The 57,671-nt window shown below is 48.1% G+C and carries 46 protein-coding genes and 4 pseudogenes (2 of these 50 cut by a window edge); 26 read left to right on the top strand and 24 right to left on the bottom strand.

Annotated elements, in window-relative coordinates; all coding sequences use genetic code 11:
• On the top strand, positions 1 to 6 hold the 3' portion of the coding sequence (ppa, locus tag XMA127_RS02750) for an inorganic diphosphatase (protein WP_173480489.1). It extends 528 nt beyond the left edge of the window; only the last 6 of its 534 coding nucleotides appear in the window; the start codon falls outside the window, past its left edge; the stop codon is at positions 4 to 6.
• Between the two features lie 102 nt (positions 7 to 108).
• The gene (locus tag XMA127_RS02745; RefSeq protein WP_173495208.1) at positions 109 to 669 is read left to right on the top strand and encodes a hypoxanthine-guanine phosphoribosyltransferase; all 561 of its coding nucleotides are present in this window, start codon (positions 109 to 111) and stop codon (positions 667 to 669) included.
• A gap of 4 nt (positions 670 to 673) precedes the next feature.
• Here the strand turns inward: XMA127_RS02745 and XMA127_RS02740 are convergent, their stop codons facing one another.
• Both XMA127_RS02740 and XMA127_RS02735 read right to left on the bottom strand, forming a co-directional pair.
• The gene (locus XMA127_RS02740) at positions 674 to 1,441 is read right to left on the bottom strand and encodes a ParA family protein (RefSeq protein WP_173495207.1); all 768 of its coding nucleotides are present in this window, start codon (positions 1,439 to 1,441) and stop codon (positions 674 to 676) included.
• Positions 1,442 to 1,444: 3 nt separating this feature from the next.
• Complete coding sequence (locus XMA127_RS02735; protein ID WP_173495206.1) at positions 1,445 to 2,488, bottom strand: DUF2333 family protein; 1,044 nt, start codon at positions 2,486 to 2,488, stop codon at positions 1,445 to 1,447.
• Between the two features lie 336 nt (positions 2,489 to 2,824).
• On the opposite strand from XMA127_RS02735, the gene accB reads away from it, so the two are divergent.
• From accB to XMA127_RS02670, 13 genes are all read left to right on the top strand, one after another.
• A complete protein-coding gene (accB, locus tag XMA127_RS02730; protein ID WP_173480485.1) occupies positions 2,825 to 3,280 on the top strand; it encodes an acetyl-CoA carboxylase biotin carboxyl carrier protein in 456 nt (151 codons plus the stop codon).
• Between the two features lie 28 nt (positions 3,281 to 3,308).
• Positions 3,309 to 4,652 (top strand): acetyl-CoA carboxylase biotin carboxylase subunit, encoded by a 1,344-nt coding sequence (accC, locus tag XMA127_RS02725; RefSeq protein WP_173483331.1) that lies wholly within the window; start codon positions 3,309 to 3,311, stop codon positions 4,650 to 4,652.
• A gap of 71 nt (positions 4,653 to 4,723) precedes the next feature.
• Positions 4,724 to 5,614 (top strand): 50S ribosomal protein L11 methyltransferase, encoded by an 891-nt coding sequence (gene prmA, locus XMA127_RS02720; protein WP_173483332.1) that lies wholly within the window; start codon positions 4,724 to 4,726, stop codon positions 5,612 to 5,614.
• A gap of 16 nt (positions 5,615 to 5,630) precedes the next feature.
• Entirely contained in the window at positions 5,631 to 6,365 is a 735-nt protein-coding gene (locus XMA127_RS02715) for a DUF3426 domain-containing protein (protein WP_173480756.1), read from the top strand.
• A 413-nt stretch (positions 6,366 to 6,778) separates the two neighbouring features.
• Entirely contained in the window at positions 6,779 to 7,753 is a 975-nt protein-coding gene (dusB, locus tag XMA127_RS02710; RefSeq protein ID WP_173480482.1) for a tRNA dihydrouridine synthase DusB, read from the top strand.
• A gap of 37 nt (positions 7,754 to 7,790) precedes the next feature.
• Complete coding sequence (gene fis / locus XMA127_RS02705) at positions 7,791 to 8,060, top strand: DNA-binding transcriptional regulator Fis (RefSeq protein WP_173480755.1); 270 nt, start codon at positions 7,791 to 7,793, stop codon at positions 8,058 to 8,060.
• A gap of 23 nt (positions 8,061 to 8,083) precedes the next feature.
• Positions 8,084 to 9,661 carry a bifunctional phosphoribosylaminoimidazolecarboxamide formyltransferase/IMP cyclohydrolase gene (purH, locus tag XMA127_RS02700; protein WP_173498891.1) on the top strand — a complete coding sequence of 526 codons (1,578 nt, stop codon included), beginning with the start codon at positions 8,084 to 8,086 and terminating at the stop codon, positions 9,659 to 9,661.
• 21 nt (positions 9,662 to 9,682) lie between these two features.
• Complete coding sequence (gene purD / locus XMA127_RS02695; RefSeq protein ID WP_173498890.1) at positions 9,683 to 10,966, top strand: phosphoribosylamine--glycine ligase; 1,284 nt, start codon at positions 9,683 to 9,685, stop codon at positions 10,964 to 10,966.
• A gap of 149 nt (positions 10,967 to 11,115) precedes the next feature.
• The gene (locus tag XMA127_RS02690) at positions 11,116 to 12,159 is read left to right on the top strand and encodes a YeeE/YedE family protein (protein WP_173483336.1); all 1,044 of its coding nucleotides are present in this window, start codon (positions 11,116 to 11,118) and stop codon (positions 12,157 to 12,159) included.
• 30 nt (positions 12,160 to 12,189) lie between these two features.
• Entirely contained in the window at positions 12,190 to 12,804 is a 615-nt protein-coding gene (locus XMA127_RS02685) for a LysE family transporter (protein ID WP_173498889.1), read from the top strand.
• Between the two features lie 13 nt (positions 12,805 to 12,817).
• Positions 12,818 to 13,183, top strand: coding sequence for a histidine triad nucleotide-binding protein (locus XMA127_RS02680; RefSeq protein ID WP_173483338.1), 366 nt, complete (start codon positions 12,818 to 12,820; stop codon positions 13,181 to 13,183).
• A gap of 8 nt (positions 13,184 to 13,191) precedes the next feature.
• Positions 13,192 to 14,130, top strand: coding sequence for a bifunctional enoyl-CoA hydratase/phosphate acetyltransferase (locus XMA127_RS02675; RefSeq protein WP_173483339.1), 939 nt, complete (start codon positions 13,192 to 13,194; stop codon positions 14,128 to 14,130).
• A 2-nt stretch (positions 14,131 to 14,132) separates the two neighbouring features.
• Positions 14,133 to 15,281: an acetate/propionate family kinase gene (locus tag XMA127_RS02670; RefSeq protein WP_173498888.1), complete on the top strand. Its 1,149-nt coding sequence runs from the start codon at positions 14,133 to 14,135 to the stop codon at positions 15,279 to 15,281.
• On the opposite strand, the gene rlmB is transcribed toward XMA127_RS02670, so the two are convergent.
• The 3 genes and pseudogenes from rlmB to folE2 all read right to left on the bottom strand — a co-directional run bounded on the left by rlmB (position 15,273) and on the right by folE2 (position 19,227).
• Positions 15,273 to 16,010 carry a 23S rRNA (guanosine(2251)-2'-O)-methyltransferase RlmB gene (rlmB, locus tag XMA127_RS02665; RefSeq protein ID WP_173498887.1) on the bottom strand — a complete coding sequence of 246 codons (738 nt, stop codon included), beginning with the start codon at positions 16,008 to 16,010 and terminating at the stop codon, positions 15,273 to 15,275. The genes XMA127_RS02670 and rlmB overlap by 9 nt on opposite strands.
• Before the next feature lie 85 nt (positions 16,011 to 16,095).
• Positions 16,096 to 17,952, bottom strand: coding sequence for a SurA N-terminal domain-containing protein (locus tag XMA127_RS02660; protein WP_173498886.1), 1,857 nt, complete (start codon positions 17,950 to 17,952; stop codon positions 16,096 to 16,098).
• Positions 17,953 to 18,534: 582 nt separating this feature from the next.
• Positions 18,535 to 19,227: pseudogene (folE2, locus tag XMA127_RS11835) on the bottom strand (GTP cyclohydrolase FolE2).
• A 31-nt stretch (positions 19,228 to 19,258) separates the two neighbouring features.
• Here folE2 and XMA127_RS02645 point away from each other — a divergent pair.
• A pseudogene (locus XMA127_RS02645) lies at positions 19,259 to 20,437 on the top strand (IS3 family transposase).
• Positions 20,438 to 20,450: 13 nt separating this feature from the next.
• Here the strand turns inward: XMA127_RS02645 and XMA127_RS02640 are convergent.
• From XMA127_RS02640 to XMA127_RS02630, 3 genes are all read right to left on the bottom strand, one after another.
• On the bottom strand, positions 20,451 to 22,109 hold the full coding sequence (locus XMA127_RS02640) for an electron transfer flavoprotein-ubiquinone oxidoreductase (protein ID WP_217361981.1): 1,659 nt from the start codon (positions 22,107 to 22,109) through the stop codon (positions 20,451 to 20,453).
• A gap of 27 nt (positions 22,110 to 22,136) precedes the next feature.
• Positions 22,137 to 23,915, bottom strand: a complete 1,779-nt coding sequence (locus XMA127_RS02635) for an acyl-CoA dehydrogenase (protein WP_173480470.1) — start codon at positions 23,913 to 23,915, stop codon at positions 22,137 to 22,139.
• A gap of 202 nt (positions 23,916 to 24,117) precedes the next feature.
• Complete coding sequence (locus XMA127_RS02630; protein ID WP_173480469.1) at positions 24,118 to 25,176, bottom strand: AraC family transcriptional regulator; 1,059 nt, start codon at positions 25,174 to 25,176, stop codon at positions 24,118 to 24,120.
• A gap of 280 nt (positions 25,177 to 25,456) precedes the next feature.
• Between XMA127_RS02630 and XMA127_RS02625 the strand changes: the two genes are divergently transcribed.
• Both XMA127_RS02625 and XMA127_RS02620 read left to right on the top strand, forming a co-directional pair.
• A complete protein-coding gene (locus XMA127_RS02625; protein ID WP_173498885.1) occupies positions 25,457 to 27,304 on the top strand; it encodes a DUF1302 domain-containing protein in 1,848 nt (615 codons plus the stop codon).
• Positions 27,305 to 27,331: 27 nt separating this feature from the next.
• On the top strand, positions 27,332 to 28,675 hold the full coding sequence (locus XMA127_RS02620) for a DUF1329 domain-containing protein (protein ID WP_173498884.1): 1,344 nt from the start codon (positions 27,332 to 27,334) through the stop codon (positions 28,673 to 28,675).
• A gap of 125 nt (positions 28,676 to 28,800) precedes the next feature.
• On the opposite strand, the gene XMA127_RS02615 is transcribed toward XMA127_RS02620, so the two are convergent.
• From XMA127_RS02615 to XMA127_RS02605, 3 genes are all read right to left on the bottom strand, one after another.
• Positions 28,801 to 28,977: a hypothetical protein gene (locus tag XMA127_RS02615; RefSeq protein WP_173483345.1), complete on the bottom strand. Its 177-nt coding sequence runs from the start codon at positions 28,975 to 28,977 to the stop codon at positions 28,801 to 28,803.
• A gap of 153 nt (positions 28,978 to 29,130) precedes the next feature.
• Entirely contained in the window at positions 29,131 to 29,892 is a 762-nt protein-coding gene (locus tag XMA127_RS02610; RefSeq protein WP_173480466.1) for an alpha/beta fold hydrolase, read from the bottom strand.
• Positions 29,889 to 30,515, bottom strand: a complete 627-nt coding sequence (locus XMA127_RS02605; RefSeq protein WP_173483346.1) for a TetR/AcrR family transcriptional regulator — start codon at positions 30,513 to 30,515, stop codon at positions 29,889 to 29,891. The genes XMA127_RS02610 and XMA127_RS02605 overlap by 4 nt, the downstream gene beginning before the upstream one ends.
• Positions 30,516 to 30,613: 98 nt before the next feature.
• On the opposite strand from XMA127_RS02605, the gene XMA127_RS02600 reads away from it, so the two are divergent.
• From XMA127_RS02600 to XMA127_RS02585, 4 genes are all read left to right on the top strand, one after another.
• The gene (locus tag XMA127_RS02600) at positions 30,614 to 31,462 is read left to right on the top strand and encodes a crotonase/enoyl-CoA hydratase family protein (protein ID WP_173483347.1); all 849 of its coding nucleotides are present in this window, start codon (positions 30,614 to 30,616) and stop codon (positions 31,460 to 31,462) included.
• A gap of 27 nt (positions 31,463 to 31,489) precedes the next feature.
• Positions 31,490 to 33,514, top strand: coding sequence for an FAD-dependent oxidoreductase (locus XMA127_RS02595; protein WP_173480463.1), 2,025 nt, complete (start codon positions 31,490 to 31,492; stop codon positions 33,512 to 33,514).
• A gap of 249 nt (positions 33,515 to 33,763) precedes the next feature.
• The gene (locus XMA127_RS02590) at positions 33,764 to 34,870 is read left to right on the top strand and encodes a YCF48-related protein (RefSeq protein ID WP_173480462.1); all 1,107 of its coding nucleotides are present in this window, start codon (positions 33,764 to 33,766) and stop codon (positions 34,868 to 34,870) included.
• Positions 34,867 to 37,233: an RND family transporter gene (locus tag XMA127_RS02585; protein WP_173480461.1), complete on the top strand. Its 2,367-nt coding sequence runs from the start codon at positions 34,867 to 34,869 to the stop codon at positions 37,231 to 37,233. The genes XMA127_RS02590 and XMA127_RS02585 overlap by 4 nt, the downstream gene beginning before the upstream one ends.
• A gap of 131 nt (positions 37,234 to 37,364) precedes the next feature.
• On the opposite strand, the pseudogene XMA127_RS02580 reads toward XMA127_RS02585, so the two are convergent.
• The 10 genes and pseudogenes from XMA127_RS02580 to XMA127_RS02535 all read right to left on the bottom strand — a co-directional run bounded on the left by XMA127_RS02580 (position 37,365) and on the right by XMA127_RS02535 (position 49,519).
• A pseudogene (locus XMA127_RS02580) lies at positions 37,365 to 38,466 on the bottom strand (IS3 family transposase).
• A 249-nt stretch (positions 38,467 to 38,715) separates the two neighbouring features.
• Positions 38,716 to 39,891, bottom strand: a complete 1,176-nt coding sequence (gene fadA, locus XMA127_RS02575; protein ID WP_173498883.1) for an acetyl-CoA C-acyltransferase FadA — start codon at positions 39,889 to 39,891, stop codon at positions 38,716 to 38,718.
• Between the two features lie 12 nt (positions 39,892 to 39,903).
• Complete coding sequence (gene fadB / locus XMA127_RS02570; RefSeq protein WP_173498882.1) at positions 39,904 to 42,066, bottom strand: fatty acid oxidation complex subunit alpha FadB; 2,163 nt, start codon at positions 42,064 to 42,066, stop codon at positions 39,904 to 39,906.
• 69 nt (positions 42,067 to 42,135) lie between these two features.
• Positions 42,136 to 43,065 (bottom strand): electron transfer flavoprotein subunit alpha/FixB family protein, encoded by a 930-nt coding sequence (locus XMA127_RS02565; RefSeq protein WP_173498881.1) that lies wholly within the window; start codon positions 43,063 to 43,065, stop codon positions 42,136 to 42,138.
• 12 nt (positions 43,066 to 43,077) lie between these two features.
• The gene (locus tag XMA127_RS02560) at positions 43,078 to 43,827 is read right to left on the bottom strand and encodes an electron transfer flavoprotein subunit beta/FixA family protein (RefSeq protein WP_173480457.1); all 750 of its coding nucleotides are present in this window, start codon (positions 43,825 to 43,827) and stop codon (positions 43,078 to 43,080) included.
• Between the two features lie 406 nt (positions 43,828 to 44,233).
• Positions 44,234 to 44,983, bottom strand: a complete 750-nt coding sequence (locus tag XMA127_RS02555; protein ID WP_173494706.1) for an enoyl-CoA hydratase-related protein — start codon at positions 44,981 to 44,983, stop codon at positions 44,234 to 44,236.
• The gene (locus XMA127_RS02550) at positions 44,980 to 45,537 is read right to left on the bottom strand and encodes a DUF2889 domain-containing protein (protein WP_173494707.1); all 558 of its coding nucleotides are present in this window, start codon (positions 45,535 to 45,537) and stop codon (positions 44,980 to 44,982) included. Before XMA127_RS02550 ends, XMA127_RS02555 begins: the two co-directional genes overlap by 4 nt.
• An 18-nt stretch (positions 45,538 to 45,555) precedes the next feature.
• Entirely contained in the window at positions 45,556 to 47,226 is a 1,671-nt protein-coding gene (locus XMA127_RS02545) for an AMP-binding protein (protein WP_173483353.1), read from the bottom strand.
• 67 nt (positions 47,227 to 47,293) lie between these two features.
• Positions 47,294 to 47,611 carry an SCP2 sterol-binding domain-containing protein gene (locus tag XMA127_RS02540; protein WP_173480453.1) on the bottom strand — a complete coding sequence of 106 codons (318 nt, stop codon included), beginning with the start codon at positions 47,609 to 47,611 and terminating at the stop codon, positions 47,294 to 47,296.
• Positions 47,612 to 47,731: 120 nt separating this feature from the next.
• Positions 47,732 to 49,519 carry an acyl-CoA dehydrogenase C-terminal domain-containing protein gene (locus XMA127_RS02535; RefSeq protein ID WP_173495203.1) on the bottom strand — a complete coding sequence of 596 codons (1,788 nt, stop codon included), beginning with the start codon at positions 49,517 to 49,519 and terminating at the stop codon, positions 47,732 to 47,734.
• Positions 49,520 to 50,079: 560 nt separating this feature from the next.
• Here XMA127_RS02535 and XMA127_RS02530 point away from each other — a divergent pair.
• Positions 50,080 to 50,382: pseudogene (locus XMA127_RS02530) on the top strand (transposase); the annotation flags it as partial.
• Positions 50,383 to 51,084: 702 nt separating this feature from the next.
• Here XMA127_RS02530 and XMA127_RS02525 read toward each other — a convergent pair.
• From XMA127_RS02525 to nfuA, 3 genes are all read right to left on the bottom strand, one after another.
• The gene (locus XMA127_RS02525; protein ID WP_173480450.1) at positions 51,085 to 51,360 is read right to left on the bottom strand and encodes an HU family DNA-binding protein; all 276 of its coding nucleotides are present in this window, start codon (positions 51,358 to 51,360) and stop codon (positions 51,085 to 51,087) included.
• A gap of 151 nt (positions 51,361 to 51,511) precedes the next feature.
• On the bottom strand, positions 51,512 to 53,932 hold the full coding sequence (gene lon / locus XMA127_RS02520; RefSeq protein WP_173498880.1) for an endopeptidase La: 2,421 nt from the start codon (positions 53,930 to 53,932) through the stop codon (positions 51,512 to 51,514).
• A gap of 419 nt (positions 53,933 to 54,351) precedes the next feature.
• On the bottom strand, positions 54,352 to 54,948 hold the full coding sequence (nfuA, locus tag XMA127_RS02515) for a Fe-S biogenesis protein NfuA (RefSeq protein ID WP_173480448.1): 597 nt from the start codon (positions 54,946 to 54,948) through the stop codon (positions 54,352 to 54,354).
• 137 nt (positions 54,949 to 55,085) lie between these two features.
• Here nfuA and XMA127_RS02510 point away from each other — a divergent pair, with 137 nt between their 5' ends.
• The 3 genes in view from XMA127_RS02510 to XMA127_RS02500 are tightly spaced (at most 38 nt apart) and all read left to right on the top strand, a layout consistent with a single transcriptional unit that may run on beyond the window.
• On the top strand, positions 55,086 to 56,252 hold the full coding sequence (locus XMA127_RS02510; protein WP_173480447.1) for a cation:proton antiporter: 1,167 nt from the start codon (positions 55,086 to 55,088) through the stop codon (positions 56,250 to 56,252).
• Between the two features lie 38 nt (positions 56,253 to 56,290).
• Positions 56,291 to 57,640 carry a 23S rRNA (uracil(1939)-C(5))-methyltransferase RlmD gene (gene rlmD, locus XMA127_RS02505; RefSeq protein ID WP_173498879.1) on the top strand — a complete coding sequence of 450 codons (1,350 nt, stop codon included), beginning with the start codon at positions 56,291 to 56,293 and terminating at the stop codon, positions 57,638 to 57,640.
• A protein-coding gene (locus tag XMA127_RS02500; protein WP_173480445.1) for an RluA family pseudouridine synthase crosses the window boundary here: on the top strand, positions 57,637 to 57,671 show its beginning. It continues 598 nt past the right edge of the window; 35 of the gene's 633 nt are visible here — the first part of the coding sequence; the start codon lies at positions 57,637 to 57,639; the stop codon falls past the right edge of the window. Before rlmD ends, XMA127_RS02500 begins: the two co-directional genes overlap by 4 nt.

Here is a 57,671-nt window from a genome sequence, read left to right as displayed (position 1 = left end):
AAGTAATTAGATAATTAAAAAGCCCGATCCGCTCTGCGGGTCGGGCTTTTTTGTATGTAACAGGTTAAACTTGTCGATTCAGTCAAGTTTAACCGCTCTGGAGCTAACATGAGCCGCCCCGATATTAACGAAATCAAGCAAGTTTACATTGAATCAGACTTGCTCTTTTCAAACTCTGAAGTCAACCAAGCGATCGACAAGATTGCTGATGAGATCACCGGCGAATATGCTGATCGCGATCCTGTCATCTTCACGATAATGAACGGCGGTCTTGTTATCTGCGGTCAGCTACTGACTCGCTTAGAGTTCCCTCTCGAAGCGGGCTACCTACATGCGACTCGCTACCGCAACACGACCTCTGGCCACGAACTAGAGTGGAAGGTTCCACCGATGATCGATTATCAGGGACGCGATGTGTTAGTGGTCGACGACATCCTAGATGAGGGACACACACTTCACGAAGTGATGAATCACCTCAAAGAGGGTGGAGCTAAAAGCGTGGCATCGGTCGTACTGATCGACAAAATACACGATCGCAAAGCCGTGCCTGGGATGAAAGCAGACTTCACCGGTCTAACCATACCGGATCGCTACATTTTTGGCTTTGGACTTGATTACAAAGGCTACTGGCGCAACGCACCTGGTATCTTTGCAGTCAGAGGTCTTTAATAATCTACTGATTGATCTCATCAAACAGTAGGTTAAATGCCTCAGTCAATTTATGTTTGGCTGCCATGTGAACCAGTGGTTTAGCCAGCATATGACTCTCTTTCATTTTCACTGACGCAGGCAACTTAGCGTTTAGCACCGGCAGATCTTGCTCCACGAGCGATTCAATAATCTGCTTAGGCAGCGACGCTCGTGGCTGAAACTGATTCACCACAATTCCTTCTAACACCAACTGCTCATTATGATCTTCACACGTTTCGTTGATGTTATGCAGTAAGCTGTAAAGAGCTTGGCGTGCAAACTCATCACAGTCAAAGGGGATCAAACAACGCTCAGCGGCACAAAGTGCGGAGAGCGAAAAGAAGTTAAACGCTGGCGGCGTATCGATGTAAATCGCATCGTAATGTTCATCCAGAGCGTCACACAGATCTCTAAGCTTATAGATCTTATGTTTTGACTCTAACTTCGACTGCAAATCACCTAAATTCGGGTTACAGGGAATAATGTCGAGTTGTTCGAACGGAGTCGCAAAACAGTAATCTTGTTCGGCCACTTTGTTCAGCTGAAAGCTCAATACCGACTCAAAGAAACTCTGTACATCGAGCTCTGGCGCATCGGATTCATCACCCAACAGATAGTGTGTTGAGTTACATTGCGGATCCAAATCGATCACTAGCGTTTTAAGCCCACGAGCTGCACTGATAGCCGCCAAATTGACCGCGATACTCGACTTACCAACGCCACCTTTCTGGTTAAATATAACTCGACGCATAAATTACCCCTGGGAGAGAAGGTCTCTCAAATCAATAATGGCTGCATTAGCACGGGAGATGTATGAAGCCATCACCAAAGAGTGGTTGGCTAAAAATCCAAATTCGGTGCCGTTAAGAATAATGGGACTCCAGATGGTGCCCTGTGTGGCCTCTAGTTCACGAACAATCTGCTTCAACGAGGTGACCGCACTCTTCTTCTCAAGACTCTGTGCAAAATCTAGCTCGATAGCACGTAAAATATGAATCAGTGCCCAGGCAGTTCCACGCGCTTCATAGAAGACATCATCAATCTCACTCCAAGGCGTTTGTATATCTAACTCTGAGGGCTGAGCCGTTGCTTGGGCGCCCCCCTGGCTGCCGGCAAGATCGGTATTAATACGGCGCTGCCCAACGCTGGCACTTAAGCGCTGTGAAATACTACCTAAACGAGTTGATACGTCGCCCAACCAATCTTGAAGGTTGTCGGCACGAGCATAGAACTGTGCCTGTGATTCATCCTGACTAGAGAGTTTGCTTTGATAGGCTCTTAACGAAATTAACGCATCTCGATACTCACTCTCACTTGACGGTATCAACCAAGAGTTATTATCAAAGTGTAATTTGGGTTCCGCAGAGGCTAGATCCTTCTGTTCAGTCGACTGCGACTGAGAACGACTGAAAGTCTTGCGCATTGCTCGACTCAGGTCACGAATCTGTACAAGTACACCAAATTCCCAATTGGGCAGGTTATCCATAAGAACACCCGGCGGAAAACGATCATTGGAGAGGTAGCCACTTGGCTTGTTAAGAAGCGACTCTGTCAGTTCGATCAGTGTAGCGGTTGTGTAACTGCCGACCACCACCGTCTCATTTCGCTCGGCAGCGCTAGCTTCAGTCAACTGCTTCACATCAAATTGGGCTGGAGTCCAGCTCCAGAGAAAGCCCAATACAACCACCACCAATGAGTAGGCTGCCAGAGGCGCCAGTAACAGATAAAAGCGCTTTACTCCGAACCTTTCCCGAAGACGATCTAGGAGATCCAACAGTGTTCTAAATAGACCTTTCATACACTACCTTTTGCGTAAATAAGCATCACAAAAATACAAATGCTGCACTGCACTATGACCTGTACAGCCCCTTGGGTCAATCCATCGATAAGTTGCTTAAAACAACCTCGTTTTAATATCAAAAGCTATTTTGCACAAATAATAGACAATTAACGTGTAGATAGCGTTAAATTTGCCGAAATTCACACCATTTTCGCAACTTTCAGCTGGACAACCACCTTTAGTCTCATGCAAACTTAACCTTATAGGGTTCTGTTAATAGATATCTGCCTATTCGATGCAATTAACAGCCATATCCCAACAATTTATTACTAAACTGCGCTACAGGAGCACATCATGGATATTCGTAAAGTTAAAAAACTGATCGAACTTCTCGAAGAGTCAAACATCAATGAAATCGAGATCAAAGAGGGCGAGGAGTCTGTTCGCATTAGCCGTGGTGGATCTATCGTTGCAGCTCCAGTAGCAGCACCTGCAACTGTCGTTGCCGCAGCAGCACCCGCTGCTGCTCCAGCCACTGCACCTGCTGCAGCAGAAGCCGCACCTGCAGCGCCAGCGGGCCATACTGTTAACTCACCAATGGTGGGTACTTTCTACCGTTCACCAGCGCCAAGTGCTCCGGCATTCATCGAAGTGGGCAAAACGGTTAAAGCGGGTGACGTCATCTGTATCGTTGAAGCGATGAAGATGATGAACCAGATCGAAGCAGACAAGAGTGGCGTGATTGAAGCCATCCTTGTTGAAGATGGTCAGCCGGTTGAATTTGATCAACCACTCGTTGTCATTGCCTAAACTCTAATCAACAGAGGAATATTCCATCATGTTGGATAAAGTTCTGATCGCAAACCGTGGCGAAATTGCGCTACGTATCATGCGAGCTTGTAAAGAGTTAGGCATTAAAACCGTCGCTGTTCATTCACAGGCTGATCGTGATTTGATGCACGTCCGTCTTGCTGATGAAGCGGTCTGTATCGGCCCAGCTCAATCTGCTCAAAGTTACCTAAACATCCCTTCCCTAATTGCAGCGGCAGAAGTCACTGATTCAGTGGCTATCCACCCTGGCTATGGCTTCCTCGCTGAAAACGCAGGCTTTGCTGAGCAGGTAGAGCAGTCAGGTTTTACATTTATCGGCCCTAAAGCTGAAACCATACGATTAATGGGTGACAAGGTGTCAGCCATTGAAGCGATGAAGAAAGCGGGTGTTCCAACAGTACCTGGTTCAGACGGACCACTGCCAGAGAACGACAACGATACGCTTTATAAAATTGCAAAACGTATTGGCTACCCTGTAATCATCAAAGCCGCTGCCGGTGGTGGTGGTCGTGGTATGCGTGTTGTTCATACTGAAGCTCACCTAGTTAACGCCGTGCAAGTGACCAAGTCTGAAGCAAAGGCGGCCTTTGGTGATGATACTGTCTACATGGAGAAGTTCCTTGAGAACCCACGCCACGTAGAGATCCAAGTATTAGCCGACGGGCAAGGGAATGCGATTCACCTTTACGATCGCGACTGTTCATTACAGCGCCGCCATCAGAAGGTGGTTGAGGAGGCACCAGCACCTCACCTAGACCCCGAGTCACGCGCAAAAGTACTGCAGTCATGTGTCGATGCTTGTATTGAGATCGGCTATCGCGGTGCAGGCACCTTTGAATTCCTGTACGAAGATGGTGGTTTCTACTTCATCGAAATGAACACTCGTGTTCAGGTTGAACACCCTGTGACCGAGATGGTTACCGGTGTCGACATTGTAAAAGAGCAGTTGCGTATCGCTTCTGGCGAAAAACTATCGATCAAACAGGAAGATGTCGTGTTACGTGGCCACTCTTTCGAATGTCGTATCAACGCAGAAGATCCTAAAACCTTTATGCCTTCACCGGGTAAAGTTAATGGTTTCCATGCGCCAGGTGGTAACGGCATCCGTGTTGATTCGCACCTCTATGCGGGCTACACAGTACCACCTCACTACGACTCATTGATCGCTAAATTGATCTCTTATGGTGAAGATCGTGAAGTGGCAATGCAGCGCATGCGCAATGCTCTGGATGAGATGGTCATTGATGGTATTCGTACCAACATTCCACTTCACCATGAAATCATGCGTGATACCCATTTCGAAGTGGGTGGTGTTAACATTCACTACTTAGAAAAGAAATTAGGCCTATAAGTTAACTTACGTCCTAATCAAAGCCCGCACTGTTGCGGGCTTTGTTGTCTTTAAATTACGAGCTAAAAAGAATGCCTTGGCTACAGATAAAAGTTGTTACAAATCCTGATATTGCAGAGTTTTATGAAGATCTACTTCTTGAAGCGGGCTGTGCTGCCGTGACCTTTGAGGACGCAAAAGATCAACCTATTTTCGAGCCTGAATTAGGGACTACTCCGCTCTGGGGTACAACCGTAATCACCGGTCTGTTTGCAGCAGAGCATGATTTAGAGTCGACACTTGCCTTTCTAAACGAGCAAAAACTCTCCGTTGAGGGTGGCGATACAATAGAGTTCAAGGCAGAAATTCTTGAGGACAAAGATTGGGAACGAGAGTGGATGACTCACTATCACCCGATGCAGTTCGGTAGCCATTTTTGGGTCTGCCCAAGCTGGATTGAAGTACCTGATGCGAATGCAGTCAATCTGATGCTCGATCCTGGACTAGCCTTTGGCACAGGAACTCATCCAACCACTGCACTCTGCCTAGAGTGGCTCGCCAGTGAGCCACTACAGAACAGATCGGTTATCGATTATGGCTGCGGGAGTGGCATTTTGGGCATTGCTGCCATTCTTTTGGGTGCAAGCGCAGTGTCAGGCGTCGATATTGATCCGCAAGCATTAACCGCCACTCAAGACAATCTTGTTAGAAACGGTCTAGATAAAGAACGTTTACCGGTATTCTTCCCAGAGAGCTTTGATTCAGAACCGGTCGATCTAGTCATTGCCAACATACTCGCCGGACCACTGAAAGAGCTTGCTCCTACACTAGCCGAATTGGTTAAATCAGGTGGTCAGTTAATTCTATCGGGGCTTCTGATAGAACAAGCGGATGAATTGATTAGTACCTACTCCGAGTGGTTTGATATGGAACCCCCATCAACCAAAGAGGAGTGGGTTCGTTTAACGGGTCGCAAACGTTAAGGTTGAGAAGGGATAGATGTTTGTAACAGAGTGTCCAGAGTGCCAAGCCAAGTTCAGAGTGACTGATGGTCAACTGCGCCTGGCTAATGGTCGCGTTCGCTGCGGCAACTGCCTCTCTATTTTTGATGCCGAAAATGGGCGTGCTGATCGAACACCCGCTACAGCAACTGAACAGCCTCAACAGACATCCACCGGAGCACAATTCGCTCAGCTAGATGCTGAGCCAATCGTACTTGAGCGATTTAATTCTCAACCAGAGTCGCCTTTCAAAACGGCATCAATGATTCTAATTCTTCTTTTATGCACAGTACTCGGCGCCTTACAGTACCTCTGGTTTGAACGAGCTAGGCTAAATGCACACCCCAGCTTACGACCCTTCTACATTATTGCGTGCAGTCAGATAAATTGTGATTTAAGTGCTAAAGAGGGGCTGGCTCTACTGGCGATTGAACAGACCCTAGTGAGGGAACACCCTCGTTACTCCAATGCACTTGAAGTGACACTGAGAATCAACAACCAATCTACCCTCTACCAGCCCTATCCGGCGGTTGAACTCTCTCTAAAAGATCTACAAGGCAAATTGATCAGCCGCCGCACATTTGATCCAAATGAGTATTTAGAACTTGGCATCAACGCTGAGCGCTTAAGCCCAAAACTCCCCATTCAAATTCAACTGACCATAACCAAACCGGATGAAGCGATCGCCTCTTTTGAAGCGAACCTTTCTGAAGCCCGTTTCAACCAACGCTAGGGAACCTACGAATAAGTCCATGACATCTCAGGCTTACAGTCAAATTTGTCATCCAGGCGTGTTTTTGAAGGCCTAGCGGGCTAAGTCGAGAAAACAGAACGCAGAGGATGGATTTGACTGTAAGCCCCGTAGGGCGCGACCTGAAACATCCATCTACAGCGTTGGATCGCTGACTAAAGGCGATGGCCATTAGTTGCACAATCCGCCTTGTATCTGAATGTTTCAGATCACGCTGAGAAATTATGGACTTGTTCGCAGGTTCCCTAGTTAGCCTGTCAACCCCAAAATTGATCATTTTTTATTCAAAAACGTCTTGGACCCTCGGTCCGTGAAGAGTATTATATGCGCCCTTCATAACCAACGACGGACATTCCAATTCATTGGAGTTACACCCTCGTTGTGGCAGGTTTTTGATGTTACAGATTGGTCCATACAGCCTTGACACTCAAGTTGCTCTAGCCCCAATGGCTGGTGTGACTGATCGCCCGTTTCGACAACTCTGTCGCGAACTGGGTGCAGGCCTTGTTGTGTCAGAGATGGTGACGTCAGATCCAAATCTTTGGCACACACGCAAGTCCTCATTTCGCCTAAACCATCAAGGCGAAGCGGAGCCTCGCTCCGTACAGATTGCGGGTGGCGATCCAGAGATGATGGCATTAGCTGCTCAGTTAAATGCAGAGCGTGGCGCACAAATCATCGACATCAATATGGGCTGCCCGGCTAAAAAAGTCTGTAATAAAGCAGCTGGCTCAGCACTGCTGAAAGATGAACCTCTGGTCGAATCTATATTGGAAGCCGTGGTCAATGCAGTCGATATACCAGTGACCCTAAAAATTCGGACTGGTTGGTCTCCAGACAATCGCAACGCACTCACCATCGCCAAAATGGCTGAACAAGCTGGTATAGCCGCGCTGACCGTTCATGGAAGAACCCGGTCAGATAAGTACCTTGGTGACGCTGAGTACGAGACCATTAAATCCGTTAAAGAGAACATCAGCATCCCTGTCATTGCTAATGGCGATATCACCACCCCAGAAAAAGCGCGTTTTGTTTTGGATTACACCGGTGCTGATGCAGTCATGATCGGTCGTGCAGCGCAAGGCACCCCGTGGATTTTGCGAGAGATTGATCATTATCTGCGTCATGGTGAAAAAATAGCGCCACCCACTCTTTCAGAAATACACTCTATTTTTAATCGCCACCTGAAAGCTCTGCACGAGTTTTATGGAGAGTTAATGGGCGTTCGTATCGCCCGAAAACACCTTAATTGGTATCTGCAATCAGTTAGCGATGTGACTGGCTTTAGAAAAGAATTTAATCAGTTGGAAACAGCTGAAGAGCAGCTTAACGCCCTCGATCAATATTTTGATCGTGCCCAAGCTGCTTAATATTTAGGTAACCGTAGTAGTGAGTAGTAACGATACAATGCAACATCTCGATATCTCTGAAATAACAACAGAAACCCAGACACCAACACTGCGTGAGAGTGTTCAATCTTCACTTGAGACCTACTTCAAGACGTTAGATGGACAGCCCGCAAGTGATGTTTATCAAATGGTGTTGACTGAAGTAGAAGCACCGCTGTTTGAAGCTGTTATGCGCTACACCAAAGATAACCAAACCCGTGCTTCAGAGCTTCTTGGCCTGAACCGCGGCACGCTTCGCAAAAAGTTGAAGCAGTATGATCTTCTTTAAATCTCTGAAAAATGGAAAGCCTCATGTCTAACGACTCATACACTCCTATTCGTCGCGCTCTGATCAGCGTGTCAGACAAAACTGGCATCGTAGATTTTGCCCGTGAACTGACTGCTCAAGGCGTTGAAATCCTATCAACTGGCGGCACTTACAAACTGCTTTGTGATGAAGGCATCGCAGCCGTTGAAGTCTCAGACTACACGGGTTTTCCAGAGATGATGGCAGGCCGCGTTAAAACCCTTCACCCTAAAGTGCACGGCGGGATCTTGGGTCGTCGCGGTACTGATGATGCGGTGATGACTGAGCATGGCATCAACCCAATCGACATGGTGGTTGTCAACCTATACCCCTTTGCAGAGACCGTCGCACGTCCAGATTGTGATCTTCCGATGGCCATTGAAAACATCGATATCGGTGGCCCAACCATGGTTCGATCTGCTGCCAAAAACCATAAAGATGTCGCAATTGTCGTTAACGCTTCTGACTACGATTCAATCATCGCTGACCTTAAAGCCAACAAGGGTCTTAACTACAACACCCGTTTTGACCTTGCTGTTAAAGCGTTTGAACACACTGCTGCTTACGACGGCATGATTGCAAACTATCTTGGTGCTCGAGTGGGTGTGGAAGAGCCAGAGACCTTCCCACGCACTTTCAATACTCAGTTCGTCAAAGTTCAAGACATGCGTTACGGTGAAAACCCACACCAACGTGCAGCCTTCTACGTTGAAGAGAACGCAACTGAAGCCAGCGTTTCAACCGCTCGTCAACTTCAGGGTAAAGAGCTCTCGTTTAACAACGTAGCCGATACTGATGCGGCACTTGAGTGCGTTAAGCCTTTCAAAGAGCCTGCCTGTGTCATCGTTAAACATGCTAACCCTTGTGGTGTCGCCATTGGCGGCAACATTCTGGAAGCATACAACCGCGCTTTCCAGACAGATCCTACCTCAGCATTTGGTGGCATCATCGCATTCAACCGCGAACTTGATGCAGAAACAGCAAAAGCGATCGTTGATCGTCAATTTGTCGAGGTGATCATTGCTCCAAAAGTGAGCGCTCAGGCATCCGAAATCGTTGCCGCTAAACCCAATGTTCGTCTACTTGAGTGTGGTGAATTTGCGGCACAGCCTGGTGCAGCTTTCGATTACAAACGTGTCAACGGTGGCCTACTGGTGCAAGATTGTGATCTAGGCATGGTGAACGCATCTGAGCTTCAAATTGTCACTAAGCGTCAACCATCTGAACAGGAGATCCGCGATCTACTGTTCTGCAGGGAAGTGGCTAAATTCGTTAAATCGAATGCCATTGTCTACGCTCGTGATGGCCAGACTATCGGTATCGGTGCAGGCCAGATGAGTCGTGTCTACTCAGCTAAAATTGCGGGTATCAAAGCGGCGGGTGAAGGCCTACAAGTTGCTGGTTCGGTGATGGCATCTGATGCTTTCTTCCCATTCCGTGATGGCATTGACTCTGCAGCAGAAGCGGGTATCAAAGCGGTTATCCAGCCAGGTGGCTCAATGCGTGACCAAGAGGTTATCGATGCTGCTGATGAGCATGGCATGGCGATGGTATTCACCGGCATGCGCCACTTCCGCCACTAAGCGTTAAAGGGATTGAACGATATGAATATTCTAGTAATTGGCTCAGGTGGCCGTGAACACGCGCTAGCTTGGAGCGCCGCTAAAGATGCACGTGTAAATACTGTCTTTGTTGCTCCAGGTAATGCAGGTACAGCGATTGAAGCTGGTATTGAAAACGTCGCGATCGATGTCATGGACAAAGTTGCTCTTGCCAACTTCGCTAAAGAGAACGGCGTTGCCTTGACCATCGTAGGTCCTGAAGCACCGCTAGTCGATGGTGTCGTGGATTACTTCCAGTCAGAAGGCCTAGCAATTTTCGGTCCATCAGCAGGCGCTGCACAGCTTGAGGGCTCTAAAGCGTTTACTAAAGACTTCCTAGCACGCCAAGAGATCCCAACGGCAGAGTACCAAAACTTCACAGAGATCGAACCAGCACTTGCTTACCTTCGTGAGAAAGGCGCGCCAATCGTTGTGAAAGCGGATGGCCTAGCAGCGGGTAAAGGCGTTATCGTCGCGATGACACTTGAAGAGGCTGAAGATGCTGTCAAAGATATGCTTGCCGGAAATGCCTTTGGCGATGCCGGTAGCCGTGTTGTTATTGAAGAGTTCCTAGATGGCGAGGAAGCCTCTTTCATCGTCATGGTCGATGGCGAAAACGTTCTGCCAATGGCAACCAGCCAAGACCACAAACGTGTTGGTGATGGTGATACTGGCCTTAACACTGGCGGCATGGGTGCTTACTCTCCGGCTCCAGTGGTTACACCAGAGATCGACCAGCGCATCATGGACGAAGTGATCTACCCAACCGTTCGCGGTATGACTGCAGAGGGTAACCGATACACTGGATTCCTATATGCAGGCCTAATGATTGCAGCCGATGGCACACCTAAAGTAATCGAGTACAACTGCCGCTTTGGTGACCCAGAGACGCAACCGATCATGATGCGTCTTCAGTCGAGCATTGTTGAACTCTGCGAAGCAGCCCTTCGTGGCGAGCTAGACAAAACAACCGCTCAATGGGATCCTCGTCCATCCATTGGCGTTGTTATGGCTGCCGGTGGATACCCTGGTGATTACAACAAAGGCGATGTGATTTCACTTCCTGCATCACTTCCAGCTGACAGCAAAATCTTCCACGCAGGCACAGCCCTAAATGGTGATGATGTCGTGACAGCCGGCGGTCGTGTTCTTTGTGTCACTGCACTTGGCGACACAGTAACCGACGCACAAGCACGCGCTTACGAACTTCTAAAGCAAGTAAGTTGGAAAGACGCCTACTACCGCACTGATATCGCTTACCGAGCGATCGCCCGCGAAAACGGTTGATTTTCTACTTAACCTATCAAAGACCCTTCGGGGTCTTTTTTATTGCCTAAAATCAGCATTGATGTCCGTCAACAGATCCAACCAAACTACTCGCACTTCAGTATTGATCAAGGCAAAATAATGATATTACCCTTTTATAAGAGACGACTATGCCTGAGTTTTTAGATGCCTACTCCAGCGGAGAGGTTGCCGTTCTTTTAGGTTTGATCACCGGATTGGTGTTTGGTGTCTTTGCTCAGCAGAGTCGGTTCTGTCTACGCGCGGCCTGCATTGAGTTCTGGCGCAACAAGCCTGGTCCTAAATTCGCCATTTGGCTCTTTACCTTCTCGACAGCGCTTATTTTGACGCAGTTATTGATGCTGAACGGCAATCTCGAGAAAAGCAGCATTCGGCAGCTGGTAACGACAGGCTCTATGTCTGGAGCCATTATTGGTGGATCCATGTTTGGTATTGGCATGGTCATGGCTAGAGGCTGCGCGAGCCGCCTTCTAGTTCTATCTGCGACCGGTAATCTACGAGCACTCATTGCAGGACTGGTGGTCACCGTTGTCTCTCAAGCTGCGCTAAGAGGTATTCTATCTCCCGCTAGAAATGAGATCTCATCTTGGTGGCTAATCGATGGATCATCACGTGATCTGTCACTTTGGCTCCCAGAATTTGGGGCATTAGGATTCGGTATTATTCTATTTGTCGCCGCTTTCTATTTGGCAAAAAGAACCTCACCCAGAATCTACTGGCAGTTTGGTGCCGTCATGGTCGGATTAAGTGTTGCTCTGGGCTGGGCACTAACCTCTTGGCATGCCAGCAACTCCTTTGACATTATCGCGGTGAAGAGCGTCAGTTTTACTGGACCATCAGCCGATACTTTAATGGCACTGATCAACGAGCCAGAGGTGCCTCTGTCGTTCGATATCGGCATTGTTGTCGGCGTATTTGCGGGCTCATTCTTGGCTTCTTGGATAACAAAAGAGTTCAAAATTCAAACCTTTACCGAAGAGACTGGCCTTTCACGCTATTTGGTTGGAGCCGGTCTTATGGGCTTTGGCGGCATGCTTGCGGGCGGGTGTGCAGTTGGTGCTGGTGTTACTGGTGGTGCAGTAATGGCCCTCACCGCTTGGGTCGCACTGTTCTTTATGTGGCTAAGTGCTGGGATCACTGACAGGGTACTCGACTACCGTCGCGAGACAGCCTAAATTAACAGCTCTAACGACTGAGCAAATTCTATGTCCCTTGAACTCTGGCTTGCCCTTTTAAGCGCAGCCATCATGATCTCGCTATCCCCTGGCGCTGGCTTTGCTACCGCTGTGAGTTTTGGGCTCTCGAATGGTTTACGAGGTGCAGCACCTGCCGTATTTGGGCTCATTTGTGGGTATGGCACGCAGATGCTGGTAGTCTCTTTCGGTCTCGGTGCGCTCATTGCAACTTCCCCCACTCTTTTCACTCTAATCAAATATGCTGGCGCTGCTTACCTTGTCTGGCTGGGCTTTCAGATTATCCGTTCGCAGGCTGAGCTCGAGCTTCATAACGCTGAGCCTCTTAAGAAGCGAGAGCGCTTTATTCGCGCCTATTTAGTTAATATCACCAACCCTAAGGGCATGGTGTTTCTACTAGCACTAGTGCCACAATTTCTGAATCCAGCAGAACCCCAGGCACCTCAGCTTTGGATTATTGGCCTGACACTAGTATTAGTTGATTGGATAGTGATGACTGGTTACTCGGGTATCGCAGCCCGTCTGCGCAGGTTTGTTCAAGATCCAAAAGGTAGAGCCTGGTTAAATCGGGCATCTGGGAGTGCACTGATACTGGCCGGTCTGGTATTGTCTACTGCAACACTTTAATAAGGAGTTAGGCATGGATTGTCTGTTTTGTAAGATTGTCGCTGGTGAAATTCCAGCCAAGCGCGTTTACGAAGATGAACACGTCATCGCGTTTATGGATATCAACCCACAGGCCCCATTTCATGGTCTAGTTATTCCACGCAAACATATCTCGACTCTCGATGATGCAACCGATGAAGACGCAGAAGTTCTTGGCCATCTGAATATTGCGGCTGCAAAAATCGCACGTCAGGAAGGATTTTCTGCAGATGGTTATCGAACTGTCATCAATTGTCGCGATCATGGTGGTCAGACGGTGTACCACATTCACCTCCACCTTCTAGGTGGTAAAGCGATGGGATGGCCACCATACACTGACACTCTTAAGACGCCACTATAGGATCTAAAATGACTGTGATTAAAGACCTGCCACAAAACAATCAGCTAGAGTTCTTTATCGAACAGGCGCGCCACGCAAAGCCTATTAGAACGGTGGTTGTGCATCCGGTTGATGGCAATGGTCTCGGCGGTGCTTTAGAGGCCGCAGAGCAAGGTCTGATAGAGCCAACGCTGGTTGGCCCTAAAGCAAAAATTGAAGCTGCCGCTGAGGAGCTCAATGCTGATATCAAGGCTTTTCGCCTTATCGATACAGAACACAGTCATGAAGCGGCTGAAGTCGCATGTCAGTTGATACAGCAGTGTGAAGGCGATAGTTTGATGAAAGGCTCTCTTGGGAGCTCTGAACTACTTTCAGCAGTCCTCGATAAACGCAGCGGTCTTAGAACAGAGCGCCGTTTAAGTCACATTTTTGTTTTTGATGTCCCTAGCTATCACAAGCCACTGATCATCACCGACGCTGCAATTAATATCGCTCCCGATCTAATGACGAAGCGAGACATAGTACAAAACGCAATCGACTTTGCGCATGCTCTAGGTAATGAGAACCCTAAAGTTGCCGTGCTTGCTGCAGTAGAGAAAGTTAAAGCCAACATGCAGAGCACGCTGGATGCTGCTGCACTTTGTAAAATGGCAGATCGCGGACAGATCACCGGCGGAATTATCGATGGCCCGCTTGCTTTTGACAACGCCATTTCTCGCCAAGCGGCCATTGATAAACATATCAACTCTCCGGTATCCGGGGAGGCAGATATTCTCGTAGCACCTGATCTTGAAGCCGGCAACATGATCGCTAAACAGCTCATCTATCTTGCTGGTGCTAAGTCTGCAGGAATTGCAGTAGGTGCTCGTGTTCCCATTATTCTAACGAGCCGTGCCGATGGTGTAGTAGCTCGCTTAGCAAGCTGTGCATTGGCATCATACATGGTGCATCACCGCCGTAAGATCTAATCATGAATATCCTCACCCTCAACGCAGGCTCATCCAGCTTGAAAGCTGCGCTCTATAACTCGCAGGATGGCGTGTTAAGCAAACTTGCCAGTGCATCATTGACGGGAGTTGGCTCTCCACATCTATCACTTCAGGTAGATGGAGAGAGCATCGATATTTCGAAGGTTGATCTCATAGACTCCGCAAAGATTCATGCGCAGGTTGTAGAACTACTTTTTAACCGATTTAAACTGCAGGATGACTCATTAGTCGTTTCACACCGCGTAGTGCATGGTGGCGGTATATTCTCTAAATCCGAAGTGGTTGATGATGCAATTCTTGAGCAATTAAAGAGTTTCAACTCCCTCGCTCCGCTGCATCAACCATTCAATATTCGTTTGATTGAACAGGTTCTTGAGGCTCACCCCGAGTCACTCAATATTGTCTCATTCGATACGATGTTTCACGCAGGCCAAACAGCGCTTGAAACCAGCTATGCACTGCCTAAATCGATCCGTGACATGGGTATTCGTCGTTACGGTTTTCATGGGCTGTCGTATGCCTATATAGCAGACTCCCAACAACTCTGTGAAAACCCAGAAGAGCGAACTGTCGTTCTCCACCTGGGAGCAGGCTCATCGGCTTGCGGCATGTTGGGCGGCGTCTCTAGAGCGTCTAGCATGGGCTTCTCAGCAGTCGACGGTTTACCGATGGGGTCACGAACTGGCAATTTAGATCCTGGCGTGATGATTCATTTGATGCGTGAAGGAATGAGTGCTGACCAATTGGAAATGATGCTCTACAAACAGAGTGGCTGGCTGGGTCTTTCGGGACTGTGCAGCGATATGCGCACCCTGATCGAGTCGACTAAGCAGGAAGCGAAATTTACCGTCGACTACTACTGCTATCACATTACCCAAGAGATTGGTCGGTTAGCCGCAATATTGGGTGGATTAGACAGAGTCATTTTCACTGCTGGCGTTGGCGAACATGCCCCACTCATTCGAGAAAAGGTGTGCAGTCAACTGGCTTGGCTAGGCCTAGAGATCGATAACAAACTAAACCAGAGCAACCAAATTGAGATTGCCACTGAATCATCCAAAGTCAGAGTGCAGGTCGTCCCTACGGATGAGGAGTGGATGCTAGCCAAATACGCGACGCAGTTATTTTGATCGCTGTCTGACGATCTCAAACAGGGTAACACCGGTTGCTACCGAAACATTCAAACTGGAGACTTCCCCCGCCATTGGGATCTTAATCAACAGATCACACTGCTCTCGTGTCAAGCGGCGCATCCCCTTGCCTTCAGCGCCCATGACAAGCGCTAATGGACCGGTTAGATCTGTTTGGTAAATGGAACCTTTCGCTTCACCCGCCGTTCCGACAATCCACACTCCACGCTCCTGAAGCTGATTAAGGGTTCTCGCTAGATTGGTTACCTGAAAATAGGGCACCGCATCCGCTGCGCCACAGGCAACTTTAATCGCTGTCGCATTTAATGGCGCTGATTTATCACGAGGGGCGATGACAGCTGCGACACCGGCCGCATCAGCGGTACGCAGACATGCACCTAGGTTGTGAGGGTCAGTAACACCATCAAGCACTAGCAGAAGAGGTGTTTGGTCAACCTCATCCATCAGCTTAAACAACTCTTTATCACCTAGAATGGGTAGAGGTTTCGCTTCGGCCAACACCCCTTGATGAACACCATCGACACGCTCATCCAAACGATGTTTGCTGATAGTCTCAACATGAACACCGGCCTGGGCAGCTAGGGCTAGAATCTTCTCTACTTTCGGATCAACGCGTCCCTGAACAATAAAGAGGCGCTTTACCCTCTCAGGGTCACGGTTTAACAGCGTTGTGACAGCATGAATGCCAAATACCTGATCCAATTTCATTCTCTTTTACCTTAACGTTAAAGGCGCACCGACGTGCAACTGAAAAAAATAGCCGCTAAAGAGCGGCTATCTCACTGAAGTCGACTTAATTAATGACGATTTCAGCGTTTGATTTTAGTGTTTCAAATTGCGTTCTAAATGCCTGACTACCCTCACCGGCAGCCAACATGGTTGAAATTTGTGTCTGAAGCTCTTCAGCAATCTGCTCTTGCGAGGTTCCAACAGCATCGACAGTGATCAATGCCGCTGTACCATCAGAGAGCTGGACAACCTTATAGTCTGCACTACCCTCTGGACGTGCCATAGCAAAAGCTGCTTCTACAATCTGAGGTTCAAGATCAACGGCTGCACCGCGTGCAATCGATTTCACTGCAGTCCACTCCAGGTCAACTTTTCCCTCTTGTGCAGCAGTCAGAGCATTTTGAGCCTGTTCAAAGGCCTGTTTAGCCGCTTGGGAAGACTTAAGCCTGCTGACTAAATCATCACGCACTTCAGCAAGTTCAAGCTGACGTGCGGGTCGTAATTCATTCATATTAAGAACAAAGGTACGACCACTGCTCACCTCAATAGGGTCAGAGTTTAGACGCTCTTTGGTCACAACATCAGAGAAGGCTGCACGAACCAGTTTCTGGTCAGAAAAATCGCCAGTCCCACCATTACGAGTCAAAGGCTCTGAGGTTTGTATCTCGAGTGACAGCTCCTCAGCAAGCACGGCAAGGTCGCCTGAAGAGAAGGCCAAATCCGTTAAACGTTCTAGTGCGCTGACATAAACCTCTTCTGCATTCGCTTCAGCAACATCATAGATGAGATCCTCGCGCACTTCGCTCAGTGCTGGCACCTCTTTAGCACGTACATCGTTTAACTTGATGATGTGTACACCAAACTCGGTCTCGACAGGTTCAGAGTACTCGCCGGCATTTAATGAGAACAGAGCATCATCAAAGGGACCTTCAAAAAGGCCTGGCGTCAGGTAACCTAGATCACCGCCTGAATTAGCTGAACCAATATCTTGTGAGTACTCAGCAGCTAGTGAGGCGAAGCTTTCGCCGGCCGCCAACTTCGTACGAATCTCTTCAGCCTTTGCCAGCGCTGCATCCAGAGGCTGGGCATCGCTTATCTCAAGGAGTATGTGACTAGCAGAACGCTCTTCACCACCTTCAAAACCGGCTTTTAACTGATCATAGGCAGAGTTAATTTCGGCTTCGGTCACACTGTCTGGGTCAACAAAATCCGCTTGGTCCAGTACAACATAGTCAACAACGACCTGCTCTTGGGTCATTAGCTGATCGCCCATACTGTCATAAGCAGCTTGCACATCCGCATCATTCACTGTCTGTGAATCAGCGTCAACAGAGAAACGCGCCACTCGGATATCACGCGTCTGTGTATTCAAAGCAAGAAGATGATCAAGTTCCGAAGCGGTTAAAAAAGCTGACTGCTCGTAAGCACCGCGCACCTGATTCATCAGCGCTTCACTCTTAAGAAGCTCACGGTACGTCAAAGGAGTAAAACCAGCTCCTCGTAGAGCGGATTCAAACTGGTTGCGATCGAATCGACCGTCAACCTGAAACTCCCGCGTTGCAACGATCATCTGGTCCAGCATTTGATCAGACACAAAAAGCCCTAGCTCTTCTGCTGCACTGATCTGTACGTTGCGATCTATGAGATTGTCCAAAACCACTTTGCGTAGAACAACATCGTCTAACATGGCTGGATCAGCATTGTCGCCCATTTGAGTTAGAACTTGTCGACGTTGCAGATCGATACCACGATAGAGCTCATTCTTAGTAATGGCTTTACCATTGACTTCAGCGGGAGGTGGTTCGGCTGTAGCTAGGCCGACCAGTGAGTCAACGCCCCACAGAGCGAAAACGACAATGATCAAACCAACCAGAACTTTAGCAATAATCCCTTGTGAATTATCACGCATTGATTGCAACATGACTGAGTGTCCTATGAATTAAAAAAAGCGCAACCTGAGGTATGCGCTTTTTTAGTGGGGAGAGTCTGAAACTCTTACGCGCTAAAGCGCACCCCTGGAATAACCGATATTACTTGTTTACAGCGTCTTTTAATAAGTTCAAAGAGAAATGTTTCATTTCATGTGAATGCTTAGCAGCCACGTAAACAAACGCTTTGAGAGCATATCTTCAGTAAAGTAAACAGCCATTGTTTCAAACTACTATATAATCTTACTTACAAGCGCATATTAGCTCGATTGTCTGGGCAAGAATGAAACGATTGCACGGATGATAACATCTCTTATGCCATAAGCAAGAAAGAATTTTTTGAAACAAAACAAAAAGCCAAAAGGCTTCAAAATGAGCATACTTATGAAGATTTTAAACCGACTTATGAGGAGGTCTTCTTAGAGTCCAAAAGAAGAAATTCCTGTCCAAATCATGGTGGCTGTTTACGTATAATAACCTGCTGGAACCTACAAACAATGTTTGGCAAATGCACTGTTAATTAACTTCCGATAGAACAGCCGTAAATTGCCGACAAAAAGCATATGCTCAAGGATCTACGAATAGCTCAAACCGCCAGGAACCCCTTTTACCACCATGGCAACAGCATCGTGCGCATGTAAGCTCTCAAAGTGTTCCACTTTGATTTTGAAGTCCGTGTAGACTGGATCCAGACTTAACTCGCGTTTAATTCTCCGCGCGGCGTCCTCGCAGAACATCAAGTTTTGCCCATTCCTTTTCGCAAACTCTTGTTCATCCTCTCGTTTAACCGCAGTTTGTACCGGAGTTTTCAAGGTTTTTTCTACCTTATTTATCAGCTCAAAAATTGGGAAATGCTCGAAGCTTTTACCCAGTCTCACGGTTACAGTTGCCCTACTTCTCTGGCTATGCGGTGTCGCATGTGAACCGTTGGCACTCAATTACCATCCCTCAACTTCAGAAACTGACACTGTTTCCCTGGTAGTAAAATCTGCAGAGAATTTTTCCTGCAAAAGCTGTCTTGCCAATGAAGCAGAACAGGGGCATGTTGATGAATAATCAACTCCTACCGATAGATCAAAAGTGAAACTAGAACTACTTACTTCTGCCTGAATGCTTATGTCATAACTTTTCCAGCCACTGTTATCACTGAGTAATGCTTTACGCTTTATAGGCAACTCAAAATCTAGTTTTAAAAGTGCTTTATCACTTAATCCTACATGGCCGGACTGTAGTGGCATAGTGAATTTGGCCACCTGATTAGAGGTGATATGATCGCCTCCTGACTACACAGGTGACACTATGACAAAACCAAAACGACCTAACTTTAGCCCCGAATTTCGTCTAGAATCAGCGCAACTTGTTGTCGATCAAGGATACAAGGTACGAGAGGCTGCTGAAGCAATGGGCGTGGGTAAATCCACCATGGATAAGTGGGTTCGACAGCTGCGAGCAGAGCGTAAAGGAGAATCCCCCAAAGCCACGCCGATGACAGAAGAGCAACGTCGTATTCGAGAGCTGGAGAAGCAGGTAAAGCAGCTTGAGATGGAAAAAGAGATATTAAAAAAGGCTTCAGCTCTCTTGATGTCCGACGAGCTGAAAGGTTTGCGGTAATACGTCGACTTCAAGGGAGCTACTCTGCAACACGACTATGCCATCTATTCGGCGTACACCGTAGCAGTTACAAATACTGGCGGAATTATGCCAAAGGGGAAAACCCTGCTCGCATCCTTTTGAAAGAGAAAGTCAGAGAGGCCTTCAGCATTAGCGAGGGTTCAGCAGGTGCACGAAGTGTAGCAGCTATGGTGACGCTCTCAGGCACACCGCTCAGTCGTTATGTTGCGGGCAAACTGATGTCAGAGTTACAACTGTTTAGTTGCCAGCAACCCAAGCACCGTTATTAGGAAAGCAACACAAGAGCATCCCGTTGCCCCCAATCTGTTGGCAAGACAATTTAAGTCTGCGGCTCCAAACCAGGTATGGTGTGGCGATATTACTTATATCTGGACGGGGCGGCGTTGGGCCTATCTGGCAGTCGTACTGGACTTATATGCTCGCAAACCTGTTGGTTGGGCTTTTTCTCTTAATCCAGATAGTGACCTGACAAGTAAAGCCCTAACGATGGCTTTTGAATTAAGGGGTAGACCTGAAGGCCTACTGTTCCACTCCGATCAGGGCTGCCAGTACACCAGTGTGAAGTATCGTAGGCTACTGTGGCGGCACAAGATAAAACAGAGCATGAGTCGACGCGGCAACTGCTGGGATAATGCTCCAATGGAGCGTTTCTTCCGCAGCTTGAAAGCCGAATGGGTTCCAGAGATAGGTTACGCCTCAATAACAGAGGCTAGGAACTCAATTACTGACTACATCGTTGGATATTACAGCCAGCAAAGGCCGCATCAGCATAACGGGATGTTGCCACCGAATTTGGCAGAAGAAATATACTGGAATGACTACAAAGTGGTGGCCAGTTTTACTTGACCACTACACATCCTCACATGTTCGGATAGTTCGGTCCGCCCATACCCTCTGGCGTTACCCAGCGTATATTCTGAGCCGGATCTTTGATATCGCAGGTTTTGCAATGCAGGCAGTTCTGGGCGTTAATCTGGAAGTGCTGTCCGGCATCATCTTCAACCACTTCGTACACCCCCGCAGGGCAATAACGCTGAGCAGGTTCTGCAAACTTCGGCAGGTTTTGTTGCAACGGCACTGAGCTGTCTTTAAGCTGCAAATGACAAGGCTGATCTTCTTCATGGTTAGTATTCGACAGGAACACTGAACCCAGCTTATCAAAGCTCAACTCACCATCCGGTTTTGGATAGTCAATCGGTGTGCATTCACTGGCCGGCCGTATCTGTGCATAGTCTTCTTTATCATCGTGTAGGGTGACCGGGATCTTGCCGCTAAACAGGTTCTGATCGATAAAGTTAAAGGCACCACCCATAATCGGACCAAACTTATGCAATGCAGGGCCAAAGTTTCGGGAGCGGAACAGCTCATCATAGAGCCATGAACTTTCAAATTTATCGGTGAAGCTGTTAAGTTCTTTACCGCCTTCACATCCCTCAATCAGAGCTTCAAAGATCGTTTCTGCGGCCAGCATGCCGGATTTCATTGCCGTATGCGTGCCTTTAATCTTGGAGAAATTGAGCGTACCGGCATTACAGCCAGCAACAATACCACCCGGGAAGGTCATCTTCGGCAGAGCATTGAAACCACCTTTGGTGATTGCTCGAGCGCCATAAGAAACGCGCTTTCCACCTTCCAGGTACTGTTTCAGTACTGGATGGTGCTTCATGCGCTGGAACTCATCAAATGGACTCAGGTAGGGGTTGCTGTAGTTCAGATCAATGATCAGACCCACTACCACCTGATTACCTTCGGTGTGATAGAGGAAGAAACCGCCACTGGCGCCATCGCTTAAAGGCCAACCTGAACCGTGCAGAACCAGACCTGGCTTGTGATTCTCCGGGTTAATATCCCAAAGTTCTTTAATACCGATGCCGTAATGCTGCGCATCCGCTTCTGAGTCCAGTTCAAACTTCTCGATCAGCTCTTTACCCAGATGACCACGACAGCCTTCTGAGAAGATAGTGTATTTCGCATGCAGTTCCATACCCGGCATATAGCTGTCTTTTTGCTCGCCGGATTCACTGATGCCCATATCACCGGTGGCAATGCCTTTAACACTGCCATCATCGTTGTACAGCACTTCAGCAGCGGCAAAACCCGGGAAGATTTCTACGCCAAGTTGTTCCGCTTGCTCCGCCAACCAGCGGCAAACATTACCCAGGCTGACAATATAGTTACCATGGTTATGCATGGTTTTGGGTACAAACGCATTCGGTACCTGAACGGACTTTTCTTCGTTTTTCAGTAGGAAAATCTGATCTTCTGTGACGAGAGTATTGAGCGGTGCGCCCAGCTCTTTCCAGTCCGGGAACAGCTCATCCAGAGCACGGCTTTCAATCACCGCGCCAGAGAGAATATGGGCGCCCACTTCAGACCCTTTTTCTACTACACAGACAGTCAGTTCCTGCTCTGCTTCGTTTGCCTGTTGCATCAGTCGGCAGGCGGCGGATAAACCCGCCGGGCCTGCACCTACAATAACAACATCAAACTCCATGGATTCGCGCGTTATCTCACTCATCGTAAACCTCACTTATGCTGTTATTGCTTAAAACTGATCTTCAGAAAGCGCCATTACCGCTTCACCACCGCTCTGCATCGCCTTAAGAAGAGCGCCGGTTCTTGGTAATAACTGTTCAGCATAAAAACGCGCACAGACGATTTTACTCTCGAGGAAATCTTTATCTGCATCAGGTGCCCCTAGCTTGCCTTCTGCAATAGCCGCGGACTTCGCCATCAACCAGCCACCGCATAGGTAACCCAGTAACATCATGAAGTTCACGCTGGCAGCGCCTGCTGCAGCGGGGTCTTTAGCTCCTTTATCAAGTACCCACTTACGCGCAACATCAGCATCATCGAGAGCTGAATCTACCGCTTTTACAATAGCGCTCATGGCTTCGGAGTTGATGCCATCCAGATCAGCTTTAATCTCTTCCAGCAATGCAGATAGCGCCGCACCTTTATCTATGAGGGTCTTACGGCCAATCAGATCAAGAGCCTGAATGCCTGTTGTGCCTTCGTAAATGGTCAGGATACGTGCATCACGGTAATGCTGCGCAACCCCGGTTTCCTCAATAAAACCCATACCGCCATGAACCTGCACAGCCAGATAGGTGAGCTCCTGAGACAACTCAGTCATCCAACCCTTTACAATTGGGGTGTAGAGTTCGGTACGTGCATGGTGAATCGCTTTTGTCTCTTCATCCTGCGCATTTTTAGCGCGATCAGCTTCTGCTCGCGCCACATATGCAAGGGCCCGCATTGCCTGAGTACCCGATTTCATCTGCAGTAACATACGACGTACATCCGGGTGTTTAATGATGCTGATGCGAGAACCATCCCGAAGGGTTCCCTGGATACGGTCTTTGGCATACGCCAGCGCATGCTGGTATGCGCGCTCAGATATTGCCAACCCCTGTAATCCTACTGCCTGACGAGCATCGTTCATCATGGTAAACATGCATGCGAGACCATTGTTCTCAGCACCCACCAGATAACCCACTGCACCGCCGTTATCACCAAAACTCATGACACAGGTCGGGCTGCCATGAATACCCAGCTTATGCTCCAGAGCAACAGGGGCCACATCGTTTCTTTGGTCAGTGATATTACCCTCTGCATCCAGCATGAACTTAGGCACAACAAACAGAGAGATACCCTTCACGCCTGCTGGCGCATCCGGTAACCGGGCTAATACCAGATGAGCGATATTGTCTGTCATCTGATGATCACCCCAGGTGATAAAGATTTTTTGTCCGGTGATACGGTAATGATCACCTTCAGGGACGGCTCTGGTTTTCAGAGCGGCCAGATCGGTGCCGGCATCGGGTTCAGTCAGGTTCATGGTACCTGTCCACTCACCGCTGATCAGTTTAGGCAGGTAGGTATTCTGCAACTCTTCGCTACCATGGGTTTCAATCGCTTCAATTGCCCCCTGAGTCAGCAACGGGCAAAGCGCCCAACCAAGGTTTGCAGACTGCCAGATTTCATTCACAGCAACAGACAGTGATAAAGGCAACCCCTGCCCTTCAAATTCCGGGTTGCCCGCCAGAGATGGCCAGCCACCCTCACAAAACTGCTGGTAAGCCTCAGAAAAACCCTCGGTTTGCTGAACATTACCATCAGCAAGGGTTGCACCCTTCAGATCGCCTACCCGGTTAAGTGGGGCCAGTTGCTCTTCGCCCAGCTTAGCCGCTTCATCAAGCACAGCTTCACCAAGGCCTTCAGCGAATTCATCAAGCCCTGCCTGATGACAAATCTGTTCAAGACCCACCAAGTCATTTAATACAAACAATGCATCCTGATAAGGAAAACGATACTCACTCATCGCTCATGTTGCTCCGTTCCTCGCAAGCCTGAATACATTCCGGCCTGCTTTTATTATTCTTCGAAAGCGTTTTTACATTTGGGAAATGCTTAATTCATGATCTTCTCAGAGCACGCCCCAAACAATAACAATTCAAGCCTTATCTACTGACAAAAAAATTCATACGCTATAAAAACTCAGCAATTATAGGCCTCAGCGCGGTTTATGTTTGCTCTAATTGCTGGCAATAGGTGTCACTGCGGCGATATTCACCCGGTGTCATCCCGGTCCATTTTTTGAAGGATCGGAAAAATGCCGATGGCTCCTCAAAGCCCATCAAGCCGGCCACATCATTAATCGAAAGCTGCGGTGAATTCATATAATTCAAAGCTGCCATTTTGCGGCATTCATCCTTAATTTTTTGATAGGAAGTATCTTCCTCAAGTAATCTCCGTCTCAAGGTGGAAAATGACATGTGCAGCCTGTAGGCAATGTCTTCTGCACTCGGCAACTCCTGGCTGAAATCCTTACCAATCAGAGCAACTACCTGAGCCTTCAGACTGGCATCGTCATCTACCATCACAATCAACTGATAAGGGGCCGTTTTCAGAAAGCTTCGCAACGTATCCGGGGTCTGGACGATGGGGTAATCGAGGAATCTTGCTGGGAAAACAATTGCGTTATCGTGCTGATCGAATTTAACTTCAGACTGGAAAACGGTTTTGTATAAGGAGATATCTTCAGGTTCCGGAAATGACAGATAGGCCGCTTTCAAGTCCAGTCGGGCGCCCAGCAACCAACATAAGAAGTGATGCCACATCGACAAAGAGGTCCGAATTTTTTCCGGTGTAGAATCCTTCAACAGTTCCTCCAGATCCATTCCAGAGGCATCAGTAGTGGTGAAAGAAACCTTGGCGTATCGGCCTTTTCTCACCAGAAAAGGTTTGACCTGTGTGCCACGACAAATTTCATGGAAATCACTGGCACGATAGATGGCGTGTTCAAGAGTTTTACAGTGAATCAGGCAATGGCACATCATCCGGAAGGTACCATTAGGCACCTTTCCTCCACTCAACATGCCAAAATATTCATCCTGCGCAATGTAATAGATTCGCTGATACAACAGTCCAAACTTATCCGCCGGAAACTCTGTTTGGGTATCAATCATGCTTGAATCGATACCAACATAGTTCAGCAGTTCATCAACACTATAACCCTGCTCTTCAACCAGTTTCAGTAACTGCCGCACGTAGCCAGCAGGAACCGTTATCTTACGTTCCATTGCTTCTCTAACCTGTTTTTTGTTAACCAGAAACGCACTTCCCATTTTTATTTTTGGCACTTAAGGTCATTTTTTTCAACCCTAAAGAACAAATTTGTTACTAAGCTTGGCGGCAATTGTCATTGAGAACTGTTTTAAGACCGACAATGCTTACTAACATCCAAAAACCTGCATATAGAGCTTTAACCCTCTATTTATTCAGTATTTTTGGATGTTTTGACTAAAATCTATAAATATATAGTCAGAACCTTTTAAAAAAATAAGAAGTCAGGTGAACGAAATGGCAATAAAAAACCGGATTTTGCAGCGCAGCAAAAACCAATCCCCGGCATTCTCCCGCCGTCTTCTGCCTACCCTCATAGGCAGTGTAGTTTTCATGAGCCAAGCTCAGGCGATTGAATTTAATCTGGGAGAAATTGAAGGACGTTTTGACTCTCAAATCTCTGTCGGTGCAAGCTGGCGTATGGATGATCCTTCTTCCAATTTGATTTCTCCAGTCAATGGAGGCACCAGCAAAGGCTCCGGTAACTACGATGACGCTACCCAGAACTTTAAAAAGGGTGAAACCTTCTCCCAGATTGTTAAAGGCGTTCATGATTTAGAGCTAAGCTACGAAAACATGGGTGTCTTTACTAGAGCGAAATATTGGTATGACGCTGAGTTAGAATCAGGTGCTCGTGGTCACGGCCATACAGCAAATAGCTATACTCCAGACACTGAATTAGACGATTCGGGTTTCAATGACTTTGCAAAATTCTCAGGATTCGAAATCTTAGACGCCTATTGGTATGGCGCATTTGATTTGGGTGAAAAACCCTTAGATGTTCGTATCGGTCGTCAGGTAGTGAACTGGGGTGAAAGTACTTTTATCCAAGGTGGCCTGAATGTCATTAATCCATTTGATGTAAATGCATTTAGACGTGCAGGAGCTGAGGTTAAAGAAGGGCTGCTGCCAGTCAACATGGCCTTTGCATCTTTAGGCATCACAGATAACTTAAGTATCGAAGGCTTCTACCAAATCGGATGGGAACCTACAGCAATCGATGGTTGCGGTACATACTTTTCAACTAATGACTTTGTAGCAGAAGGTTGTGACGGGGTAAGAATCAACAAGGGAGCACTAGCAGCAGTTTCAGATGAAACATATTTCAGCAGCACACTTGTTGATATAGATGGCCCTGACGACCCCGCTCCAGCAATACCTGCCTCAACATATATAGTATCTCGCAATGATAATGGACGACGCGAGGCAGATGATGATGGACAGTTTGGTATTTCCTTCCGCTATTTTTCAGAAGAACTCAATAATACAGAGTTTGGCTTCTATGCAGCCAAGTACCATAGCCGAGTGCCCATCGCTAGCGGCGTATATAAAACGGCCGATTTGCCTGTTCCCACAATTGCTTCAGAGTATTTTGTAGAATACCCAGAAGACATTGAAATGCTAGGCTTCAGTTTCAACACTAATATTGGCGATGTTGCTTGGTCAGGTGAAATCAGCCACAAAATGGATGCGCCAATGCAGATTAATGGCACATCATTAATCGCTGGTGTTCTTAGCGGCGGTGATACCGGAAATGCTGGATTAGATGCTCATATTCAAGCAGGTGTCGCAGGCGGAAGCGGTACTGAAATCGACGGTTATAAACTATTCGATATTACCCAACTACAAACAAGCCTTATCAGTTTTCACGATCAAGTTCTGGGTGCTAGCCGCTTAACGCTTGTAGGTGAATTTGGCTGGACTCATGTTCATGGTCTGGATGAGAGTGCTAATGCTATCAAGTTTGGTCGCCACGGAGCTTATGGTTACACCGCTGGAGACAACGACGGTTTTGTAACTCAAGATTCTTACGGTTATGTTCTGCGAGCAAATCTAAACTACCCTAATGCATTTGCAGGAGTTAACCTCACCCCTCAGATCAGTTTCAAACATGGTATTGATGGCTTCGGTCCAGCCCCAGGAGCAGCTTTTAGAGAAGGTGAAAAAACGCTTGGCCTTAGCCTAACCGCTGATTATCTGAACAAATACTCAGTACAATTGAGTTACACGGATTACTTCGGTGGCGACTTTAACGAAATTGAAGACCGCGACTTTATTTCACTCAGCGCATCTGTATCGTTCTAAGATCAGCAGTTAATGGAGAAAAGATATATGTTTAACACAAAGAAATTGCTGCTGAGCACTGCCCTGATGGTTGCATCGTCAACACTGTACGCAGCAACCACACCAGAGCAAGCCGCTAAGCTCGGCGATACACTTACGCCTATAGGTGCGGAAAAGGCAGGTAATGCTGCGGGTACCATTCCGGCATGGACAGGCGGGTTAGAAAGCTCGGCGGATCGCTATACAAATCCATTTGCAAGCGAACAACCGCTGTTCACTATTACGGCAGCAAACATGGATCAGCACAAAGCCAACCTGACCCCTGGGCAGATTGCGATGCTGAAGAAGTACTCGGATAGCTATTCAATTCCCGTGTACCCATCTCATCGTACGGCCGCATTACCTGCAGATGTTTATGCTGCAGCCAAAGAGAATGCGACTAAAGCTAACCTTACTGATGGGGGTAACGGCTTAAGCGGTTTTACTACCGCTGTTCCATTCCCTGTTCCTGAAAATGGTCTGGAGGTTATCTGGAACCACATGACCCGCTATCGAGGCGGCGCACTGGAACGTACATTTGTGCAGGTTCCTGTCCAGGCAAACGGTAGCTACACAGCGGTTAAGATTAACGAGAAAATGACCTGGCCTACATCACTGGAAGGTGGTGCTGATCCGAAGAAAGATGAAAACATTCTTTTCTACTTTGTCCAGCAGGTTAAGGCACCGTCACGTCTGACCGGTAACGTATTGCTTGTGCATGAAACCATGAACCAGGTGACCCAACCTCGCCAGGCGTGGACTTATAACGCGGGTCAGCGTCGAGTGCGTCGCGCACCGCAGATCGCTTACGACGCACCAGGCACAGCGAGTGATGGTCAGCGTACTACCGACAACCTGGACCTGTTCAATGGCGCACCCGACCGCTATAACTGGAACTTGGTAGGCAAGCAGGAACTGTATATCCCGTATAACAGTTTCAAACTGGCAGATCGCGGTCTGACTTATGATGACATCCTGAAGCCAGGACATATGAACCCTGAGCTAACACGTTACGAGTTGCATCGTGTTTGGAAAGTGGAAGCTACGCTTAAAGAGGGTGAACGCCATATTTATGCCAAACGTACCTTCTACATTGATGAAGACACTTGGCAGATCGCTGTTGTAGATCACTATGATGGTCGTGGCGAGCTATGGCGCGTAGGTGAAGCACACCAGTTCCAGTACCGGGATGCGAACGTGCCTTGGTTGACGGCTGAAGCGTTGTACGACCTTCAATCCGGCCGTTATCTGGTTGGCAGTCTGACAAATGAAGAGGGTGATGGTTTCGACTTTACCCAGCGCTTCAAGCATAAAGACTTTACCCCTCAGGCGATCCGTCGACTGGGAAAATAACAAGTTATCTCCAGCAAGGTAACAACAAAAAGCCCTCTCATATGGAGGGCTTTCCATTTGAATTCTGAAGTGTATTAGCTGTTACAGCAGTCTTTGCTAACTTCTTTGCTCACTTGGGTTAAAACTCAATCCTGTTCCAATGGTTTTTCCATATCCTCTTTCAGGGCTTGTAAACATTCCTTGCATTGAGGCATTTCACGACCATAACGTTCCCAGTCGAGTTCTTTTTTTGCCATCGCATCTTGCATGACTTCCTCTAAACACTGGTTACATTCAACCGGGATATCCACACTCGCTTTCATCAACCCACTCCTACTGACGTGATCTAATAATAGTAGACGCTGTGTCAGAAATTTCTTTAGGAGTTTTTCCTAATTAGAACCACTCTCTACCAAAGTCCAAATGGCTGATAGCTGATGACTGATAAACAGGTGACTGGAGAATCGAGGGCAGGCTTATTTTGAAAGCGCTGAATTAATAAGTTCAGCTGTGATTTCCGGGGATTCAAGAGGGAAAAGGTGGCCGCCATCAACAGCAACCAGATTCATTTCAGGAAAGTTGCGTTGCCACCAGCGTTTATCATGACGGTTAAACAAATGACTCTTACGACCGTAGATGACAGTACCGCGTACACGCTTAAGGCACCGGGGTACATCCAGTAAGACATTGCGAAAAACATCCGCTTCGATATCTGCTGAGATGCTCAGCTCAACACCCTGCTCGTTTTCGGTTAAACCGTGTTTGATATAGTCAGCAAAACATGCAGGATGAAAATCTTTGAACAGGCTTTTACCTGCAAAATAAGCTTCCGCTTCTTCACGACTGGCAAACTGAGCCCGCCTTTTAGCGGCTCTTCCGGCAGGAGTAATCCGATCCATAAGGCCCAGGGCCTTACACAGTTTCAAGGCATAACGTTTGCGTTTACTGAATACCACCGGATCGAGCAGGATAACCTGTCTAAAAAGTTCAGGTTTTAACGCAGCGGCTATCAGGGTGACAACAGCTCCGGCTGAATGACCAACCCCAATTACGGGCTTATTATGCTGCTGTTCGATCTCAGCAATCAGTTCCTCCGCGTAATTACGCAGACTGCCATTCAGTGGGTAATCCCCGTGCCCCATCTTTTCAACGCAGCTGACTTCATGCTCAGGTAATAAGCTGAACAAGTGGCCATAGCAACTGCCGGGGAATCCGTTAGCATGGCTGAACTGAATCACTTTTCTGCCTCTGCCGGGTAATTCTGATTAATCAGTAACTGCACCGATGTACGGGCAATATCCTGCAGATCTTCACGATTTACATAGATACCGTCATTAAACAACCTACACAAACCATGAATAGAAGCCCAGGCAGACTGAGCGATCCTCAATGCAGGTAAAGAAGGTTCAAAAACGCCCTCGGCTTGCAGCTCTTCAACCCAGTTCAGCAAAACGCGAAAACTGTTTCGGGACACTTCCTGCAATGTCTGCGTAGGTTCTCCGGTTTTCCAGATATCGCGGCCATACATCAGGTCATAAGTTTCGCGTTGCTCATCAGCAAAGCGGATGTAGGTAATCACATAGCGCTCAAACTGCTCTACAGGATTCAGCTCTTTAGCGTTTTCGTTCAAGGCTTCAATCAATTGATCCTGAAGATGGAAGCCCTGTTCTGCTATTGCGCAAAGCAGTTCATTTTTGTCTTTGAAGTGATGATAAGGCGCAGTGCGAGACACGCCTGCCTTGTCCGCAAGTTTGCGGATAGAGAGGCTTTCAACGCCCCCTTCAGCAATCAGATCCGTGGCTGCCTGCAACAAGGTAATCCGGAGATCACCGTGGTGATATGGTTTTTTTCTACTGTTCATGAACGCAATCTATCAACCAATCTTGACAGTGTCAAAATAGATCACTATCTTGACACCGTCTAGTTTAATAACAAAAACCTAAACAGGATTGTTTTCAGATGAGCTATAGCTGTTTTAACCTCAACGTTGAGAACCACATTGCCCGGCTAGAATTTAAACGCCCCGAAGCCTGCAACTCCATGAACAGGGACTTCTGGATAGAGTTTCCGGAAGCCATCAGAGCGCTGGATATTGAGGGAGACACCCGGGTACTGGTCATCAGTTCTCAGGGCAAACATTTCTGTTCCGGAATGGATCTGGAGGTTTTTACTCAGCCGGACCAAAGCCTGTTCAATGGTGAAGCCGGTCGCAGAGCAGAATCTGTGCGCCGTCTGGTTATGCAACTGCAAGAATGTTTTATGGTGTTGGAAACCGCACGCTTTCCGGTTATCTCCGCGATTCAGGGTGGCTGCATAGGCGGCGCTCTGGATCTGGTGTGTGCCACTGATATGCGTTACTGCACTGAGGATGCCTATTTCACCGTAAAAGAGACGGCGCTGGGCATGACTGCAGACCTGGGGACCCTGCAACGTTTACCAGGCCTTATACCGTCTGGGCTCGCCCGAGAACTCGCGTATACCGCACGTAAAATGCATGCTCAGGAAGCTCAAACATCCGGACTGGTAAATCAGACCTTCCCGGATCAGGCATCGATGCTGGATGCAGTAATGGGCATTGCCCAACAGATTGCTGCCCACTCCCCTCTGGCAATCACTGGCACCAAGCAGATGATCAACTATGCTCGGGATCACAGCCTGCATGACAGCCTCAGTTACATGGCTACCTGGCAGTCCGGCATGTTTCAACCTAATGACATGATGCAAAGCTTCAGCGCGAAGGTTTCTGGAAAAGCCGCTGTATTTGAACCATTACGCAAAATAACCCAGCCACTTCAAGCTGCCGACTAAAACAATAACGATAAAGAGATACTAAGAATGACGACAACAGCCTACCCTAATCTTTTACAGCCCCTGGATCTGGGTTTCACAACTCTGAAAAACCGTGTCCTGATGGGTTCTATGCATCTGGGCCTTGAAGAAGCACCCAATGGATTTGAACGTATGGCTGAGTTCTACGCAGAACGTGCCCGTGGTGGCGTCGCCCTGATCGTAACCGGAGGCATAGGTCCAAACAAGGAAGGTGCTGTGCATGGTCATGCTGCGCAAATGGCTTCATCAGAAGATGTAAAAAACCACCGCATCGTGACGGATCGGGTACATCAGGAAGGTGGCAAGATCTGTATGCAGATCCTGCATACGGGCCGCTATGCCTACAACCCTCAGCCAATTGCGCCCTCTGCGATTCAGGCACCGATCAACCCATTCCCACCCAAAGAGCTTTCGGAAGACGATATTGAGCAACAGATCAGAGATTTTGTGAACTGTGCCTCGCTGGCTAAGGAAGCTGGATATGACGGTGTCGAAATTATGGGGTCAGAGGGCTATCTGATTAACCAGTTTATTGCCGCACGCACCAACCAGCGCGATGATGGCTGGGGGGGTGAATATGACCAGCGTATCCGCTTTGCTCTGGAAACCGTTCGAAGGGTGCGTGAAGCCGTCGGTACTGACTTTATCATTATCTACCGCCTTTCCATGCTGGATCTGGTTGAAGGCGGTAGCAGCTACGAAGAGATCGTTCAACTTGGACTGGCGATTGAACAAGCCGGTGCCACCATCATCAATACCGGCATCGGCTGGCATGAAGCCCGCATTCCCACTATTGCCACAAAGGTACCTCGTGCTGCATTCACTTGGGTGACAGCCAAGGTGCGTAAGGCACTTAATGTTCCGGTCATCACCTCAAACCGAATCAATATGCCCGATGTGGCTGAAGAGGTCCTGGCCCGTGGTGATGCGGATATGGTCTCTATGGCCCGTCCGTTTCTGGCAGACCCGGAGTTCGTGCAAAAAGCCGCCGAAAACAGAGCCGATGAGATCAACACCTGCATCGGTTGCAATCAGGCTTGTCTGGATCACGTTTTCGTTGGCAAACTGACTAGCTGCCTGGTTAACCCGCGTGCCTGTCATGAAACAGAACTGGTGATTACCCCAGCCACCGATATTAAGAACATTGCAGTAGTCGGTGCAGGGCCAGCCGGTTTAGCCTTTTCCACCACCGCAGCTCAACGTGGCCACAAAGTCTCTCTGTTTGATGAAGCATCCGAGATCGGCGGCCAGTTTAATATTGCCAAACGCATTCCAGGCAAAGAGGAGTTCTATGAAACCTTGCGTTATTTCGGTAAGCAGATTGAGCTTACGGGAGTAAACCTTCAGCTAAACACTAAAGTAACTGCAGAAACACTTCAGGTAGGCGGATTCGATCAGGTTGTACTTGCCACTGGCATTAGCCCCCGCACCCCGGATATTGAGGGTGTTAACCACCAGAAAGTGCTCAGCTATCTGGATGTTATGAAGGGTGCTGAGGTTGGTCAGAAAGTCGCGGTTATCGGCGCAGGCGGTATTGGTTTTGATATCTCCGAAGTACTGGTGCATCAGGGTGAATCCACCAGCCAGAACATCTCCGCCTTTATGCAAGAATGGGGAGTGGATATGAGCATGAACGCCCGAGGCGGTGTAGAGAACATGAAACCTGTCTTTGAACCGGCTGCTCGAGAGGTGTTCCTGCTGCAACGTAAGAAAAGCAAGGTCGGCAGCGGTCTGGGTAAAACAACCGGCTGGATACATCGTACCGATCTCGCCAAGAAAGGTGTGAAAATGCTCAACAAATGTGAGTACCAGAAGATCGATGATCAGGGCTTACACCTGCTGGTCGATGGCGAACCGCAATTACTGGAAGTTGATAATGTCATTATCTGTGCTGGGCAGGAGCCTAAACGTGATCTGGCTGACCAGATTAAAGATGTGCCGGTCCATCTGATCGGCGGTGCTGATGTGGCTGCGGAGCTGGATGCCAAACGCGCGATTCATCAGGGCACGCAGTTGGCTGCAACAATTTAAACACCCATTCCATCTATAAAGGGCAGCGGTTTTGATCAACCCTGCCCTTTTTTATGACCGTAAACGCCACCTTTTTCCCTATCAATTTTCACAGTAATTCAAGCACCTAAGCAGGGTTTGAAAAATAATGTCATAAAAACTGGTGACTTTTGTTATTGGCGATTCTATACCTAATAAAGCATGATTCAGGTAACCTTTCAGGCAGATCCAGAAAGGCCACCAAATATAAAAATAATTACTGGTTATCAGATGTTCAAAAGAATTACTGGCAGTTCGTTACTGATACTCTGCTCACTATTTACACCTCTATCTTCATCTTCGGCCTCAGAACAACTGACGCCAGATCGCCTGTCTACTTCAGCCCTCACCCGTGAAGGTGCTGAAAAGTCACTGCTGTTATCCGTCGCTAATACAGGCAAAAGACTGGTTGCTGCCGGAGAGCAAGGCGTCATAGTTTACTCGGATGATCAGGGCAAGAAGTGGCAACAGGCATCAGTACCCGCCAGTACACTGCTGACCAGTATTAAATTCACGGATAATCAGACCGGCTGGGCGATTGGTCACGATGGTCTGGTGCTTAAAACCAACGATAGTGGCTCCAGTTGGAAATCCGTTCTTAGCGGTAACGACATTAACCAGTTACGAATCTCGGCTCTTGAGAATCTGCTCGGTTCCATGACGACCGATAACTTCACACCCGAACAGATTGAAGATACCGAATATGCCTTGGATGATGCGGTCATCGCACAGGAAGAAGGACCAACTTCACCCCTGCTGGATATGCTGTTTCTGAATTCCAGCCACGGTTTCCTGGTCGGTGCCTACGGTACGATGCTCGAAACCAGAGATGCAGGACAAAGCTGGCAGTTTATCGGACATATGCTACCGAACCCGGAAGGTTTCCATCTTAACCGCATCTATCAACTTAAATCCGGACGCTTGCTTATTCTCGGTGAAGCCGGGCTTCTGCTCGTCAGTGACGATAAAGGAGAAAGCTGGCTAAACCTTGATTTTCCTTACGATGGTTCCTTCTTCTCAGCAGCAGAATCGGATGCTCTGTACATCATGGGGTTACGCGGCAACACCTTCCGTTTTGATGATCAAAACCAGAACTGGCAAAGAGTTCAGCTGCCGGTCGCAGCCACCATCAACGATGCCATTGTGGTTGAAGATCAGATTATTATGGTCGGTCAGGGCGGCACGCTGTTGCGTCAGGAAGGCACTGGATTTGAGCCTCTGGGTAAACGTCAGCTGCGAACATTTACGTCCCTGACACAGGTGGCTGATTCACTGGTGATTACCGGTGAAACCGGCATTGTGCACCTATCGCTTATTGGTAAGGAGGCTGCACAATGAACAAGCTATCCGCTCTGCTTTTGTGGCCTATCCAGACCAGTGAACGCCTGGCCGAATACTTTCTCTATACACATCGCAAACTGGTACTGGGCCTGTTCCTGATTGCTACTGTGATTCTGGGCTGGCAAGCAAGCCAGATCCGCCCGGATGCCAGCTTTATCAAGATGATCCCATCCTCGCATCCCTATGTTGAGAACTATATCAACTACCGCGATGACCTTGCCGGATTAGGCAACAGTATCCGTGTGGTGGTGGCTGCAAAAGATGGGGATATCTTCACAGCAGAATTTCAGGAAACGTTGAAAAACGTTACCGATGATCTGTTTTTCATTCCCGGTGTCGACCGCTCCGCCCTGAAATCTATCTGGACCCCTAACGTCCGCTGGACCGAGGTTACCGAAGAAGGTTTTGTCGGCGGTCCGGTTATTCCCGCTAAATACGATGGTTCCGCGCAAAGTCTGGAACAGGTACGGACTAACATTCTGCGTTCCGGTCAGGTAGGTATTCTGGTTGCTAACGATTTCCGCTCTGCGATGGTTCAGGTGCCGCTGTTTGATAAGCACCCGGATACCGGTGAACGCCTTAACTACCAGAGCTTTTCGGAACAGGTTGAAGAGCTGATTCGTGACAAATACAGCTCAGACGCCGTCGATATTCACATCACTGGGTTTGCCAAAATCGTCGGTGATCTGATTGATGGTGCGACTGAAGTGGCTCTGTTCTTTGCCGTGGCTATTCTGATTACCCTGGCCCTGCTCTATCTCTACTCCGGCAGTGTTATGGGTACGATTGTGCCACTAATCTGTTCCCTTGCTGCGGTTATCTGGCAGCTGGGGCTGCTCAAAATGCTCGGCTATGGCATCGACCCCTACTCCATGCTTGTGCCGTTTCTGGTCTTTGCCATTGCAGTCAGCCACGGTGTGCAGATTGTAAATACAATCACTCTGGAATCCGCAACCAATGGCGCCGATAAGATTCAGGCATCGCGCCATGCATTTAAAACCATCTATATTCCCGGACTCACAGCCCTGATCTCAGACGGTATTGGGTTTATTACACTGATGGTGATTCAGATTCAGGTGATTCAGGATCTGGCAGTCGCAGCATCGGTTGGTGTTGCAGTAATCGTACTGACCAATCTGATGCTACTGCCACTGCTGATGAGCTATGTAGGTGTGGGTAAAAATGCGATCGCCCGGGCAAAATGCAATATTGCAAAAGAGAACTCTCACTGGCGCATGTTCTCTGTATTCGCCACACCTAAAGGTGCCACCATGGCGATTACCGTTGCCCTGTTTATGCTGGTTGGCGGTTTATACTTCAGTCAAGATCTGAAGATCGGTGATCTGGATAAAGGCGCACCAGAACTACGGCTGGACTCCCGTTACAATCTGGATAACGCCTTTATCACCGACAACTACTCCACTTCCAGCGATGTCTTTGTGGTGATGGTCGCAACTGAAGAGGAACAGTGCAGCAGTTTCCAGACCCTGTCACTGGTTGACCGCTTCCAGTTCTACCTGCAAGGCATTGAAGGGGTGCAATCCAGCATATCCTTAACTGATGTCTCTGAGCGGGTAACTGCGGGCCTTAACGAATGGAACCTGAAATGGCGCTCTGTCAGCCGCAACCAGTTCGTAATCAACGCCTCTCTGGCTTACGTTCCGGCAGGTCTGATGAACAGTAGCTGCTCTCTACTGCCAGTCATCGTTTTCCTGGATGATCACAAAGCCGAGACCCTGAAAACCATCACCGCTGCCGTAGAAGACTTTACCAACAACCATCAGGTTGAAGGTATCGAGTTCCTGATGGCCGCGGGTAAAGCCGGTTTTGAAGCCGCAACTAATGAAGTGATTGAAGACGCCCAGTACGAGATGCTGATCTGGGTATATTCCGTCGTCAGTATTCTCTGCCTGCTGACCTTCCGTTCCATCAGCACCGTGATCTGCATCATCGCGCCACTGGCACTGACATCCGTGCTTTGTCAGGCATTGATGGCCCAACTGGGTATTGGCGTTAAGGTCGCTACTCTGCCCGTCATCGCATTGGGTGTAGGTATTGGTGTCGACTACGGCATCTATATCTATTCGAAGATGAAAACCTACCTGGAACAGGGCCATAGTCTGCCAAACGCTTATCTGGAAACACTGCAAAGCACCGGTAAATCTGTTGCCTTCACCGGCCTTACGTTAGGTATTGGTGTGGTCCTATGGGTACTCTCACCCATCAAATTCCAGGCGGATATGGGTATCCTGCTGACCTTTATGTTTATCTGGAACATGCTGGGTGCGCTGATTCTGTTACCGGCGATTGCCTGCCTGCTAAATCCTTACGGTAAGACGAGCAACAAAGTAGAGCCTTAGAATATTTAGAGTTTAAAGGTGTGCAGGCTGGTGAAAAGAGCAAAATCAAACACGATAGAGTTTGGATAGAAAACCAAACTCCAAATGATTTTGCTCTCCCCTTTATATAAATTTGAATCGCCACTAGTTCTTTAGACACTCAGCAGCCGTTTTTCATATCGGTTTTCATACTCTTTCGGTGATAGCTGATCATTAAAACCATGACATCGTTTGCTGTTGTAAAACAGCTCTATGTATTCAAAGATATCACTGCGTGGATCTTCTCTGGTTGCATAAACCTTGCCGCGGATTCTTTCTGATTCAGTAGTTGGAAAAAGCTCTCAGCAACGGCATTGTCGTGGCAGTTATCTCGTCGGCTCATACTGCCTTTTAGGCCATGTATCTCTAAAAAGGATTGCCAATCATAGCTTGTGTACTGACTTCCCTGACCAGAATGAACGACTACCTCTGACTGAGGATTACGTCGCCATACAGCCATGAGCAACGCATCTAGCACCAGTTGCTTTGTGATACAGGATTGCATTGACCATCCAATCACCCTTCTTGAGAGCAGGTCAACGACAACACCCAAATACAGCCACCTCTCATGGGTTTTGATATAGGTGATATCTGTTACCCAAGCTTTATTAGGGGCAGCGACACTGAATTGCTGCTGTAGTCGGTTCGGAGTAACAATATGAACCTTCAACCCAGCTAACCGCATGAGCCGATAAACTCTATTGGGGCCACAGGTTTCACCATACTCGCGCAGATCACTATGGATCTTCCGATAGCCATACAAACCACCTGACTCCAGCCAGTACTGCTTGATCAATCCAGTGAGCCGTTGATCTGCTGCATAGCGCCTGGAAGAAGGCTGCTTACGCCATGCGTAATACCCACTAGGATGCACATCCAGTAATGAATAGAGCTGGCGTACGGGCCAATCCTTATGATGATCACGGATAAAGGTTTACCTCAATCGGACTGGTTGGCGAAGTACACCGCTTTTTTTAATATATCTCGCTCTTCAGTGACTCGCTTCAGTTCTTTCTTGAGGCGGCGTATCTCTAACTGCTCATCTGACTTCGCTTTATACTCGGCTGAATCGGGGCCGTACTTCTTGACCCAGGCATAAAGGCTGTGGGTTGTAACATCGAGCCGATTAGCCACATCTGCAATGCTGTAGCCTCGGTCAGTGACCTGTTTAACCGCTTCGATTTTGAACTCTTCGGGATAACGTTTGTTGCTCATAAGCACCTCTTTAAAAGCCATTTTCTATGGCTGAGAGGTGTCTAGCAAACTAGTGGCGATGAACTGGGATAATGTAGAGCGCCATTAGCCTTCCTCTTGGATACTGTGGGTAATCCTTACATGAGTGTGAGTTGGTTAAAATTGCTTTCTGATTCTATCGCCTGATTTTAGGCAATATTAAATGAAAAGCCCCGCAAATGCGGGGCAAATAGCGAAAAGCGAGTGTTGCAAGAAAGAGTTAGGGCTGGGTTAAACACGCTCTATGATGGTGGAAATACCCTGGCCCATACCAATACACATGGTCGCCAGACCTAATGTGCCATCGTTCTGTTCCAGTACGTTCATCAGCGTGTTGGTGATACGGGAACCGGAGCAGCCCAGAGGGTGACCCAGTGCAATTGCACCACCTTTGAGGTTTACTTTGTCTTCCATCTTATCGAGCAATTTCAGACCTTTTAGGACAGAGAGGCCTTGTGCTGCAAACGCTTCGTTGAGCTCGACATAGTCGATATCGTCGATGGAGAGACCTGCACGTTTCAGTGCTTTCTGAGTGGCCGGTACCGGGCCGTAACCCATAATGGATGGATCACACCCTGCGACTGCCATGCTCACAATGCGGGCACGTGGCGTCAGGCCCAGCTCTTCTGCTTTGGCTGCTGACATCACCAGCAGTGCTGATGCGCCATCGGAGAAAGCAGAGGATGTACCAGCAGTAACGGTTCCCACTTTAGGCACGAACACTGGCTTGAGGGCACTCAGAGTTTCTACTGTGGTTTCCGGACGGATTACTTCGTCCGCTTCCAGCAGGGATTTAAAGCCGTTTTCATCATGACCTTCTACCGGGATGATTTCGCTGTCCCACAGGCCTTTAAGATGAGCTTCGTGCGCCAGACGATGGGAACGTGCCCCGAACTCATCCTGCATCTCACGGCTGATCCCGTTCATCTTGCCCAGCATTTCTGCGGTTACGCCCATCATCATGGCCGCTTTTGCCACCTGCTTAGACATTTCCGGGTTGATATCCACACCGTGCATGATGGATACGTGACCCATATGCTCCACACCACCGGCGATAAAGATGTCTCCGTTGCCGGTCATGATCGCCTGCGCTGCGGCGTGCAGTGCAGCCATGGATGAACCGCACAAACGGTTGATGGTTTGCGCACCTACCGTATGTGGAATGCCTGCAAGTACCGCCGCATTACGGCCAATATTGAAGCCCTGCTCTTTGGTCTGGTTTACACAGCCCCACATGATGTCTTCGATTTCGCCGGCTTTTACCGCTGGGTTACGTTCCAGCAGGCCTTTCATTACAGCTGCTGACAATGCTTCGGCACGGACGTTACGGAACGAGCCGTTTTTCGATTTACCCATCGGGGTACGAACACCGTCAACGATTACTACGTCATTTGGTTTTAAGTTCATTTGTCTTACCCCTTAAGCCTGTGCAGTTGCTGGTAGATATGTCTCGCCTGCGGCGGCCATCTTTTTCATTTTCTCTGTTGGCTGATACAACGGCCCCAGAGATTCGTATTTCGCTGCCAGGGCACAGAAGTTATCCAGGCCAAGCTGGTCCAGGTAGTGGAATACACCGCCACGGAATGGAGGGAAACCGATACCGTAGATCAGGCCCATATCGGCTTCTGCCGGGCTGTCTACGATGCCATCTTCGAGGCAACGTACCGTTTCGATGCACAGTGGAATCATCATACGTTCAACGATCTCTTCATCGCTGAATTCGCGGCTTTCTTTGGCAATGCCTTCCAGCAGTGCGGGGACGTCTTCATCAACAATTTTCTTCGGTTTACCTTTGCGGTCCAGCTCGTACTGGTAGAAACCTTTGTTGTTCTTCTGGCCGAAACGCTCCAGTTTGAACATACGGTCGATCACGTTTTCGCCTTCATGGCTCATGCGATCTGGATAACCTACCGCCATCACCGCATCGGCGTGGTGTGCGGTATCGATGCCAACAACGTCGAGCAAATACGCTGGGCCCATTGGCCAGCCGTACCCTTCCATCACTTTGTCGATCTGCCTGAAGTCTGCGCCATCTTCCATCAGGGCCGTAAAGCCACCGAAATACGGGAACAGAATTCGGTTAACCAGGAAGCCTGGGCAGTCATTCACAACAATTGGGGTTTTACCCATCGCTTTTGCATAAGCGACGGTACGCGCAACGGCTGCTTCCGAAGATTTCTCACCGCGGATAACCTCAACCAGCGGCATCTGATGCACGGGGTTAAAGAAGTGCATACCGCAGAAGTTTTCAGGTTTTTTCAGAGCCGTAGCCAGCTCTGTAATCGAGATCGTTGATGTGTTGGAGGTCAGGATCGCGCCTTCCTGTAGCTGTTCTTCAACTTCTGCGAGAACCCCTTTTTTAACCTTAGGATGTTCAACTACCGCTTCAACCACCAGATCAACGTTACCGAAATCACCGTAGTTCAGTGTTGGGGTGATCTTGTTCAGTACGCCTGCCATTTTCATGGCATCCATACGACCGCGGGATACACGTTTGTTCAGCAGTTTAGTGGCTTCATCCAGACCCAGTTGCAGGGCACCCTCGTTAATATCCTTCATCAGGATTGGCGTGCCTTTAACCGCGGATTGATACGCAACACCGCCGCCCATAATACCGGCACCCAGTACGGCAGCCTTGGCAACAGGTTCTGCTTGTTTCTCAAAGCTTTTGCTGACTTTTTTCACATACTGATCTTTAAGGAACAGGCCCACCAGTGATGCGCAGACATCTGTTTTAGCCACTTTGACGAAATTTTTCGCTTCCACTTCGTTGGCTTTTTCACGTGGCAGGTTGGCATGCTTCTGAACCGTTTTCAGAGCTGCCATAGGTGCTGGATAGTGAGGACCCGCCTTACCACCGATGACACCTTTAGCGGATTCAAACGCCATCATCTGCTCAACCTGATTCAGTTTGATCGGGCTCTTCTTCTCATCACGACGGGCCTGATAATCAAACTTGCCGGAAATACAGCCTTTCAACAGATCCAGCGCGGCTTCACGTACCTGTGCTGTGGTCACTACCGCATCAACCGCGCCATCTTTAAGCGCTGCATCGGCACGTTTTTCGACACCTGCGCAGATCCACTCATTCGCGTTATCAACACCGATCAGACGAGGCAGACGAATGGTGCCGCCCCAACCGGGGAAGATACCCAGTTTTACTTCAGGCAGGCCCACTTTGGCCTGATCACCCAGTACTCTGTAATCTGTCGCCAGGGCGACCTCAAACCCACCACCGAGGCAAAGTCCGTTAATTGCTGTAACGGTGGGGGCTTTTAGGTCTTCGATCTGATTTAACAGACCGTGGGTCTCCATTAAACCGGCAATCAGTACATCGTCTTCCTGTGTGAAGAAGCCCATGAACTCGGTGATATCGGCACCGACAATAAAACTCTCTTTGGCGCTGGTAAAAATAACGCCCTGCAGGTCATCAATCGCCTGCAATACAGCCACGGCTTCATGCAGTTCTGCAGTGGTGGTACGGTCAAGTTTGTTAACGGCATCATCTTTGCGGTCAAAAACCACTTCGTAGATTCCGTTTTCGACCGGCTGAACCTGAATCGATTTTCCTTCGAAAAGCATCTAAGTTGCTCCGTCTATTTTTTATTTATGGCCTCGGTATAACGAGGCTCTTTGATATTAATGAAGGGCTTACAACTTGCCCTCTAACTCGGGTACTGCCTCAAAGAGGTCTGCCACCAGACCATAATCTGCCACCTGGAAGATTGGGGCTTCTTCATCTTTGTTGATCGCAACAATGATTTTGGAATCCTTCATACCTGCCAGGTGCTGAATGGCACCGGAGATACCCACCGCGATGTACAGATCCGGCGCAACCATCTTGCCGGTCTGACCTACCTGCATATCGTTAGGAACAAAACCTGCGTCAACTGCGGCTCGGGATGCACCCACCGCAGCGCCGAGTTTGTCTGCCACTTTGTAAAGCAGGTCAAAGCTCTCGCCGTTGCCCATACCGCGACCACCAGACACCACTACGGATGCAGCAGTCAGTTCCGGACGGTCACTCTCTGCCAGTTCTTCACCGACAAAGCTTGAGATGCCCGCATCACAGGATTCACCTACAGTTGAGATTTCAGCTGAGCCGCCGCTGTTTTCAACCGCATCAAAAGCGGTACCGCGCACGGTAATGACTTTGACAGCATCAGCGGACTGCACAGTGGAAATTGCGTTACCTGCATAGATTGGGCGTTTGAACGTATCTTCCGACTCTACAGAGATAATGTCGGAGATCTGGTTTACATCCAGCAGCGCAGCAACCCGTGGTAGGAAGTTCTTTCCGGTTGTAGTAGCAGACGCCAGAATGTGGCTGTAATCTGCAGCAATGCTCAGAACCAGTTTGCTGACATTTTCTGCCAGCTGATGTTCATATGCCGGGCTATCCGCAGTGAGTACTTTGCTTACTGCAGGAATCTGTGCCGCTGTATCTGCCACAGCACCACAACCGCTACCCGCCACCAGTAGGTGCACGTCACCGCCAATTGCTTGTGCTGCCGCCAGTGTATTTAAGGTAACTGGTTTAAGTTCTTTGTTATCGTGTTCAGCTATTACCAACGTAGTCATCACTCAACCTCCTTAAATCACTTTTGCTTCGTTGCGCAGTTTCTCGACCAGCTCATCCACCGAGCCGACCTTAATGCCTGCCTGACGTTCTGCAGGTGGCTCTACGCGAAGCAGAGTGATATTACTGCCGACACTGACACCCAGATCATCCGGGCTCAGTACTTCCAGAGGTTTACGTTTTGCTTTCATGATATTTGGCAAGGCTGCATAACGTGGCTCGTTAAGACGCAGGTCTGTAGTCACAATGGCTGGCATGGCCAATTCAACTGTTTGCAGGCCGCCATCGACTTCACGGGTTACCTGAACACTGTCACCCGATACGTTAACTTCAGAGGCGAACGTACCTTGTGGACGATCCAGAAGCGCAGCCAACATCTGACCGGTCTGGTTATTGTCTGAATCGATCGCCTGTTTGCCCAGAATCACCAGACCTGGTGCTTCTTTCTCAACGACTTTTTCCAAGAGCTTGGCAACGGAAAGTGAATCCGGTGCATCTTCAGTCTCGATACGAATACCGCGGTCAGCACCCAGTGCCAGTGCAGTTCGAATCTGCTCTTCACAGCTTTTGCTACCAATAGAAACCACAACAACTTCATCCGCAGTGCCCGCCTCTTTAAGACGTACTGCTTCTTCCACTGCGATTTCACAGAAAGGGTTCAGGGCCATTTTTACATTGGCCAGATCAACATCACTGCTATCTGCTTTAACGCGCACTTTGACGTTGTAATCTATGACACGCTTTACAGCGACCAGTACTTTCATAACTGCCTCTTCTATTTCTTATCCGGCTGTTGTTTTTAGTTATGTTTAAATACTAGTTGCGGACCAAAATTCAACAATGACAAAAAGCAGCTACATAACTGACAAAAAATGGCATTAAGCAACAAAGCCTCGTAAATAGTGGCTTACAGAGGCGTTTACAAACAAACAAAAACAATCAAAAAACACCAAAAAAGGCAGAAAGGTCTGCACAGCAACATCTGCTGCTGGCAGATAAAGTATGAAAAGTCAGAAAAACGAGGGCTGTTGGTTGCTATCTTTATCGCTATAGCTGGCAATAGCGTAGCGGTTTCGGCCGTTATCCTTAGCGACATAAAGCGCCTTATAAACGGAAATATTCACTGAAAAATAAATAAGTTAGGGGAACAGAAAAGGGGCTGTTGCCCCTTTATGATTTCTGTAAAAAAGCCATAAACGCCTGACGCGCTTCGTCCGAAAACAGTCTCTCGTAAAATACCTCAAGCTCTTCATCAATCACAGCAAGCAGGTTTTCCTGATACTGCTTTTTCATCAGACGCTTGGATTCCAGAATCGCCTCTTTGGGTAAACGAGCCAGCGCTTGCGCTCTTTCTCTGGCAACGTCGAGATAGGTTTCAACTTCGGCTATCGCATTTACTAAACCGCTCTGTTGTGCTTTTTGCGCACCAAATGGGCGGCCTTCAATCAGGAGTTCAAAGGCCTGCCTCTGGCCTAACATCGAGGGGATGATCAAAGTTGCCCCGGCTTCCGGAACCAAACCCAGATGTACAAAAGGCATCTGGCATTTAAGATCCTCAGAGGCGATCACCAGATCACAGTGCATCATCATGGTGGTTCCAATGCCAACCGCATTGCCCTGTACGGCCGCCATGAGAGGTTTTTTATAGGTGGCTATCTGATGCAGAAAACTGACCACGCTTTTCAGATTTTCGCGGGAGCCCATACCTGAAACGAAATCCTGAATATCGTTTCCGGCGCAGAAGCTTTGCCCCTCACCGCGGAACAGTACCACTCTGACATTTTCATCCGAAGCCGCCTGATCCAGATAGGATACGGCCTGTTCGTACATATTCAGGGTAATCGCGTTTTTCTTATCGGGTCGATTCAGCGCAATCTCAGCGACACCATCGTTCACCTTGTATAGAACCAAATCTGTCATCCGTTCACTTCACTTTCCGGTTGGTAAAATTGCGGCGCGTAGGTCTTTACCATCTCACTGCTCTGCCCCCAGGTATGGCAACTATTGAGCATTAGCTTAGCTCCGGTTTCCAGAACATCCTCTTTGCTCACAGGCCATAGAGTCTGTACGGCGGTGGTCGCTACCACTGGCAACAGCTCATTCATATGGGTACAGCCTAAAACGCCACCCAACTTCTCTTTTGCCTGTCTTAGCCACCCAGGACCAATACGGGTACCTTCTAACTTACGAAAGGCATCCGCAATTCTGGGGCACATGCGAAAGGGGCTGCTGTCGATACAGGCTTCCACTTCATGAATTAAGAACCGGCGATCCATGGTCACCCGGATACTCATATCATGGTAGTTTTCACCTGCAGAGACATAACCGTCCCGCTCAAGGTTATCGATATCATAGGCTTTGATATCGGTCATTCTTGCTTCAATATCCCATAGCTGATCATCACGTTCGAAGCCATTACACATCACATTACGATTATGATGCTTTTTACGACGAACGGGTTTTGAGAGCGGCATAAGCAATGTTCTCGCTATTCAGGCAGCATCAGATTTAGTTTCAGGTGTTCTCAGCATTCGACGCAGAACTTTGCCTACATTGGATTTGGGCAGTTCCTGTGCAAACTTAACCTGTTTAGGGACCTTGTAGCGGGTCAGCTTATCCTTACACCATCCGCGCACTTCTTCTGCGGTAAGAGATGGATTACTGGATACAACAAAGACTTTCACTACTTCTCCCGATATATCATCAGGTACACCAATGGCGGCACACTCAACGATATCCGGGTGCAGGGTCAGAGTATCTTCAACTTCGTTTGGATAAACATTGAAGCCGGATACCAGAATCATATCTTTGGCACGATCCACAATGCGGATATAGCCTTCATCATCCCGGGTCGCGATATCACCAGTAATGAAGTAACCATCATCTGTGAATGCGGAGCTGGTTTCGCGTTCACGTTGCCAGTAACCACGCATTACCTGCGGCCCTTTGACGCAAAGTTCACCCGCTTCACCATTTGGCACATCCTCGCCATCTGTGCCAATCAGACGCAGATCGGTATGTACCATTGGTTTACCAATAGTGCCCAAATGAGTCTGGTTTGGATCGTTGAAGCATACGGCTGGAGAAGTTTCGGTCAGACCGTATCCTTCAATGATTTCGCAGCCGGTTTTTTCTTTCCACAAAGCTGCGGTTGATGGATTCAGGGCCATGCCACCGGATGCGGTGAATTTAAGGCTGCTGAAATCCAGATTTGGAAAATCCTCGTTATTGCAGAGTGCAACAAACAAAGTGTTCAAGCCCACAAAGGTACTCATATTCCACTTGCCCATCTCCTTAACAAAACCCGGAATATCACGCGGATTTGGAATAAGTACGCTGTGACCACCCAACAGGGAGACCACCTGGGCAACCGTAAAGGCATAGATATGATAAAGAGGCAGCGGTGAAATAACGGTTTCAGCCCAGTTCACACCCGGCATCACCAATCGCTCTTCAGCTTGCAGCATATTGGAAATCAGGTTTGCATGAGTGAGTACCGCACCCTTGGACACGCCAGTTGTACCCCCGGTGTACTGCAACACGGCAACATCCGCCGTTTTTACCTCAACTGCTTCGGGTGATTCACCCACATACTGCATTAAAGCCTTACGCAGTGGCACGGCTTGCGGAAGGTTGTAATCCGGCTCCATTTTCTTGAGATATTTAACGGCTGCATTAAGCAGATTACGCTTAATGAAATCATGCAGGTCTCCCACCTGCGTCACGATCAGATGTTCAATGGCGGTGTTCTGCAATATTTTTTCTGCTTTGTGCGCCATGCTTTTGTGAATGATCAGCGCCTTGGCACCGGAATCACAAAACTGATGTTCCATCTCATTGGAGGTATAAAGCGGGTTGGTATTCACAACCACCAGCCCCGCTTTGAGAATGCCAAACAGCACAATAGGGTATTGAATCAGGTTGGGTAGCTGGATAGCGACGCGGTCACCGGGCTGAAGACTGGTTTCTTTTTGTAGATAGACTGCAAACGCATCCGATAACTCATCCAGCTCCTGGTAATCGATGGTACGTCCAAAGCTGGTGAATGCAGGGCGCGCTGCATATTTTTCGACACTGTACCGCAGGACATCGGGTACGGTCTGAAAGCCATATGAATTTATATCAGCCGGAATAGTATCCGCCGCAGGTAGCTGCTGCACCATCGTGGGCTCCTCAATAGTTATTCTTATAGAGAACCTGAAGGTTCAAATTTATTTGTTGTAATAAATTTTAGGCTACAGGGAAAATCGCAGCCAGTTTAGTTGCCAGCATAATATCGCCATCTGCCTGGATACGGCCACTCATAAACGCCTGCATGCCGTCAGTTTCTCCTGACATCACCTCTTCAAGTGTTTCAGTGTCCATTCGCAGGGTAACGGTCGCATCATCATTACTACCTTCTGTCACTTCGCAACTGCCGTCCTGTACAGTTACAAACCATTCACCACCGTCACTGATTTCATACTGGAACACTGCATCTGTGCCCGCTGCAGCATCTGCATTAAAGCGACTTTTCATTTCGGTAAAGATTGAATTCATATCAGCCATTTGTGTACTCCCGGAACTGTTTTTATTTTTAAGTTGATAACGTTTGGCGTTCAGTTTGAGCAGGCCGCGCAACATTGTGCGGCCTACTGGGTTGTTCAGAACTCTTTTCATACTGCCGCCCTAAAACGCAAACTTCTCTTGATCCAGTGCCATCAGGTTATCTGAGCCTGACTGCATAGTTACCACCAGAGAACGTGTGCGCGGCAGGATGCGTTCGAAGTAGAATTTAGCGGTTGCCAGTTTGGCTTCGTAGAACGCCTGATCACCCTCGCCTGCAGCCAGTTTTTCCTGAGCCACTTTTACCATTCGAGCCCAGAAATAACCCAGTACCACATAGCCGGAGTACATAAGGTAATCCACCGAAGCAGCTCCCACTTCATCTCGGTTCTGCATTGCTTTCATACCGATCTGCATAGTGAGTTCACCCCACTCTTTGTTCAGTTCAACCAGAGGTTTGATGAACGCCTGCAGTTCAGTGTTATCTGATTCAGCCTGACAGAACTTGTGTACGATTTTGGTAAAGCCTTTCAGAGACTCACCCTGAGACATCAGCACTTTGCGACCCAACAGGTCCAGCGCCTGAATCTGTGTGGTGCCCTCATACAACATTGATATGCGGCTATCACGTACGTTTTGCTCCATACCCCATTCGGAGATAAAGCCGTGACCACCAAAGACCTGCAAACCGTGGTTAGCGGATTCGAAACCCACTTCAGTCAGGAAGGCTTTGGCAATTGGTGTCAGGAATGCGAGCAGCGCATCTGCTTTCTCTTTTTCCTCACCTTCTGTCAGCTTCACCTGGTCTACGAGCTGTGCACAGTAATAGATTAATGCCCGACCACCCTCTGCAAAGGCTTTCTGGGTCAGCAACATCTTACGCACTTCAGGGTGAACAATGATTGGATCGGCAGGTTGATCCGGGCTTGCAGGACCATTCAATGAACGCATCTGCAAACGGTCTTTTGCGTAGACCAGAGAGTTCTGGAAACCCCATTCGGCATGAGCCAGGCCCTGCAATGCGGTACCCAGACGTGCAGTATTCATAAAGGTGAACATACAGTTCAGACCTTTGTTTGGCGGACCAATCAGATAACCTGTTGCATCATCAAAGTTCATGACACAGGTTGCGTTACCGTGAATGCCCATCTTGTGTTCAAGCGAACCGCAGGACACACCGTTGTTCTCACCCAGAGACTGTGGAAGATGTTTAGGCACAATAAACAGGGATATACCTTTAGTGCCTTCAGGTGCATCCGGAAGACGTGCCAGTACGATATGCACAATGTTGTCTGCCATATCGTGATCACCGGCCGAGATGAAGATTTTGGTGCCGCTTAGTTTGTAGCTGCCATCTTCCTGAGGCTCTGCTTTAGTTCGTAGCATACCCAGATCGGTACCACAGTGAGGCTCAGTCAGGCACATCGTGCCGGTCCACTCACCAGACACCAGTTTGGTCAGATAAGTTTCTTTCTGCTCATCGGTGCCGTGAGCATCCAGCGTATTCATCGCACCATGACTCAGACCCGGATACATACTCCAGGACCAGTTGGCTGTACCCACCATTTCGTTGATGATGATACCGATGGATTCAGGCAAGCCCTGACCACCCCACTCCTCTTCATGAGCCAGCGATGGCCAACCACCTTCAACAAACTGCTGATAGGCATCTTTAAATCCTTCTGGAGTCGTTACTGCACCATCACTCCACTGGCAGCCCTGCTGGTCACCAATCTGATTCAATGGTGAAAGAACACGCTCCGCGAATTTAGCACCCTCTTCCATGATCGCAGACACCATATCCGGAGTCGCATCTTCGCACCCAGGCAGGCTCTGATAGTGCTGCTCTGCATTCAATACTTCGTTCAGCACAAAATCCATGTCACGAAGTGGCGCTTTATATTCTGGCATTACATCATCCTCATCATTCTTGATATGACTACCAGTTCTTAGAGGGTAATACTGATAGTTCCGCTGAACCTTTTTACTGGTCCAACTAAGCTTTATTGGTTTTATTAAGCTTGGTTCAAAGGGCATGATCCGCCAATGACAAAACCCACCAGTTTTACTGACAAAAGATTTCAGAAACCATTAAAGCCAAGAATTACGAGGGATTGAGGGGCTGTTTACTTACATAAACAGCCAAAGAAAATGACAATTTCAATCAGAAGATGTTTTTACCCGGGAGGAGCTATTCGCCAGTCCTATGACAAACTGCCCAACAAGTGACGGCATAGGAGCAAATCGATAAGAGCAAAAAAAAAAACAACCAACGGCAGAAGCGTCTGGTTATATAACTGCTCGATCAGGGAACCAAAAACAACCGATAACAGCATAGAAACCACACCAACAAAGCTGGAAGCAAAATGAAAAAGCTCCACTAGCTTAGGGAAATGGGATGGACTCCCCCAATCCCGGCATCTTGTGCCACATTGAAGGTGAGATAATCAATCGAATAGCAGGAGTCCACCATGAAAAGTATACGTATCGGTTTCGATTTGGCCAAAAACGTCTTTGAAGTTTTTGCTGTCGATCACCAAGAAAAGCCTGTTGTACGGAAAACGATCAAGCGCGCCAAGGTATTAGAGTTTTTCGCTCAACAGGAGCCCTGTATTGTGGGCATGGAAAGTTGCGGAGGGGCACACTACTGGGCCAGAGAGCTTCAGAAGCTCGGACATGAAGTTCGCATGATGGCACCCCAGTTTGTAGCGCCGTATCGTAAAAGTGATAAGAACGATCGCAATGATGCTGAGGCGATCTGTGAAGCGGCTACCTTCATCTTCCCATCAGAGTTATAGGGTGCCTTGGCATAAAGGGAAAATCCCCTTTTCATTCTTTCCCAATGCTTTTCACTGACTAATAGCTTCTCCGGGTCATGTTCTAATGATTGATAAAACATCCAAACAAACTTTAGATAACGTTCAGCCCCTAGAAAACGAATTGCATACCAACTAGAACTATAAAGCTCACCCGTAACCGAATTTACACTGCATGATGAAGAATATTCTTCAATTTCTCCTGCCGTTAACGGCTTAAGCTTCCTAAGTTCCTCTTTAAAATTCAATGAACGCTCATCATAGAAGCGATAGAGGTGTTGAATCGCTCGCTGATCCGTTCTAACAGTATTAACCCGCTTTCCTGATTGGAACCTCTGCAAAGTATAAGAAGCCGCTAGCGGATCAACAAGACCGCCTACCATCACAATTGGTAAGGTGATACCACCTAGTTTTTCAAATCTAACATCCTCAATTTTGATCTCTGCCATCTAATGAAACACCCTGTTTATTAAACGATTCGATTAAGACAGCTTAGTATAAAATTAAGAAATTATTTGAAACGATCGGTTTATGAACGAATATTTTTACTTCGATTGAAGAATGAAACACTTCAATTTAGAACAAGAAAGGCAAGAAACAAAAAAGGCTCCTATGAACAGGAGCCTTTGGAAATCTATCAACAGCTATTGAAACAGTTTCTTATTTATTCACGGCATCTTTCAGAGCCTTACCTGGCTTGAAAGATGGAAGAGTTGCTGCAGAGATCTGGATTGGCTGACCAGTCTGTGGGTTACGACCCGTACGAGCAGCACGCTCTTTAACACCGAAAGTACCAAAACCAACTAGTGCAACTGAGTCGCCTTTAGCTAGTGCGCCAGTGATTGCTTCTAGAGCGGCGTCTAGAGCGCGGCCAGCAGCTGCTTTTGGAAGATCTGCAGATGCAGCAATAGAATCGATAAGTTCTGATTTGTTCACGTTGTGCCCCTTAATAGAGAGTATGTTTTGTTTGTTTTGTGTTATGAAATAACCGTAAACACTTTATACCAACTGTTTAAAACCAGTGTCAACATTAAAAACCCAGAAAATACGGTGTTTTCAGCGAGTTTCATAAAATTGACACTTAAGTCTAGTGTGCCGTTCTTGACCCCGTAGTTAATTTTTTACCTTTAGTCTCATTGGTTAGCTCTTCAACTTCGGCATCATCCAATGGAACAGGCTGCTCTACTAATGCAACTTCCAACACCTGATCAATCCATTTAACCGGCTTAATCTCTAAATCTGCCTTAATATTATCTGGAATCTCTTTCAGATCTCGGCGATTCTCTTCTGGAATCAGCACTGTTTTAATACCACCGCGGTGCGCAGCAAGTAGCTTCTCTTTGAGACCACCGATAGGAAGAACCTGACCTCGTAGAGTAATCTCACCCGTCATGGCCACATCTGAGCGAACAGGAATCCCTGTCAACGCTGAAACAAGAGTCGTACACATACCGATACCGGCACTGGGACCATCTTTTGGTGTTGCGCCTTCAGGAACGTGGATATGAATATCCTGTTTTTCATGGAAGTTGGGTGCGATGCCTAGAGACTGAGCGCGATTCCGAACGACCGTCAAAGCGGCTTGGATCGACTCTTTCATGACATCGCCTAATGAGCCTGTCAAAACCTGACGGCCTTTACCTGGAACTACTGCACTCTCAATGGTCAGAATATCACCACCGACTTGCGTCCAAGCCAACCCTGTTACTTGACCCACCTGATGCTCATCTTCTGCACGGCCAAAGTTAAACTTCTGAACCCCAAGGTAGTGCTCAAGGTTATCACTGTTCACAAGAACGGATTTAGCGGTTGATTCACCGAGCGCAATCTCTTTAACGACTTTACGAGCGACTTTAGCCACTTCTCGTTCAAGGCCACGCACACCCGCTTCACGGGTGTAGTATCGAATCATATCGATGATCGCTGAATCATCAATCTCCAACTCTTTCACCTTAAGGCCATTCTGTTTGATCTGTTTAGGGATCAAATAGCGACGTGCGATGTTCAGCTTTTCATCCTCTGTGTAACCCGGGATGCGAATAATCTCCATACGATCCAACAATGGACCCGGAATGTTCATCGAGTTAGAGGTACAGACAAACAACACTTCAGAGAGATCATAATCCACCTCTAGGTAGTGATCATTGAAGGTGCTGTTCTGCTCAGGGTCCAGCACTTCTAGTAGAGCAGATGCAGGGTCGCCACGCTGATCCATACCCATCTTATCGATCTCATCAAGAAGGAATAGCGGGTTTTTAACACCGACTTTGGCCATCTTCTGAACTAGCTTACCTGGCATAGAGCCAATGTAGGTTCGACGGTGACCACGAATCTCGGCTTCATCTCGCACACCACCCAGCGCCATACGGATGTATTCACGATTGGTCGCTCGGGCGATAGAACGCCCTAAAGAGGTTTTACCGACGCCAGGAGGTCCGACTAAACAGAGAATTGGACCACGCAGCTGACGTACACGCTTCTGTACCGCTAGGTACTCAAGAATACGCTCTTTGACCTCATCCAAGCCAAAGTGATCTTTATCCAATACTGCTGAAGCACGCTTCATATCCAGACGAACTTTAGAGCGTTTGCTCCAAGGAATCTGTAGCATCCAATCGATGTAGCCACGAACAACGGTCGCCTCAGCGCTCATTGGTGACATCATTTTTAGCTTATTGAACTCAGCTTTAGTTTTATCCAACGCTTCTTGCGGCATACCCGCTTCATCAATGCGTTTTTCTAGCTCGTCGAGCTCTCCACCGCCATTCTCATCCAGATCACCCAGCTCCTTCTGAATCGCTTTCATCTGCTCATTCAGATAGTACTCGCGCTGACTCTTCTCCATCTGTTTCTTCACACGACCGCGAATGCGCTTTTCAACCTCGACTAGATCAATTTCAGACTCCATTAGTGACATCAAATGCTCTAAGCGAGCTTTCGCATCCAGCATTTCGAGAATGGACTGTTTTTGATCAAGCTTAAGCGACATATGAGCCGCGATCGTATCGGCCAAACGACTTGGCTCATCGATGTTATTCAACGAGGTCATGACCTCATTGGGGATCTTTTTGTTAACTTGGATGTACTTCTCGAACTGTTCCAGCGTCGAACGCTTGTAGAGCTCAGCCTCAGACTGGGCAACCTCCTCCTCTTCAAGCACTTGAAGGTGAGCCGCATAGTGCTCCGCCTCTTCAAAGAAGTCACTAATAGAAGCTCGATACTCACCTTCAACTAACACTTTTACAGTGCCGTCGGGAAGCTTAAGCATTTGCAATATGGTCGCGACCGTACCTGTATGAAAAAGATGATCCATCTTAGGCTCATCTTCAGAGGCACTGCGTTGTGCAACTAACAGAATCTGTTTGTCACGCTGCATCGCCTCTTCCAAAGCTTGGATCGACTTTTCGCGCCCAACAAACAGAGGGATGACCATGTGAGGGTATACAACTACGTCTCGAAGCGGGAGAACCGGTAGTTCAATTTGAACACTGCTCTGATTATTTTCCATGATGCATACCTCTATAGTGAATCTTTTACCGATCTATAAACTGACTATAAGTCATTTATGGGGATCCGTTACGAAAATGCAAGCAAGGGAGCCTACGAACAAGTCCATAATTTCTCAGCGCGATCTGAAACATTCAGATACGAGGCGGATTGAGCAATTAATGGCCGTCGTCCTTAATAAGCGATCCAACGCTGTAGATGGATGTTTCACGTCGCGCCCTACGGGGCTTACAATCAAACCCATCCTCTTCGTTGTGCTTTCTCGACTTAGCCCGCTAGGCCTTCGAAAACACGCCTTGATGCTGAATTTGATTGTAAGCCTGAGATGTCATGGACTTATTCGTAAGCTCCCTAGAACAGCCCACAAATTGAAAAACGCCTCTAATGAGGCGCTTTGGGTGTCTAGTTAACAATCTCACGTTATTTATAGTAAGCCTGTTCACGCTGGCTGTGATCTGTGACATCTCGAACTCCGACCAGACCAGGTACTTTTTCAATTAAAGTCGCCTCAACACCGTCTTTTAGGGTCATATCAACGGCACTACAACCCTGACAACCACCACCGAAACGAAGGATAGCGACAAGTCCAGCCTCCTCTTCAGAGACCTCTTCGAGCTTAACTTCGCCACCGTGTGAAGCTAGACCGGGATTAACCTCTGAGTAGAGAATGTAGTTAATCTGCTCTTCGATTGGGCTGTCGGCAGACACCTTAGGCACTTTGGCATTCGGCGCTTTAATCGTTAACTGACCGCCCATACGATCAGTAGCATAGTCAATAAACGCTTCATCAAGGTAGGGAATGCTGTTCTTCTCAATGTAGAAGCGAACCTGTTCAAGCTGCATCACCTCGTCCTCATCATTGACCTCATCAGGACGGCAGTAAGCTAGACAAGTTTCCGCATAGGTTGTGCCCGGTTGTGTCACAAACAGACGGACCGCAATGCCTTCAACGTTCTGCTTCTCTAGAAGCTCGGCAAGGTAACCTTGTGCACCTTCTGTCACTTCAATATTTAACATCAAAACTCTCCAGTAGTCGTACCGATAATGCGCTATAGGATAGCGAGTTATTAATTCCGAGTAAAACACTCAATTATTTAAACGTAACGATTTTCTCTCTCACTTGTTACAATTTGCTCATCCACCGGAGAGCACTCATGCTAGAGCACAGTCTGTTTACATCTTTCTTTCTTATTTTTACCGGCGCAGCGGTGCTAGCATCTGTAGCACTGTTTACACGCCAGCCCTTGCTTGTTGCTTATATTGTGCTTGGGGCACTGCTCGGACCTTACGGTCTTGAACTGGTCTCCGATACTAATCTACTCAGCGATATCGCTCATATCGGCATTATCTTTCTGCTGTTCTTACTGGGTTTGGATATGCAGCCTGCCCATCTGATCCATATGCTCAAGAAGGCAACACTGGTGGCGATTGCCAGTTCGGCACTGTTCTTAGGCTTAGGTTTTAGCGTGGGTAGCCTGTTTGGATTCAGTCAGGCTGAGTCAGTTATCATCGGTGCTGCAGTGATGTTCTCCAGCACGATCATAGGGATTAAGCTGCTACCCACGACCGTCCTACACCACAAACACACCGGAGAACTGGTCGTCGGTCTTCTACTGTTGCAGGACGTGATCGCCATTATTGTCCTGTTGATACTCAACTCGGGAGGTGACAGCGATCCGATGAGCAGTTTCGTCAAATCGGCCATCGCACTACCGGCATTGGGTATTTTTGCATGGGCAGGCGTTCGCTATGTCATTTTGCCCTTACTGATGAAGTTTGACCGTTTTCATGAATACATTTTCTTAGTGGCGATTGGCTGGTGTCTTGGCATGGCAGAGGCGGCAAAACTGGGTGGCCTATCGGCGGAAATGGGTGCCTTTATCGCGGGCATTGCTCTGGCAACCAGCCCAATTTCGCAATACATCGCAACCAATCTAAAACCGTTGCGCGATTTTTTCCTAATTCTATTTTTCTTCTCAGTCGGCGCCAGCTTCAATTTAAATCTAATTGGATTAATCATAGTACCTGCGCTGATCTTAACCATCGCCGTTCTGCTGCTAAAACCGGTTGTTTTCCGACTTCTTTTAGGCCGTATCTCCGAATCTCCATCGACGGGTTGGGAGATAGGCTTTCGTTTGGGACAAATCTCTGAGTTTTCGCTACTGATCGCCTATCTCGCTTTTGCAGGTGGTTTAATTGGCACTGAGGCGTCCCACGTTATTCAGGCCACCGCTATTTTAAGCTTTCTGTTATCGACCTACATCGTCATCTTTAACTACCCATCACCAATCGCGGTTAAAGATTCGCTTAGAAAAGATTAATGGGCCAAAAAACCCACATTTAAGAGTATTAAGTTACCATGCGCAGACGCACCGTTAGATATGGCGGCCCTAAAAAGGCCCCTGCAAAAGCCACTCACCCCCTACCAGAGAGTATTCAGATTGAATCTCTCTCTTTGGAAGGTCGCGGAGTCGCAAGAGTCGACGGCAAGGCACTGTTTATCCAGGGAGCACTGCCGGGTGAAACGGTCAGTGCTACTTTAACTAAAGCAGGTAAGCGCTTTGATGAGGCGGTTGTAACTGAGATTCAAACGAGTTCAGATGCCCGCATCCAACCTAGCTGTGAATATGCTGGTGAGTGCGGTGGCTGTGATCTTCAGCATTTAGACCCTGAGCGTGCAGTAGAATTGAAGCGTGATCAGATACTCAGCACACTCAAGCGTCAATCCAATCTTGAGCCACAGATCACTGAGCCCCCTATCGTCTCGGAACAAAAACTCAACTACCGCCGCTCCGCTCGTGTCGGTATTAATCAACGTGAAAGTGGTGATTTAATCATCGGTTTTAGACGTTCTGAATCTAATAAGCTTATTGATATACCTAGCTGTCCCGTCCTGACCGATCGGTGTAACCGTTTTTTAGGCGCACTGCGCGAACGCCTGGATGGACTGGATAAACTTAAGACATTAACGCATCTCTCTTTGAGCGATGGCGACAACTTACTGGCGGTTGAGATACGTGCTAAAAAGCGCCCATCAGACGAGATTATGGGTGCCCTAACCTCACTAGCCGTCACTGAGGGCATCAACTTACGAGTGAGTTTTAATGATCAAACCCTGACTCTGAATAGCATTGAAGAGCCGGAGTTCATCAATAGACAGCGTGATATCCGTTATCAGTTTGATACCAATGACTTTATACAGGTGAATGCTTCTGTCAACGAAGCTCTCATTGAGTGCGCAATTGAGTGGCTAAAGCCTAAACAAGAGGATCGTCTTCTCGATCTATTCTCAGGGCTCGGTAACTTTAGCCTGCCTTTGGCAAAACTAACCAAAGAGGTGGTGGCAGTAGAGGGTGTTTCAGCTATGGTCAAACGTTCACAAGCCAATGCAGCACTCAATGCGATCGACAACTTAACATCCATCAAATCAGATCTTAGCAACGTCAATACAGAGACAGCTTGGTTGAATAGCCAGTACGATCTTATTCTTCTTGATCCGCCAAGAAGTGGTGCAGCTGACCTGATTCCTCACCTGCAAAATCTTGGAGCAAGAGCCATACTCTACATCGCATGTGACCCAATGTCGCTGGTGCGCGACAGTAAAACACTGTCTGATATTGGCTTTTCAATGACGCGATTCACAGTCGCTGATATGTTCCCGCAGACTCATCACGTCGAATCAATTGCACTGTTTGAGCCGACACCATGATCCAGTGTCACTATGAAGATCAGGATATGCT

Origin of the sequence: Marinobacterium sp. xm-a-127, assembly GCF_013283425.1 — a bacterium.
In the GTDB taxonomy this organism is placed as follows: domain Bacteria; phylum Pseudomonadota; class Gammaproteobacteria; order Pseudomonadales; family Balneatricaceae; genus Marinobacterium_E.
The sequence above is the reverse complement of the archived record's forward strand: the minus strand, read 5'-3'. Positions and strand labels throughout refer to the sequence as shown.

Bases quoted from the DNA above. Each gene is read 5' to 3' on its own strand.
- XMA127_RS02600 (WP_173483347.1), top strand. From the start codon at position 30,614: ATGAGCTATAGCTGTTTTAACCTCAACGTTGAGAACCACATTGCCCGG.
- dusB (WP_173480482.1), top strand. From the start codon at position 6,779: ATGTTACAGATTGGTCCATACAGCCTTGACACTCAAGTTGCTCTAGCC.
- fadA (WP_173498883.1), bottom strand. From the start codon at position 39,891: ATGAACTTAAAACCAAATGACGTAGTAATCGTTGACGGTGTTCGTACC.
- XMA127_RS02685 (WP_173498889.1), top strand. From the start codon at position 12,190: ATGTCCCTTGAACTCTGGCTTGCCCTTTTAAGCGCAGCCATCATGATC.
- XMA127_RS02615 (WP_173483345.1), bottom strand. From the start codon at position 28,977: ATGAAAGCGAGTGTGGATATCCCGGTTGAATGTAACCAGTGTTTAGAG.
- nfuA (WP_173480448.1), bottom strand. From the start codon at position 54,948: ATGTTAAATATTGAAGTGACAGAAGGTGCACAAGGTTACCTTGCCGAG.
- XMA127_RS02735 (WP_173495206.1), bottom strand. From the start codon at position 2,488: ATGAAAGGTCTATTTAGAACACTGTTGGATCTCCTAGATCGTCTTCGG.
- XMA127_RS02715 (WP_173480756.1), top strand. From the start codon at position 5,631: ATGTTTGTAACAGAGTGTCCAGAGTGCCAAGCCAAGTTCAGAGTGACT.
- XMA127_RS02560 (WP_173480457.1), bottom strand. From the start codon at position 43,827: ATGAAAGTACTGGTCGCTGTAAAGCGTGTCATAGATTACAACGTCAAA.
- XMA127_RS02555 (WP_173494706.1), bottom strand. From the start codon at position 44,983: ATGACAGATTTGGTTCTATACAAGGTGAACGATGGTGTCGCTGAGATT.
- XMA127_RS02740 (WP_173495207.1), bottom strand. From the start codon at position 1,441: ATGCGTCGAGTTATATTTAACCAGAAAGGTGGCGTTGGTAAGTCGAGT.
- XMA127_RS02625 (WP_173498885.1), top strand. From the start codon at position 25,457: ATGGCAATAAAAAACCGGATTTTGCAGCGCAGCAAAAACCAATCCCCG.
- XMA127_RS02680 (WP_173483338.1), top strand. From the start codon at position 12,818: ATGGATTGTCTGTTTTGTAAGATTGTCGCTGGTGAAATTCCAGCCAAG.
- XMA127_RS02545 (WP_173483353.1), bottom strand. From the start codon at position 47,226: ATGGTGCAGCAGCTACCTGCGGCGGATACTATTCCGGCTGATATAAAT.
- XMA127_RS02620 (WP_173498884.1), top strand. From the start codon at position 27,332: ATGTTTAACACAAAGAAATTGCTGCTGAGCACTGCCCTGATGGTTGCA.
- prmA (WP_173483332.1), top strand. From the start codon at position 4,724: ATGCCTTGGCTACAGATAAAAGTTGTTACAAATCCTGATATTGCAGAG.
- rlmD (WP_173498879.1), top strand. From the start codon at position 56,291: ATGCGCAGACGCACCGTTAGATATGGCGGCCCTAAAAAGGCCCCTGCA.
- XMA127_RS02660 (WP_173498886.1), bottom strand. From the start codon at position 17,952: ATGTTGCAATCAATGCGTGATAATTCACAAGGGATTATTGCTAAAGTT.
- lon (WP_173498880.1), bottom strand. From the start codon at position 53,932: ATGGAAAATAATCAGAGCAGTGTTCAAATTGAACTACCGGTTCTCCCG.
- fadB (WP_173498882.1), bottom strand. From the start codon at position 42,066: ATGCTTTTCGAAGGAAAATCGATTCAGGTTCAGCCGGTCGAAAACGGA.
- XMA127_RS02640 (WP_217361981.1), bottom strand. From the start codon at position 22,109: ATGAGTGAGATAACGCGCGAATCCATGGAGTTTGATGTTGTTATTGTA.
- rlmB (WP_173498887.1), bottom strand. From the start codon at position 16,010: ATGAAATTGGATCAGGTATTTGGCATTCATGCTGTCACAACGCTGTTA.
- XMA127_RS02590 (WP_173480462.1), top strand. From the start codon at position 33,764: ATGTTCAAAAGAATTACTGGCAGTTCGTTACTGATACTCTGCTCACTA.
- XMA127_RS02535 (WP_173495203.1), bottom strand. From the start codon at position 49,519: ATGCCAGAATATAAAGCGCCACTTCGTGACATGGATTTTGTGCTGAAC.
- XMA127_RS02670 (WP_173498888.1), top strand. From the start codon at position 14,133: ATGAATATCCTCACCCTCAACGCAGGCTCATCCAGCTTGAAAGCTGCG.
- XMA127_RS02630 (WP_173480469.1), bottom strand. From the start codon at position 25,176: ATGGAACGTAAGATAACGGTTCCTGCTGGCTACGTGCGGCAGTTACTG.
- purD (WP_173498890.1), top strand. From the start codon at position 9,683: ATGAATATTCTAGTAATTGGCTCAGGTGGCCGTGAACACGCGCTAGCT.
- XMA127_RS02595 (WP_173480463.1), top strand. From the start codon at position 31,490: ATGACGACAACAGCCTACCCTAATCTTTTACAGCCCCTGGATCTGGGT.
- XMA127_RS02605 (WP_173483346.1), bottom strand. From the start codon at position 30,515: ATGAACAGTAGAAAAAAACCATATCACCACGGTGATCTCCGGATTACC.
- XMA127_RS02540 (WP_173480453.1), bottom strand. From the start codon at position 47,611: ATGGCTGATATGAATTCAATCTTTACCGAAATGAAAAGTCGCTTTAAT.
- purH (WP_173498891.1), top strand. From the start codon at position 8,084: ATGTCTAACGACTCATACACTCCTATTCGTCGCGCTCTGATCAGCGTG.
- XMA127_RS02510 (WP_173480447.1), top strand. From the start codon at position 55,086: ATGCTAGAGCACAGTCTGTTTACATCTTTCTTTCTTATTTTTACCGGC.
- XMA127_RS02675 (WP_173483339.1), top strand. From the start codon at position 13,192: ATGACTGTGATTAAAGACCTGCCACAAAACAATCAGCTAGAGTTCTTT.
- XMA127_RS02550 (WP_173494707.1), bottom strand. From the start codon at position 45,537: ATGCCGCTCTCAAAACCCGTTCGTCGTAAAAAGCATCATAATCGTAAT.
- XMA127_RS02635 (WP_173480470.1), bottom strand. From the start codon at position 23,915: ATGAGTGAGTATCGTTTTCCTTATCAGGATGCATTGTTTGTATTAAAT.
- XMA127_RS02565 (WP_173498881.1), bottom strand. From the start codon at position 43,065: ATGACTACGTTGGTAATAGCTGAACACGATAACAAAGAACTTAAACCA.
- fis (WP_173480755.1), top strand. From the start codon at position 7,791: ATGCAACATCTCGATATCTCTGAAATAACAACAGAAACCCAGACACCA.
- XMA127_RS02745 (WP_173495208.1), top strand. From the start codon at position 109: ATGAGCCGCCCCGATATTAACGAAATCAAGCAAGTTTACATTGAATCA.
- XMA127_RS02585 (WP_173480461.1), top strand. From the start codon at position 34,867: ATGAACAAGCTATCCGCTCTGCTTTTGTGGCCTATCCAGACCAGTGAA.
- XMA127_RS02690 (WP_173483336.1), top strand. From the start codon at position 11,116: ATGCCTGAGTTTTTAGATGCCTACTCCAGCGGAGAGGTTGCCGTTCTT.
- accB (WP_173480485.1), top strand. From the start codon at position 2,825: ATGGATATTCGTAAAGTTAAAAAACTGATCGAACTTCTCGAAGAGTCA.
- accC (WP_173483331.1), top strand. From the start codon at position 3,309: ATGTTGGATAAAGTTCTGATCGCAAACCGTGGCGAAATTGCGCTACGT.